The sequence below is a fragment of the Anaeromicrobium sp. genome, from assembly GCF_025210435.1.
In the GTDB taxonomy this organism is placed as follows: Bacteria; Bacillota; Clostridia; order Peptostreptococcales; family Thermotaleaceae; genus Anaeromicrobium.
Genome location: NZ_JAOART010000063.1, coordinates 1 through 51,900 on the forward strand (window position 1 = coordinate 1; position 51,900 = coordinate 51,900).

50 protein-coding genes, 2 tRNA genes, 1 rRNA gene and 3 other annotated features are annotated in these 51,900 nt (G+C 31.5%); of the genes, 6 read left to right on the forward strand and 47 right to left on the reverse strand.

Annotated elements, in window-relative coordinates; genetic code table 11:
- The 5 genes from N4A57_RS07400 to N4A57_RS07420 form a co-directional block, all read right to left on the reverse strand.
- Nucleotides 1–108, reverse strand: a 16S ribosomal RNA gene (locus tag N4A57_RS07400); the annotation flags it as partial.
- Nucleotides 109–350: 242 nt separating this feature from the next.
- Nucleotides 351–479 (reverse strand): hypothetical protein, encoded by a 129-nt coding sequence (locus N4A57_RS07405; RefSeq protein WP_293657227.1) that lies wholly within the window; start codon nt 477–479, stop codon nt 351–353.
- A gap of 341 nt (nt 480–820) precedes the next feature.
- Nucleotides 821–1,939 carry a tetratricopeptide repeat protein gene (locus tag N4A57_RS07410; protein ID WP_293657229.1) on the reverse strand — a complete coding sequence of 373 codons (1,119 nt, stop codon included), beginning with the start codon at nt 1,937–1,939 and terminating at the stop codon, nt 821–823.
- Nucleotides 1,940–2,123: 184 nt separating this feature from the next.
- Nucleotides 2,124–2,861, reverse strand: a complete 738-nt coding sequence (locus tag N4A57_RS07415; RefSeq protein ID WP_293657231.1) for a hypothetical protein — start codon at nt 2,859–2,861, stop codon at nt 2,124–2,126.
- A 32-nt stretch (nt 2,862–2,893) separates the two neighbouring features.
- The gene (locus N4A57_RS07420; RefSeq protein WP_293657232.1) at nt 2,894–4,648 is read right to left on the reverse strand and encodes a B12-binding domain-containing radical SAM protein; all 1,755 of its coding nucleotides are present in this window, start codon (nt 4,646–4,648) and stop codon (nt 2,894–2,896) included.
- 307 nt (nt 4,649–4,955) lie between these two features.
- Here N4A57_RS07420 and N4A57_RS07425 point away from each other — a divergent pair, with 307 nt between their 5' ends.
- Both N4A57_RS07425 and N4A57_RS07430 read left to right on the forward strand, forming a co-directional pair.
- On the forward strand, nt 4,956–5,444 hold the full coding sequence (locus N4A57_RS07425; RefSeq protein WP_293657233.1) for a hypothetical protein: 489 nt from the start codon (nt 4,956–4,958) through the stop codon (nt 5,442–5,444).
- Nucleotides 5,445–5,584: 140 nt separating this feature from the next.
- The gene (locus N4A57_RS07430; protein ID WP_330671479.1) at nt 5,585–5,779 is read left to right on the forward strand and encodes a hypothetical protein; all 195 of its coding nucleotides are present in this window, start codon (nt 5,585–5,587) and stop codon (nt 5,777–5,779) included.
- 44 nt (nt 5,780–5,823) lie between these two features.
- Here N4A57_RS07430 and N4A57_RS07435 read toward each other — a convergent pair whose 3' ends face one another.
- The 24 genes from N4A57_RS07435 to infC all read right to left on the reverse strand — a co-directional run bounded on the left by N4A57_RS07435 (nt 5,824) and on the right by infC (nt 31,142).
- Nucleotides 5,824–6,696 carry a radical SAM protein gene (locus N4A57_RS07435; RefSeq protein WP_293657237.1) on the reverse strand — a complete coding sequence of 291 codons (873 nt, stop codon included), beginning with the start codon at nt 6,694–6,696 and terminating at the stop codon, nt 5,824–5,826.
- Between the two features lie 22 nt (nt 6,697–6,718).
- On the reverse strand, nt 6,719–8,416 hold the full coding sequence (argS, locus tag N4A57_RS07440) for an arginine--tRNA ligase (protein WP_293657238.1): 1,698 nt from the start codon (nt 8,414–8,416) through the stop codon (nt 6,719–6,721).
- Between the two features lie 66 nt (nt 8,417–8,482).
- Nucleotides 8,483–8,692: a binding site (T-box leader), on the reverse strand.
- Between the two features lie 121 nt (nt 8,693–8,813).
- Nucleotides 8,814–9,383: a GerMN domain-containing protein gene (locus tag N4A57_RS07445; protein WP_293657239.1), complete on the reverse strand. Its 570-nt coding sequence runs from the start codon at nt 9,381–9,383 to the stop codon at nt 8,814–8,816.
- A complete protein-coding gene (locus N4A57_RS07450) occupies nt 9,334–9,843 on the reverse strand; it encodes a DUF523 domain-containing protein (protein ID WP_293657240.1) in 510 nt (169 codons plus the stop codon). The genes N4A57_RS07445 and N4A57_RS07450 overlap by 50 nt, the downstream gene beginning before the upstream one ends.
- A gap of 10 nt (nt 9,844–9,853) precedes the next feature.
- Entirely contained in the window at nt 9,854–12,223 is a 2,370-nt protein-coding gene (locus N4A57_RS07455) for an endonuclease MutS2 (RefSeq protein ID WP_293657241.1), read from the reverse strand.
- Between the two features lie 11 nt (nt 12,224–12,234).
- Nucleotides 12,235–14,661 (reverse strand): U32 family peptidase, encoded by a 2,427-nt coding sequence (locus N4A57_RS07460; RefSeq protein ID WP_293657242.1) that lies wholly within the window; start codon nt 14,659–14,661, stop codon nt 12,235–12,237.
- Nucleotides 14,662–14,752: 91 nt separating this feature from the next.
- Nucleotides 14,753–15,319, reverse strand: coding sequence for a cell division protein ZapA (gene zapA, locus N4A57_RS07465; protein WP_293657243.1), 567 nt, complete (start codon nt 15,317–15,319; stop codon nt 14,753–14,755).
- Between the two features lie 512 nt (nt 15,320–15,831).
- Nucleotides 15,832–17,793, reverse strand: a complete 1,962-nt coding sequence (locus N4A57_RS07470; RefSeq protein ID WP_293657244.1) for an ABC transporter permease — start codon at nt 17,791–17,793, stop codon at nt 15,832–15,834.
- Entirely contained in the window at nt 17,783–18,547 is a 765-nt protein-coding gene (locus tag N4A57_RS07475) for an ABC transporter ATP-binding protein (RefSeq protein WP_293657245.1), read from the reverse strand. Before N4A57_RS07475 ends, N4A57_RS07470 begins: the two co-directional genes overlap by 11 nt.
- 317 nt (nt 18,548–18,864) lie before the next feature.
- Nucleotides 18,865–19,896: an ATP-binding protein gene (locus tag N4A57_RS07480; protein ID WP_293657246.1), complete on the reverse strand. Its 1,032-nt coding sequence runs from the start codon at nt 19,894–19,896 to the stop codon at nt 18,865–18,867.
- Nucleotides 19,893–20,567, reverse strand: a complete 675-nt coding sequence (locus tag N4A57_RS07485) for a response regulator transcription factor (protein ID WP_293657247.1) — start codon at nt 20,565–20,567, stop codon at nt 19,893–19,895. Before N4A57_RS07485 ends, N4A57_RS07480 begins: the two co-directional genes overlap by 4 nt.
- A 409-nt stretch (nt 20,568–20,976) precedes the next feature.
- Complete coding sequence (locus N4A57_RS07490; RefSeq protein ID WP_293657249.1) at nt 20,977–21,165, reverse strand: hypothetical protein; 189 nt, start codon at nt 21,163–21,165, stop codon at nt 20,977–20,979.
- Nucleotides 21,166–21,552: 387 nt separating this feature from the next.
- A complete protein-coding gene (locus tag N4A57_RS07495; RefSeq protein ID WP_293657251.1) occupies nt 21,553–21,987 on the reverse strand; it encodes a hypothetical protein in 435 nt (144 codons plus the stop codon).
- Nucleotides 21,988–22,350: 363 nt separating this feature from the next.
- On the reverse strand, nt 22,351–22,527 hold the full coding sequence (locus N4A57_RS07500) for an RHS repeat-associated core domain-containing protein (RefSeq protein WP_293657252.1): 177 nt from the start codon (nt 22,525–22,527) through the stop codon (nt 22,351–22,353).
- 9 nt (nt 22,528–22,536) lie between these two features.
- Complete coding sequence (locus N4A57_RS07505) at nt 22,537–22,794, reverse strand: hypothetical protein (RefSeq protein WP_293657254.1); 258 nt, start codon at nt 22,792–22,794, stop codon at nt 22,537–22,539.
- A 238-nt stretch (nt 22,795–23,032) separates the two neighbouring features.
- Nucleotides 23,033–25,423 (reverse strand): phenylalanine--tRNA ligase subunit beta, encoded by a 2,391-nt coding sequence (pheT, locus tag N4A57_RS07510; RefSeq protein ID WP_293657255.1) that lies wholly within the window; start codon nt 25,421–25,423, stop codon nt 23,033–23,035.
- Nucleotides 25,424–25,436: 13 nt separating this feature from the next.
- Complete coding sequence (gene pheS / locus N4A57_RS07515; protein WP_293657257.1) at nt 25,437–26,456, reverse strand: phenylalanine--tRNA ligase subunit alpha; 1,020 nt, start codon at nt 26,454–26,456, stop codon at nt 25,437–25,439.
- Nucleotides 26,457–26,458: 2 nt separating this feature from the next.
- A complete protein-coding gene (locus tag N4A57_RS07520; protein WP_293657259.1) occupies nt 26,459–26,641 on the reverse strand; it encodes a hypothetical protein in 183 nt (60 codons plus the stop codon).
- A 53-nt stretch (nt 26,642–26,694) separates the two neighbouring features.
- Nucleotides 26,695–26,903, reverse strand: a binding site (T-box leader).
- A 43-nt stretch (nt 26,904–26,946) separates the two neighbouring features.
- Entirely contained in the window at nt 26,947–27,756 is an 810-nt protein-coding gene (locus N4A57_RS07525) for a TrmH family RNA methyltransferase (protein ID WP_293657261.1), read from the reverse strand.
- A 21-nt stretch (nt 27,757–27,777) separates the two neighbouring features.
- Nucleotides 27,778–28,425 (reverse strand): potassium channel family protein, encoded by a 648-nt coding sequence (locus N4A57_RS07530; protein ID WP_293657262.1) that lies wholly within the window; start codon nt 28,423–28,425, stop codon nt 27,778–27,780.
- Nucleotides 28,426–28,447: 22 nt separating this feature from the next.
- Nucleotides 28,448–29,812, reverse strand: coding sequence for a TrkH family potassium uptake protein (locus N4A57_RS07535; protein ID WP_330671480.1), 1,365 nt, complete (start codon nt 29,810–29,812; stop codon nt 28,448–28,450).
- A gap of 176 nt (nt 29,813–29,988) precedes the next feature.
- Nucleotides 29,989–30,348 carry a 50S ribosomal protein L20 gene (gene rplT, locus N4A57_RS07540; protein WP_293657264.1) on the reverse strand — a complete coding sequence of 120 codons (360 nt, stop codon included), beginning with the start codon at nt 30,346–30,348 and terminating at the stop codon, nt 29,989–29,991.
- A 30-nt stretch (nt 30,349–30,378) separates the two neighbouring features.
- Nucleotides 30,379–30,576: a 50S ribosomal protein L35 gene (gene rpmI, locus N4A57_RS07545; protein WP_293657266.1), complete on the reverse strand. Its 198-nt coding sequence runs from the start codon at nt 30,574–30,576 to the stop codon at nt 30,379–30,381.
- Between the two features lie 23 nt (nt 30,577–30,599).
- Entirely contained in the window at nt 30,600–31,142 is a 543-nt protein-coding gene (infC, locus tag N4A57_RS07550; protein WP_293657268.1) for a translation initiation factor IF-3, read from the reverse strand.
- Nucleotides 31,143–31,491: 349 nt separating this feature from the next.
- On the opposite strand from infC, the gene ftsH reads away from it, so the two are divergent.
- Nucleotides 31,492–33,045, forward strand: a complete 1,554-nt coding sequence (gene ftsH / locus N4A57_RS07555; protein WP_293657269.1) for an ATP-dependent zinc metalloprotease FtsH — start codon at nt 31,492–31,494, stop codon at nt 33,043–33,045.
- A 12-nt stretch (nt 33,046–33,057) separates the two neighbouring features.
- On the opposite strand, the gene thrS is transcribed toward ftsH, so the two are convergent.
- From thrS to N4A57_RS07625, 14 genes are all read right to left on the reverse strand, one after another.
- A complete protein-coding gene (gene thrS / locus N4A57_RS07560; protein WP_293657270.1) occupies nt 33,058–34,971 on the reverse strand; it encodes a threonine--tRNA ligase in 1,914 nt (637 codons plus the stop codon).
- Between the two features lie 74 nt (nt 34,972–35,045).
- Nucleotides 35,046–35,262, reverse strand: a binding site (T-box leader).
- Nucleotides 35,263–35,331: 69 nt separating this feature from the next.
- Nucleotides 35,332–35,934: a DUF445 domain-containing protein gene (locus N4A57_RS07565; protein ID WP_293657271.1), complete on the reverse strand. Its 603-nt coding sequence runs from the start codon at nt 35,932–35,934 to the stop codon at nt 35,332–35,334.
- A 293-nt stretch (nt 35,935–36,227) separates the two neighbouring features.
- Nucleotides 36,228–37,124, reverse strand: a complete 897-nt coding sequence (ytxC, locus tag N4A57_RS07570) for a putative sporulation protein YtxC (RefSeq protein ID WP_293657273.1) — start codon at nt 37,122–37,124, stop codon at nt 36,228–36,230.
- Between the two features lie 64 nt (nt 37,125–37,188).
- Nucleotides 37,189–37,896 (reverse strand): DUF6873 family GME fold protein, encoded by a 708-nt coding sequence (locus N4A57_RS07575; RefSeq protein WP_293657275.1) that lies wholly within the window; start codon nt 37,894–37,896, stop codon nt 37,189–37,191.
- A gap of 237 nt (nt 37,897–38,133) precedes the next feature.
- A complete protein-coding gene (locus N4A57_RS07580) occupies nt 38,134–38,415 on the reverse strand; it encodes a hypothetical protein (RefSeq protein WP_293657277.1) in 282 nt (93 codons plus the stop codon).
- A 2-nt stretch (nt 38,416–38,417) separates the two neighbouring features.
- Nucleotides 38,418–38,696 carry a NifU family protein gene (locus N4A57_RS07585; protein WP_293657278.1) on the reverse strand — a complete coding sequence of 93 codons (279 nt, stop codon included), beginning with the start codon at nt 38,694–38,696 and terminating at the stop codon, nt 38,418–38,420.
- A gap of 93 nt (nt 38,697–38,789) precedes the next feature.
- Nucleotides 38,790–40,088 carry an acetyl-CoA hydrolase/transferase family protein gene (locus N4A57_RS07590; RefSeq protein WP_330671481.1) on the reverse strand — a complete coding sequence of 433 codons (1,299 nt, stop codon included), beginning with the start codon at nt 40,086–40,088 and terminating at the stop codon, nt 38,790–38,792.
- Between the two features lie 38 nt (nt 40,089–40,126).
- On the reverse strand, nt 40,127–41,497 hold the full coding sequence (locus N4A57_RS07595) for a hypothetical protein (protein WP_293657279.1): 1,371 nt from the start codon (nt 41,495–41,497) through the stop codon (nt 40,127–40,129).
- A 67-nt stretch (nt 41,498–41,564) separates the two neighbouring features.
- Nucleotides 41,565–43,061, reverse strand: a complete 1,497-nt coding sequence (locus N4A57_RS07600) for a 4-hydroxyphenylacetate 3-hydroxylase family protein (RefSeq protein WP_293657280.1) — start codon at nt 43,059–43,061, stop codon at nt 41,565–41,567.
- 331 nt (nt 43,062–43,392) lie between these two features.
- The gene (locus N4A57_RS07605; RefSeq protein ID WP_293657282.1) at nt 43,393–45,126 is read right to left on the reverse strand and encodes a sigma 54-interacting transcriptional regulator; all 1,734 of its coding nucleotides are present in this window, start codon (nt 45,124–45,126) and stop codon (nt 43,393–43,395) included.
- A 72-nt stretch (nt 45,127–45,198) separates the two neighbouring features.
- A tRNA-Cys gene (locus N4A57_RS07610) sits at nt 45,199–45,273 on the reverse strand.
- A gap of 11 nt (nt 45,274–45,284) precedes the next feature.
- Nucleotides 45,285–45,360 (reverse strand) — tRNA-Phe (locus N4A57_RS07615).
- 310 nt (nt 45,361–45,670) lie between these two features.
- Entirely contained in the window at nt 45,671–46,555 is an 885-nt protein-coding gene (hslO, locus tag N4A57_RS07620; protein ID WP_293657284.1) for an Hsp33 family molecular chaperone HslO, read from the reverse strand.
- Between the two features lie 35 nt (nt 46,556–46,590).
- Nucleotides 46,591–47,328, reverse strand: coding sequence for a class I SAM-dependent DNA methyltransferase (locus N4A57_RS07625; protein ID WP_293657285.1), 738 nt, complete (start codon nt 47,326–47,328; stop codon nt 46,591–46,593).
- 398 nt (nt 47,329–47,726) lie between these two features.
- Between N4A57_RS07625 and N4A57_RS07630 the strand changes: the two genes are divergently transcribed.
- The 3 genes from N4A57_RS07630 (at nt 47,727) to N4A57_RS07640 (ending at nt 49,160) form a co-directional block, all read left to right on the forward strand.
- Nucleotides 47,727–48,080, forward strand: a complete 354-nt coding sequence (locus N4A57_RS07630; protein WP_293657287.1) for a DM9 repeat-containing protein — start codon at nt 47,727–47,729, stop codon at nt 48,078–48,080.
- 163 nt (nt 48,081–48,243) lie between these two features.
- Nucleotides 48,244–48,453: a DM9 repeat-containing protein gene (locus tag N4A57_RS07635; RefSeq protein ID WP_293657289.1), complete on the forward strand. Its 210-nt coding sequence runs from the start codon at nt 48,244–48,246 to the stop codon at nt 48,451–48,453.
- A 278-nt stretch (nt 48,454–48,731) separates the two neighbouring features.
- Nucleotides 48,732–49,160 carry a CBS domain-containing protein gene (locus N4A57_RS07640; protein ID WP_293657290.1) on the forward strand — a complete coding sequence of 143 codons (429 nt, stop codon included), beginning with the start codon at nt 48,732–48,734 and terminating at the stop codon, nt 49,158–49,160.
- 42 nt (nt 49,161–49,202) lie between these two features.
- Here N4A57_RS07640 and N4A57_RS07645 read toward each other — a convergent pair whose 3' ends face one another.
- The 4 genes from N4A57_RS07645 to N4A57_RS18595 all read right to left on the reverse strand — a co-directional run.
- Nucleotides 49,203–49,439 carry a small, acid-soluble spore protein, alpha/beta type gene (locus N4A57_RS07645; protein WP_293657291.1) on the reverse strand — a complete coding sequence of 79 codons (237 nt, stop codon included), beginning with the start codon at nt 49,437–49,439 and terminating at the stop codon, nt 49,203–49,205.
- 59 nt (nt 49,440–49,498) lie between these two features.
- Nucleotides 49,499–50,407 (reverse strand): type II CAAX endopeptidase family protein, encoded by a 909-nt coding sequence (locus N4A57_RS07650; RefSeq protein ID WP_293657292.1) that lies wholly within the window; start codon nt 50,405–50,407, stop codon nt 49,499–49,501.
- Between the two features lie 2 nt (nt 50,408–50,409).
- A complete protein-coding gene (locus tag N4A57_RS07655; protein WP_293657293.1) occupies nt 50,410–51,582 on the reverse strand; it encodes a M20 metallopeptidase family protein in 1,173 nt (390 codons plus the stop codon).
- 172 nt (nt 51,583–51,754) lie between these two features.
- On the reverse strand, nt 51,755–51,900 hold a 146-nt coding region (locus tag N4A57_RS18595), incomplete at its 5' end, for a zinc ribbon domain-containing protein (protein WP_293657297.1).

The following is a 51,900-nucleotide window of genomic DNA, read 5'->3' on the forward strand; positions in this document are numbered from 1 at the left end:
CCTTCTTTAGAATCACCCGAAAGATCAACTAAAGAATTCTCGCTCGACTTGCATGTGTTAGGCACGCCGCCAGCGTTCATCCTGAGCCAGGATCAAACTCTCAAAATATATTGAAAATCTTTTGTCACTATTGTGACTACTCTATAAAAATTAACGTTATACCTTAAATAAAGGTTATATTTAAAATTCGCAATCAAATCAATTCCTATCCAGTCATTTATTTGATTACTCAAGCTGGCTTAAATTCTTATACTGTTTAGTTTTCAAAGTTCAATTTGTTTTGTCGCCTCGTTGCGACGACTATTAAATCTTATCATTTTTGTTTTTCAAAGTCAAGAACTTTTTTCTCATCACTTCTTGTCTTTCCCAACAACATGATATATGCTATCATTTCTTACTTCTCCTGTCAACACTTTTTCACAAGAAAATTCATCAACATTTATTATATCCTTCTTCTTTCTTCTATATACATAAAACATCCATATAGATTTATGAACACTAAACTCTTCTTATTATAGTAACTTGCCTATAAGGGAAACCATTGAAAATCTTTGGAACCCTGGAACGTCACAACATCCTCTGCTACTTGGGCATGACGCGTGAACCTTTATACGAAGATTCACACTTTCGCTTGTGACAAGGACTTGGGTGGAAAAGATTTTCAATGGTTTCCTGAAATAGGCACACATAAAGCTTGTTTATAATGAAGAAATCTATAAATCTATAATAAGAAGCCATCAGGTCTCCCCCTAATGACTTCTTTATTATTTATATGCTTAGGCATATTCAAAAAATAAATTAGTTTATTTCTTTCATATGCCTAAATCAATTCTAATCTTTTCATACATTCTATAATGATAGGATCTTCCACATTTCTATCATAGGCTTTTTTAATATATTCTTTTGCTAAATCTATTTCGCCAAAATTCATATATAAAACACCTAAATTACAAAGTATCTCACTATCTTCTACCCTAATACCTAAAGCCTTTTTAAACATTTTCTCTGCCTTATTAAAATCTCCTGTTGATCCATAACAAAGACCTAACTCATTTAATGTATCCACCTGCTGTGGTTTAAAACTTAGTATTTTTTCAAAATATTTAATAGCCTCATCCAGTTTATTTAATTGTCTATAGGCAAGACCTATGAAAAATAATAGATTCCACCAATCTGAATACTTTTCTTCTAATGGTAGCAACTTATCTAAACCTTCTTCTGGTCTATTGTTAAGTATGTAACTATAACCTTCTTCATATTGTATTTGTTCTTTTAACTCTTTTAACTTAAATAGTATTTCACTTTTCTTCTCATCATCTATTCCAAGTTCCATACATTCCTCCCAAGTTAATTGGGCCTTTTTAAATAGTTGTTTATTTGCATATCTAAATCCTAAATGATAATAGGCTGGTGCAAAATCTGGATATTTCTCAATGATTATCTCTAGTGCCTCAATACATTCATCCTTTAGGGCACCCTTATATTTTTTATCTTCCACAACCTCTGATAAATCTTGACATACCCTAGCATAATTATATAATCCATTAATATTTTCATCATTTAATATGACTAAAGCTCTAAAAGTTATTAAAGCCTCTTGAAACTTTTTATTATCCGCATATTTTAAACCTTCATATATTATGTAATCTTCAATTTTTTCATCAAACTTATATAAAAATTTCCTATATTCATTACTATACATGAAATTAGAATCAATTCCTATTACATAGATCATACCCCTGGCCATGCTAGCTACCTTAATTTCATTAGATGCACTACCATCCTTTATACTTTCTCCCATTTCATCTACCATCATGGGAATCTGTATATTTTCTAAACCTTTAAGCTGTTCATTTTTCATTTCTATATCTTTTCTTAATTCTATAAATACCACGTCATTTAATCTGTCTTTCAAATATGGTGCTAACCTTTTTTCCATAATTTCCTCCTAGAACCTTAATCCCATATTATTCATAGAAAAATTAAAACTCTGCTGCGTCCTTTTGATTCTAAGACATCCATCAAATTCTCAACGTACCTTATAGGTATGCCCTCAAACTTGATGAAAACCTTAGAAGTCAAAATTACTTGCACCCTTTCAAATTTTCCATAAATAATATGGGTTAATACATATTTCTCATGAACTTTCTCTTTTTTCTAGAAGAATTGCTAAGTAATTTAAATAACAATCCCCTATATATCATAGTAAAAAATAAAACAACTTGACCTAAAATATATCCTACAATATTACCCGCCTTCATGTAAATGCCACCAGATAATAAACTATTTATACTTAAAAATTTCCCCATGGCCAAATACAGTAGAATCCCTAAAATAATATTAGGCACAAACCACTCTAATGCATTTTCCCTTATAAAGTCAAAAGAGTATTGTATACTTCCTAAAATATCATATTGTTTTTGATAAATCACTTCTGGTAGGGGGTTTAAAAGAATTAATATTATTAAATCTAATATAAGTTTTAAACTCAAACCTCCCATACCAATTCTAAGTAAAGGACTAAAAAACAAATCTATAGTATATCCTACAAACCAAAACAAAAATACTACTCCATATACTTTTAAAAAATATGCTTTAAATCCGTATTTAAACTCATTTAATCTGGTCCTATTATACACAACTACATTTTCTATCAAATACAAATAATTGGAAAATATGGCACTTTGGCCTAAAGCTATGATTATACCTCCTAATATACGAAATATCATGGCTAGACTAAACATAAATATTAAAAGAATAGAATAGACTAATCCAACAAATAATACGGGCCAATTATCCTTAGATTTCTTTAGACTTTCTGGAATTATCTTTCCATTGATATTTATCATATCTTCAATCATACTAATCTCTCCCTATATTTTATAATTTAGTTTTATAATTTAATTTTATAATACATGGATTTTTCAAATACTTTTGTTTTTTTATCGTAGTCAAACAATATTGTTGTTATACTTTCTTCAACGTCCTTCTCATACCCTTTATTTATTAATGACAAAATATCATAATTAAAATTTATAACTTCAATCTTTTTTAGTATATTCTTAGCCTGCACCTTTTCATATTGACCTAGATATTTTATTATATTTTCTTCATCATGTAAAAAATCATGTATCCTTTCACTCATATTATCTATAGATATTCTTTTGAAAAAGCTTGGTAAGCTACCCTTATGTTGACTCATATAATCAAATTTTAGGATATTTTCAAACAAATCCACCTTTTCCTTTACTTTTTCATTGTAAAAATCCAATAATATCTTATATATTTTTTGTTTATTATGGGATACATGGAATAACCCCTCTAGCTGCCAATACTGACCTAGTTCTTCATAAAAGTCAAAGGGGCTAGTATAAAAATTCTTAACTATATATTCTACACTATGCTTCAAATGACCAGAATTATAATAGATTTCTACCATTTCTTCTAGATCCTTTAACTTTAAAATATCCTCATAGGACATATAATCATTTTTAAGTATTTCATAAGGAGCCTCATCCTTATATACGTAACCATGTTTTTTTTCATTTACCCTTATACTAGACCCCTTTAATAATTTTAAAAATCCTAGTTGAAGTTGTTCTGGCCTCAAATTATATACATCATCAAAGGATTTTTTAAATATATCATAGGTTTCAAAGGGAAGTCCCGCTATTAAATCTAGATGTAGATGGGTATTTTTAAACCCTGATACCATCTTTACAACCTTACTTAATTTTTCAAAATTCACATTTCTATCTATTTCTTTTATAGTATCATCATTAGTAGATTGAACACCTATTTCAAATTGAAATAGACCTTCCCTTACATCCTTTAAAAATTCCATAGTTTCCCCATCTATTAAATCTGCCGTTATTTCAAAATGAAAATTAGTATATCCATTATCATTCTCTTTTAGGAATTTCATAATATCTAAACTATGCTTTTTATTAGCATTAAAAGTTCTATCTACAAACTTCACCTGTCTTACATTATTCCTTATAAATATGCTAAGATCCCTCTTTACTCTATCCATAGAAAAAAATCTTACTCCCCTTATGGTAGACGAAAGACAATAGGAACAATTATAAGGACATCCCCTAGAACTTTCATAATATATTATTTTATTTTCATATTCACTTAGATCATCATCATAGGGTGAAGGAATTGAATCCAGATTCTTTATTAATGCTCTTTCATTATTCACATATGTTTTACCCTCTTTTTTATATGCAATGCCAGGTACATGTTCAAAGGATTCTCCTCTACTTTGTTTTCCTAAAAACTCCTTAAAGGTTTCTTCTCCTTCCCCAAACATAATATAATCTACAGATGGATTTTCTTCCATGACCTTCTGGGGATCAAAACTTACCTCTGGACCTCCTAGGGCTATTCTCATATTAGGATTTACCTTTTTTAGATTTTTACATAAAATCAAAGTTTTTTCTATATTCCATATGTAACAAGAAAAACATACAATATCATATTTTTTCTTGTAAATCTCTCCTAATATATAGTCCATCTTATTGTTTATAGTATATTCTTCTATATATACATTCTCAAATTCATTTTTAACATAAGTCTTAAGATATCTAAGGGCTAAAGTAGTATGGACATACTTTGCACTAAGTGTAGTAAGTAAAACTTTCATATATTCTTTCCTTTCCTCTATGTAATAATATTATTTTCAACCTTTTATGCCTTTTTTAATCACAACTTCAAATTATAACACATGTAAACTTGTTCACAAAGGTTATTTTTCATAGGGAAGTCTATTTTCTAAATATTCTGAGTGGAAAATTTCTTTTATGGTATAATATAACTAAGGCACATTTAACAAATAAAGTAGTCAGATTAGGCAGTAATAAGTTTTATGTGATTAATAAAATAAACAAAAGTACAAGTAAGCTGGCTGTTTTATTTTTTAAATGTACCTAAATAAGTGTGAGGTGATTCATATGACCCTAGCTTCTAGTAGATTATTAAGACATGAAATTTGTATGGAACAACTAAAGAAAACTGGAGCCGAAATAATAGATTTTGAAGGAGTAATGTTTTTTGTAAAATATAAAGTAGGAAAAATAGGCATTGTTTACTTATATCATCGTGGTACTGATAATACATATCTCCTTGAGAGAGTTAAGCCCTACTCCATGTTAATCAATCAATATAGAAAAGAAGAAGAAGTGGTTACTGCCATTACTAATGATATTGATCAATTTAGGAATGCTGCTAATAGTAAGAATTTTCCAGATTTTTTGAGTGTGGATCAGGACTTTACAAAAATAGTTAGATACTTTGAGGATTTATATCTTTATTATAATATTGACAAAGAAGATTTAACCCTAATGAAGGATGAGATAAAAAAAGTAGTAGATTTAATTTTAGATATAAAAAATAGGAGTAAAAGAGTATATTATAAAACAGAACCTAAAAGTTTTAAATAACCTTTTGATTTTGTCACTATTCGTGGTAAAATTTTGTTATACTCCAAAATTTTCTACATGACTTTGTCAAATTATCTTATATTACAGGAATACAAGTTTTACTAAAAACCCTTAGAGAATATGTTAGGATGGTGACTTTCTTGGAAACATTTAATAAAATTGCTATTGAAGAAATTAACAAAAGAGATCTTCTTATGATAATCGAAGCTCTTGATTATACAGGAAAAAATAAAAATAATCAGGATTTTATAGATTTAAAGGATAGCATGCTAAGGCAATTATGCTCCTTAGCTGAAACTAACGAAGAAGAATTTCTAAGTCTATTAGAAAAATAGTTAAAGGGACAGATTGTTTTACAATCTGTCCCTTTTATCATATATTATAACCTTCTAAAGAATTCTTCCTTCACATCATAGGGTCTTTTTAAATTTTCATCTAATATATTTATTAGATTTTCTTTGTCTTCAGGTAATGTTCCTGCTAAAGACACATAGTTTGAGGCATGGTTACTTCTAAATACACATTTTTCACTTATGTGTAAGTTCTCTATTAATATTTTAGTTTCTTTCATAACCTCTTGAGGTGATAACAACTTAAATTCTCCATTGTGAACTTGATCATATAATTCTGTTCCCTCTTGTATTAACAGGGTAAGTAAGCCCACATAATCTGGTTGAATTTCATTTATAACCCTTGCAGATTCTAGGGCATGTTTCTCAAGATTTTCTTCACTGCCAATTCCTGAAATTAAAGTGGCAGATAATTTAATTCCCGCTTCAATTATTTTCTTTCCGGCCTGAACAATTTCATCACTAGTAACGCCCTTTTTAATATTCTTTAGAATTTTATCACTACCTGACTCTATACCTAAGTATGCAATACCAATACCTAATTCTTTTAAAGACTTTAACTCCTCTACACTTTTTCTTAGAATATCCTTTGGAGCAGAATATATTCCAATTCTTTCACACTCAGGAAAAAGTTCCTTTATTTTTTGGAGAATTGTCTTTAAATCTTCTGTCTTCAATGCTAAGGCATTTCCGTCAGCTAAAAATATTCTCCTTATTTGAGAATAGTGACTTCTAGCCATTTGTAGATCTTCAAATATTTCATCTATATTTCTTTTTCTAAAGTTCTTATCCTTATACATACTACAAAATGTACACTTATTATGGGAACAACCTATACTAACTTGTAATATATAACTATAAGCCTCACTAGGAGGTCTATAAACACTGCCAACGTACCTCATATTTAATCCCTCCTTCTTTAAATTACATCTTAACAGGTGCTTTTATTCCTAATAGGCCTAAACCATTCTTAATAGTTTCCTTTGCAGCATATACAACAGTAAGTCTAGCCTTCTTAGTTTCTTCATCATCTACAAGTATTGGTGTTGCATGATAGAAACTGTTAAAGTCTTGAGCCACATCCACAATATATCTAGTTACTATTGAAGGCTCATTTTTTCTAGCTGCTTCCTTAACTATTTGTGGGAATAGTTCTATGGTCTTTAATAAGCTTATGGCTGCACCATCAAGTAATGAGAAATCTATATTAGAACTCACTTCCATATTTGCCTTTCTAAGTACACTACAAGCTCTAGCATGACTATATTGTACATAAGGACCAGTTTCCCCCTCAAAGTTTAATGTTCTATCCCAGGAGAAAGTATAATCCTTAATTCTATTATTAGATAATTCTTGGAACATGACAGCCCCAATACCTACAGCCTTAGCAATTTCTTCTAAGTTTTCTAAGTTAGCATTCTTTTCTTTCATTATCTCCGTAGTCTTTTCTACTGCTTTTTTAAGTACATCCTCCAAAAAAACTACTCTACCCTTTCTAGTAGACATGGTTCCTTCTTCTAATGCAACCATTCCAAAAGGTACGTGGATACAATCTTTGGCCCACTCGTGGCCCATAAGTTCAATGACCTTAAACCATTGGTTAAAATGTAGATTTTGCTGAGAACCTACCACGTAAATGTTCTTATAAAAATCATAATGATTTTTTCTGTAAATAGCTGCTGCTATATCCCTTGTTATATAAAGGGTAGAACCATCACTTTTTCTAATTAGTGCTGGTGGCATATTAAACTCTTCTAAATTTACTATATCTGCACCCTTTGATTCTTCTAATAAATTCTTTTCATTCATCTCTTCTATAACAGCAGGCATCTTATCTGAATAAAAACTTTCTCCCGCATAGGAATCAAACTCAATACCAAACATGTCATAAACTCTTTTAAATTCTTTTAAACTAACATCTCTAAACCATTGCCATAATCTCTTAGCCTCTTGGTCACCTTCTTCTAACTTTTTAAACCAAAGTCTAGCTTCATCTTCTAATTCTGGTTTTTCTTCTGCTACTTCATGGAACTTAATATATAACTTAAGTAATGCAGGAATAGGATTTTCCTCTACTTCCGATTGGACACCCCAAGCCTTAAAGGCAACTATTAATTTACCAAATTGAGTTCCATAGTCTCCTAAATGGTTTATACTAACCGTATTATAACCTAAGAAATCATATATGTTCTTAAGAGCATGACCTATAACTGTAGTTCTAATATGGCCTATATGAAAAGGCTTAGCTATATTAGGAGATGAGTATTCTACTATGACAGTTTTATCTTCTCCCACATCTGATGAACCATATGCTTCTTTTTTATTAAACACTTCTGTTATTATACTCTTAGCAAAGATAGTATTGTCCACGAAAAAGTTTACATATCCACCAGCATTCTCCACTTTGCAAAAACCTTCTACTTGTCCCATTTCATTTGCCAAATCCTCAGCAATCATATTAGGAGCTTTTCTAAATATTTTTGCCAATCTAAAGCATGGAAAAGCATAGTCTCCCATTTCACTATTAGGTGGTATTTCTATCATTTCTAATATTTCATTTTCATTTAAATCTTCTATTTTCCCTGCTAAAATTTCTGCCACTTGTTTTTTAAAATCTAACATGTCATATCCTCCTTATATTTTTAAAAAATATCTAAAAATTACAAAAAACCCCCACCTCTTCTAATACAAAGAGACGAGAGTTATCCCGTGTTACCACTCTTATTGGTACTTATGTACCCACTCTGAACCCCTTTAACGGAGGGCTTGCGTTTCACCTACTAATTTTCGGTAAAAATCTCAAAGGTGCGCTTGGGTCTTAGCATAGCATCAGGCTCTCACCATCCCTGATTCGCTTTAGCATTATCTAAAACTTACTTTCCTTTTCCTAGACATAATTTCCTTTATTATTCTTTATCGTTTATTAAATTATCATAATTTCCTATGTAAATCAAGACCTTTATAATTTTTTTTAATAAAAGAGCTTTAATTCATTCATTAAAGCTCTTTTATTAAATATTTACTTATCTGGATATAGGTTATCAAAATACTCCATAGGAGATTTTATTTTCATTTTTCCAATACTATTAACAACTTTTCCATCTACTAAAATCTGTACCTTTTCATTTCCAGGTAATATAGTTAAAGAGTTTACTATGGATGCAACAAGTAACTGAGCATCATCTTTAGTTCCCTTAAAATTATTAAATTCCTTTGATAAATTTACCCTTACTAAAGATCCATCCTTTTCAATGGATAATAGGTCAGTTCCCTTTGGAATGACATTTTCATATTCTCCAAATTCTTTAAAGTTTATTAATTCATTCATAACAAACTCTTCCATAGTATTTCCTTCTAATTTTGGATCATCTTCCTTTATAGTATATCTCTCATCAAATAGATAAGGCATATTTCTATTTTTTAAATAAAGAACATAATTTATATCCTTAGCCTCTTTTTTTATAACTTCCTCTGTCACTGGTACTTCCGTGTTTACTTCTTGTTTTTCTTCTTCCTTTTTTCCACACCCTATAAACAGGCTAGTCACCATTGTTAGCATGCAAATTCCTAAAATTATTTTTTTCTTCATCTTTAGTTCCCCCTTTAATGTGATAGTTATACTCATTATGCACAATTATGCCATGTTTTTTCAAAAGAGCCGAAGTGACTCCATCTCCCCTTTTCTTTTCACCAGAAAATGTTCCATCATATATGAAATTTGAACCACAGGATGGAGAGTTTTCCTTTAATATGACCTCTTTAACATTATATAATTTTGCAATATGAAGAGTTTCATAAGCACCCTTTAAAAACTCCTTTGTTTTATCTTCTCCCCTTTTATTTAAGACCTTCCCACAACCATCTATAACTGCCCCTGTCCTATGGATTATTTCACAGGGTATCCTTGGAGTAGGAAGACCTCCTAACTGTTCAGGACATATTGGTATTATATTTTTTCCCCTTGTCAATTCTAATATATCATATTTTAAGTTGTTTTTGCCATTATATTTACAATTTACACCCAATAGACATGCACTTATTAAAATCATTTTAATACCCCTATTTTAAAGTTACTATGGTAGCTCCACTTCCACCTTCACTAAAACCACCTATTCTAAATTTATCCACATGTTTATGCTTCTTTAACAACTGGGTAATACCTGCCCTTAATATGCCCGTTCCCTTACCGTGAATAATAGTCACTTCTGTTAGGTTAGCAATATACGCATCATCTAGATATTTATCCGTTTCTACTAAAGCATCCTCTAGACTTTGTCCCCTTAAATCTAAACTAGTCTTCACATTTGATTTTTTAGATTTATAAATTTTACCTATTCCGCTTTTCTTAACAGATTTTTTCTTATTTTTATCTTTTTTAAGATTCTTCACATTAACGTTTATTTTCATTATACCTGCTTGAACTGTTAAATCTCCATTGGAATCTGGTTTTGTCAAAACAGTTCCTTGCTGATTTAAGGAAAGGATTATAACATCATCTCCAACCTTTATATCCTTTGGAGTTAAATTGCTAAGTTCCATGTTTAAGTCAAGACCGTCCTCAAGTCCATTTAAACTAGTTCTTAACTTCTTTCTCATCTCTTCTATTTTTCTATTCTTATCTTTCTCACTTTGAGCATGGTGAAGATCTCTTAGTTCCTTTATTATATTATCAGCTTCTTCCTTTGCTTCTTTTAATAGTTTCCTTGCCTCTTGTCTTGCTTCCCTTAATACAGTTTCCCTTTGATGCTTTAATTTTTCCTTTTTACTTTCAAACTGTTCCTTTTCCTTCTCTATTTGAATCTTTAACCTAGAAGCTTCATCCCTTTCTTCTTGGGCAACCCTTTTATCCTTCTCAATGGTCTGAAGTATTTCTTCAAATTCAATATTTTCTTTCGTAAGTAATCCTCTAGCCCTATCTACAATAAAATCACTTAAACCTAATCTCTTTGATATTTCAAAGGCATTAGATTTTCCTGGAACTCCAATTAAAAGCTTATATGTGGGACTTAAAGTCTGTACGTCAAATTCCACTGAAGCATTTTCTACCAAGTCTGTAGTTAAAGCATATTCCTTAATCTCTGTGTAATGGGTAGTAGCTATGGTCTTACTCTTAAAACCAGCTAGATAATCTAGTATGGAAATGGCTAAAGCCGCTCCTTCTGTAGGATCAGTTCCTGCACCTAATTCGTCTAATAAAACTAGGGCATTTTCCTCCACATGATCTAATATATCCACAATATTGCTCATATGGCCTGAAAAAGTACTTAAGCTTTGTTCAATACTTTGCTCATCTCCAATATCTGCAAAGACCTGTTTAAACACAGACATTCTCGTTCCATACTGGGCTGGTACATGTAGACCACATTGGGTCATTATGGTTAAAAGTCCTACAGTCTTTAAAGTTACAGTTTTACCACCCGTATTAGGTCCCGTAATAACTAATGTATTAAATTCATCTCCAATCCATATATTACTTGGTACAACCGTATCCTTGTCAAGTAATGGATGACGACCATTTTTGATTCTTATAAAACCATAATCATTTACTTTAGGTTCTATGGCATTCATATGTACCGCTAATTTTCCCTTTGCAAATATGAAATCTAGCTTCTTTAATATTTCTTGATTAGCTAATATTTCATCCTTTTTCTCTGCCACCATAAGAGTTAATTCTAACAATATTCTTTCTATTTCTGATTTTTCCTGAAGCTTTAATTCCTTTAATTTATTGTTAAGTTCTACTATGGCCATAGGCTCTATGAACAAAGTGGCCCCTGAGGAGGATTGATCATGGATGAGTCCTGGTACATTAGCTCTGTATTCTTGTTTTACAGGTATAACATATCTATCGTCCCTCATGGTTATGATACTATCTTGAAGATATTTTTGCTTTGACGTGGAGGATATCATGGAATTTAATCTACTTCTAATAGTACCATTTTTATTTTCAATCTCCCGTCTTATATGTTTAAGTGTAGGTGATGCATTGTCAGAAATTTGATTTTCACCAATTATACACATATCAATCTTATCTTCCATATATTTAAAAGTATTAAGAGCACTAGTATATCCACTTAAACGATCATAGGTGTTATCTTCACCAGCTTCCCTTATAAATGATCTTATTCGCCTAGCAGCCCTTAGGGTATCACATACTTCTAATAATTGTCCTGCATATAGGGAAGATCCAATTTCTGCCCTTTTTAGATACATTAATAAATCATGTATACCACCTAAATTAGGATTTCCTCTCCTTAAAATCAAACTAGTGGCCTCTGCTGTTTCCTCCTGCATAGTTTTAACTTCATCTATGTTAGTGGCCGGCTCAAGGTTATCTACCAAATCTTTTCCTAATGTGCATGTGGCCATTGACTTTAACATTTCTTTGATTTTTGGAAATTCTAGTACATTTAAAGTCTTTTTATTCATGTTCCCTCTCCTTACTCTACGCCTCTAAAGAAATGCCCCTTGGTTATTCCTTTATTTTTTAATTCTTCTATCTTATGTGTATATTGGTCTATTTTACCATATATACCATTAGTATATATATCCATTATTTCCTTTACTTCTTTCCTTGACTCTATAGTAAAATCTAATCTTAAATTTTTCACACCCGATTTAATTATCCTATCTAGGTCTTGTGCCACAAATAGTGGACTTGTGTTTAATATTTCTACCTTACATTCTTCGTGGATCCTAATAGGGAATTGCGCCTTTAATTTATCCTTTAAATAAAAACTATCTTTTCTACATTCACCACATACCCTTTGTATATGTTCCTTTTTAGTTAAAGCATGTATAGGACAATACTTGCTAATCATAAGAGGAGCCCTTCCATATACAATAATTTCACACCCATTATAATATTGTACTATATCTTTTATCTGTTTTAAATTAAGTTCTAAGGATAGGGTAAATATTTTCACACCCTCTTCCTTTAAAAACTGGGCCGTATTCTTATTAAATACGTTTATGGAATAATCACAAAATATGTTCTTTTTATTTTCTTTTATCCTATTTAAAGTTCCCATATTTCCTGCCATGGCACAGGAACTATTTTTTATTATGTCTTCTATCTTTTCTAACTCCTTATCAGATGTGATTCTAAAAAAGGCAGGTATGATTTTTTCTTTTCCCAAATTCATGGCATCTTCTAAGGAATCCATATGGTCATAATATATTCTATTCACATCATATTTTAAAACTTCTTTTAACTGATCTATATTAGAACATTTAGCACTAATACTAATTTCATCTCCATGGACCTTCTCATATCTATTTAAATAATCCTTTAATTTCTTATTAAACTCATCTTCCCTTACTAAAGGCCTATCCTTTATTACCCTTCTTAAATCCGTTAATTTGTCTATGGCATTTCTTCTCAGTTCATTTAACACAGATACGGGAAAACTCACATTAGGATCTAACTCCATATTTAAATCCACAAGTTCGTAGGCAGTACTTTTTAATTTATTTATTTGATTATATACCCTATCTTCACCTATGGGCCTATTAATGGCCTTTTCTCCCATTTTTTCACTAAATTCATTTACATAGTTCCCATCATGATCCCATAGGCATAACTCTAGTTTTTCTCCAATTTTACCAATAAATTTGCCATATACATTTATCCTTTTATTATGTTTTTCATAAGTTGATCTAGCCTCAACAAGTAATTTTTCATCTAATATTTTATATACAGGATTACCTACTTGAGCCCTTTTATTAAAATCCAATTCAACCACTTGCTTACTAGTGGCCCTATCTATTAATTTATTGTTTATTTTCATATTATTAATATATAGTTGAGGATTGTCCCTATTTGTGGCCCATATCTCTATCTTATCCTTTTTGTTTAAATCCTTTTCTAATTTGATTTTTATTTTTTTTCTCTTACTATCATAGGACACTACTTTTCCTAAATAAGTTCCACGATTACTAGGTTTTTCAAAACTCATGAACCCTTTACCACTTTCACCTAGAATATATCCCTTTGTAAATTTCCTATTAAACATTTGTGCAACATTATTTAGGGACTCTTTGTCATCTTTAATCTCTTTATAATCGTAATAATGATCTATATATTCCCTATAGGTTCTTATTATAGTAGCCACATATTCGGGTCTTTTCATTCTACCTTCTATCTTTAAAGAAAAATTACCAACCCCTAATATTTCATCTATATTTTCTAGAATATTTAAATCCCTAGGACTTAATAGATAGTTACCTACTTTACTCTTTATTTTTTCATGGGAACTTAATAGATCATATTCTTTTCTACATGGTTGAGCACATCTACCTCTGTTACCACTTCTTCCCCCTATCATACTACTCATTAAACATTGGCCTGAATAACTAACACACAAAGCTCCATGGACAAAAATCTCAATATCTAAATCCGTATTATCATATATGTATTTAATTTCTTTCATGTCCATTTCCCTAGCTAACACTACCCTTTTAAAACCTAGTTTCCTTAAGAATTTTACATCCTCTAGATTATGGGCTGTCATTTGGGTACTAGCATGTATTTCAAAATCAGGTAGCAAATCCTTAATCATTTTGGCCACACCTAAATCTTGAACTATTATAGCATCTACACCTATACTATATAAAAAGAATAGATACCTTCCTAAATCCTTCATTTCCTTATCTAATATTAAAGTATTTATAGTTACAAATATTTTTGTATTTCTAACGTGACAGTATTCTACAGCTTCTTTCAGTTCTTCTTCATCAAAATTATTAGCACTCTGCCTAGCATTGAATAATTTCCCACCTAAGTAAACTGCATCTGCTCCATTTTCCACTGCTGCCTTTAAACTTTCCATACTCCCTACAGGAGCCAATAGTTCTACTTTATCCATTAGTTTCACTCCCAATTGATCATCCTTAATTCTACACAACAAAAAAGTAGTAATATTATTATATCACTACTCCTAGGTCAAATACTCATTTTTAACCCTTTTCATCAAAAGTATCAATAAAGGAATCTAATTCTTTTTTAGCTTGAACATATTTTATTTGACTATCAAAAACCTTGCTTTGAAGTTCTTCATTTTCTTTAGCTAGTTTATCTAGTTCCTGTTCCTTGAGTGCAAGGGTTGTTTTCAAATTTTCTATTTCCCTTAATTGTTCTTCCTTTTCGTTAAGAACCATTATAAGTGCCTTTTTCTCTTCTTCTAAAAGTCGTATACTATCTTCATATGCAACTTTATTTTCTTCCATTTCACTTTTAGTAGCAACAATTTCTGCCTTAGCTTCATTTAAAGCTTCTAAGGGCTCCTCTAACTTGTTTTTCCACCCTTGAACTTCTTCCCTAGATTTCATATATTCATCAGCTATATTTAGGGACGTAAGTACGGCTACCATGGATGTGCTTAGCTGATTGCTCTTTCTGGCCACATCTATCATTTTATCATCCACATAATTGGCAATCCTTTGTATATATTCTCTAGACTCTGTCCCTACCATAGTATATTCTTGTCCATATATTTTAACTACTACTTTTCGTTTATTGCTCATAACACCTCTCCTTTTAATATGGAGTCTTCTAAATTCATAAGTTCCATTTGTAAGGATTTATTTCTTTCATTAGTAAAATTTTAACTATATTCATTATTTTATCCTTAGTGTATTACTATGAAACACATTTAACGGAATTCTTTTACCTTATATTTCCATATACATCATATATAATTTAACTATATTATACCTTAGTAACAGTATAATTACTATACTTCCTTCTAAATTCATCTTTTCCTTTTTTTATTTGAAACTTCCTACCCATAAGTTAGGCATATTCAAAAAATAAATTAGTCATTTTCCTCGTTATGGAATCGCTCACATATGTTTAATATGCTCACTCCCCATGCCTTGAAAATAATCCAAATTCTTCAGGAACCTGACTAGTTTATTTTTTTCATATGCCTTATGTAAAAATGTATTTCTTAATATTTTCCTGAAGTAGGCTCACATTCTAAAAAAAACTCTAAATAATAAGAGAAAGTTGGCGAAATATCACCAACTTTTTCTTATTATTTTATTGCTCTTAAATATTGGTTTTTAGTTATCATATAAAAAAGCGTATTTATTATTCCATATACAAGGTACATAACTCCAGAATAAAAAAGGACTTGCCCATAGGAGCTAGAGTTGCCTATTAAATTTGAAAATACCATAGTATCTGCTGATTTCATAGCAAATATACTATGAATTATGCCGACTATAATAGGAATTAAAAACACAGGCATGACTCTTTTTGATACAACCCTACTTTCTATACTTTTGCACATACCTACTTTTCTTAAAATTTCATACTGTTTTTTCTCTTCCTCTGCTAACATTAACTGTTTAAAATATAAAAGGCTTGCCGTCATAAGTGCAAATACTACCCCCATGAACATTCCAATAAAACATACTAAGCCAAAACTTTGTAGTGATTCATCATAAAAATCATATGCAGTTCTATAACTTCCTACGTTCTTCTCTAATACATTCTTTAAATCCATATTTAACTTTTTAGATTCTAATGAATCTTCAAAGGAATATACATAGGCCTTATCATACAAAACTCCATCCTCTGTCCTATCTCTTATCTCTTTTCTTTCTAATAGGTCATTAAAATCCTCATCGTCAAGAATAATAGTATGGAAAGCCCCAAAATCTAGAAATCTAAAATTCATAAGATTTTTAATAGAAATTTCTTTATCCTGAAAATTTATTCTCTTTCCAATGAAAACCTCTTCTTCATGGCCCATATATCCTGCCATAAATGTGGCCTCTCCAGCTTTTAAATCTATCATCTTGTAGTTTTTATGTTTACTTGCCCACATGAGCTTTTTAAATAGGGACTCTGGATATACCCTAAGATAATCATCTTCATATTTGCCATAGCTTATAATTTCCCCATTTTCTACTTTAGGAGAACATACATATCTCTGTGCCACAACTTTTTTATCTATTTTTTTATTATGCTTTTTTAAAACTTCATCTACCTTATTTTCTATTTTATTATCCCCTGTATAAAAATATAAGTCATATCCTATTGTTTTGTATACATTTTTTCCAGCATTGAGATAAAGTACATATCCTGTTGAAAATGCAGTGGCTCCTACTGCTGATAAAATGGCTATAGTAGCCATAATAGTACTTATAGATTTGACTTTATGGGAAAAGAAATTAATAGCTATTAAATTTCCTCCATTATAATAAGTTTTTTTACGCTTTTTCATAATATTTATTATCTTAGGTAAGCCTGCCCAAAATAATAAATAGGTTCCACTTATAGTTAATATTAAAATTAACAAACTATACTTTAGTACCATATATGCTCTAGGATTACAAGCTAACATGTATCCACTACCTATTAATAGTAGAGATATGACAAGAAGGGTATATGACCCTTTACCCTTTGATTCTGAAATTTTGTCTCCCTTAAATAAATCTACTAATTGAAATTTATTGATTACTCTAGAACTTCCAAGACCCATTATGGAGAATATTCCTAAAAAAATTCCCATTGTAATTAATATGGATTTAAAATCCACACAAAAGTCCACTTCTCCCACATAAGAAATTATTGTTATATTAATTAATATCATGGCCATAAACTTAGAAAATATTATTCCCATAATAATACCTACTATTATGGCTCCCATACCTACTATTAAGGTTTCTATAAATATTAATTTAGTAATTTTATAGTTACTCATTCCAAATAGGGAGTATGTGGATATTTCTTTTTTTCTAGCTCTTATAAAACTATTATTAGAAATAATCAAGAAAAATACTATAAAAACCAACATGATAATACCAAAGCTCTTGAGTAAAGCTTTATATCTATCATCATAAGTAAAGGCCATAAGTACACTTTTATTTTCCATAAGGGCTAAGAATGTATATGCTGTAAATACACTAAAGGTTAGGGACAAAAAATACATAATATATTTCTTAAAATCCTTTTTTATATTATTTAAAGCTATTGTTTTAAATTTCATATCTATTACCTCCAATAATAGCCATAACATCAATTATTGAATTAAATAGTTCTGATTTGTTCCCGTTTGAATATAATTCATTATAAATTTCTCCATCTCGAATAAACATTATCTTATCACAATAACTAGCTGCATATATATCATGGGTAACCATTAATATGGTAGTTTCATACTCCTTATTTATAAAGGAAATTAAATCTAATAGATTTTTACTAGATTTAGAATCTAAATTTCCAGTAGGTTCATCTGCTAAAATTATCTTGGGATTTGTTATTAGTGCCCTACACGCAGCAGCTCTTTGTTGCTCTCCCCCGGATACTTCATAGGGATATTTATTTAATATATTCTCAATACCAATTTTTTTACATAACTCCCCTAATTTAGACTCCATATATTCTACAGAAGAATCCCTAAGGGCCAAAGGTAATAATATGTTTTCCTTCAATGTCATAGTATTTAACAAATTATAATCTTGAAATATAAAACCTATATTATTCATTCTATGGTATGCCAGTTCTTTTTTATTTAATTTAGTAATATCCTTATCTCCTATATATAATTTTCCTCCTGTAGGTCTATCAATACTTCCCAATATATTTAATAGGGTAGTTTTTCCAGACCCGGAAGGACCCATAACACCTAAAAATTCACCCTTTGATATTTCAAAACTCACATCCCTAAGGGCCACATATTCCTTTGATTTTTTCTTACCCCCATAAATTTTACTAATATTTTTCACTCTCAAAGTTTCCATAATCTCTCTCCTCCATATGACTTAACTAATCTCTATAGATTTCTTTATACACTAACTTGCCTATAAGGGAAACTATTGAAAATCTTTAGAACCCGGGAACGTCACAACATCCTATGCTACTCCAACATGACACATGAACCTATATACGAAGGTTCACACTTTCGCTTGTGACAAGGACTTGGGTGGAAAAGATTTTCAATGGTTTCCTGAAATAGGCTCGCATAAAGCTAATTTATACACCAGAAATCTATAATTAAATCATACCTCACAAGAAGTTTTAAAAAAATCGAATAGACTTACATTTTCCCAATACAACCTTACACTTTAGTCACATTGTATATGGAATCTATTTCCTTAAATACTAGGGTAAATTTAGCATACTCATTAACTTTTGATTCCATAACAATCTCATGACCTAACATATGACTAATTTTTTTAGATAAATACATGCCATATCCTGTGGATTTCATGCCAGCCCTTTCCTTAGAAGAAGTATATCCCCTTTTAAATATTTGACTTATGTCCTTACTATCTATGCCTACTCCTGTATTTTTTACTTCTATTAAAATACCCCTGTCATCTTTTATGGTTTTTATATCTATTGTGCCACCATCATTTGTATACTTTACTCCATTAGATATGATCTGTGAAATTATATACCCACTCCATTTTTCATCAGTAAGTACCTTGTAATCTTCACCTTCAATATTTATATTTATTCTCTTATAACTAAATATACTGGCATATTTTTTTAAGGATTGGCCTATCATTTTCTTTGTGCTAGTTGGTTTTAGTTTATAGTCATTATAAAAGTTTTTGGACTTTATATGGTAGAAATTTTTTTCTATAGCTTCTTCTATAGCTTTTATTTCCTTGTCCATGTCCTTATATATACTAAAGTTTAAATCGCCCCACTCATTATCTAAAATAAGCCTTAAAGCAGATATATGAACCTTTATGTCATGGATCCACTTAGTTATGAAATCAGATTCATCTAAGGATTCATTATATATTTTTTCCTTAAAATCTTCATATTCCCTTGAAAGTTCACATATGCATTTGGCATAGACCTTATCCATTGGATAAGTAAATTCTTCTATTGATTCTTCATAAAAATTTTTCTTACAATAATGACTCTTTACTTTCTTTATACGATAAATATATAAAAGATAGTCCCCTATGGCAAATATGACAAATAATACAAGTAAACTTACCATCATATATGTTCCATTAGAATTAGACATGGTAAACTTCTTGTCCATTTTATATACAATATAAGAAAATATATAACTAACTAAAATAAATCCATAGGTAAACCATCTTTCTATGAAATAATCCATTATCTTCATAAAAGTTTATATCCTTCTCCCTTTATAGTTTTTATATAGTCTAATTCCCCTAAAGTTTTTAACTTTTTCCTTAGTCTATTTACATTTACCGTCAAAGTATTGTCATCTACAAAACTCTCATCTTCCCAAAGAGCCTTTATGAAACGAGTTCTAGATATTATTTTATTTGGATTTCTCATAAGGATAGATAATATCTTACACTCATTATGGGTAAGTCTTACTTCCTTCTCTTCGCAAAATACACATGCATCTTCTATATTTAGTACTATATTTTTATATTGAATCACATTTAGAGCTTCATCGTTATAGGAATATGCTCGCCTTAGAATGGCTTGGATTTTTACAATTAGGAGATCTAACGAAAAGGGTTTTTCTATATAGTCATCTCCCCCTTGGGATATGGCCCTTATCTTATCCGATTCACTCTCCCTTGATGATATGTATATAATTGGCACCTTAGATATTTGCCTTATCCTTGAGCACCAGTAAAACCCATCATAATAGGGTAAATTAATATCTAGTAATATTAGATGAGGTTTAAATGAACTATATTGTACAAAAACATCTTTAAAATCCTTGCATACTAAAACCTCATATCCCCACCTTTTTAAATTGTCTTCTAGAATACACGCAATTTTTTTATCATCTTCTACTACAAATATCTTATACAAAAACTTCCCCCCTCCTCCCTATTATACCAAAAGATGTACTTTTACCAGTTAATCTTACATTATTGTTAGAATCCAATTTTGCTTGGCAATTTATATATAATGTTATATACCATCATTTTCTATTATCCTAATTTTATCTTTATTTTTTTCATATGCCTTACTTTTTTTGATTTTAATATATTCTTATATTAATACATGTAAAGAACTTATCCTCCACATGTATTTTCATTCTTTTTAACTTGTTCTATATTTTTTCAATATTCATTTAATAGAATTTTATTAAAACCCTTATTATTCATTTACTTTCTTAGATTAATCTTACTTATATACTACTAGGATATGCCTTAATACATCTACCCTATATATTCTATAAGAAATATCAAACAAAATATTACAAATGCTATGCCAATCATAAGTAAACCAACTTTGCCTTGCCTAATTTTTTCCAATCCCCACTTTTAAGCTGATTTATTCCACCTATTATTGCTGCATAAATACTAATTATTATACCTGTTCCTAATAAAATTAATAATATGTCTGCACTAAATTTAAAATAGTTAAAAACAAAGAGGCTGTCTGAAAATGCATAAACATGCATTGAGATAGCCCCTTTTAAATTGAATAGGTTATATTATTATTAGACTAGCGGAATCAGATGATGATTTAGTATGTGATCTATACTCTATTAATTTTGTTCCAAATATATACACATTAACATATTGACATAGAACCAATATTAACTTTTTTCATTATTTGAGCTTCCTGTTCCTTTGAGTATATACAAAGCCCCTGACTTTAAAATCAGAGGCTTTAATTTATTTTATTTCTTGAAAATTATGTGCTTTTGTAATAAAGTCTGATTAAAACACTTATTACTAATGATCAAAATTGCCCTGCGTTTGAATAAATAAATTTTTACCAATATAATATATACTCTATCTTCACGAAACAAAATTATCCACAAGTAATTGCCACAAAGTGTTTCCTAATCTATAAAAAACATAATACAAGCCAATACAAGCGTTATACCGAATATAAATAATGCTCTCTTTACTTCCTTAACTTCATTTTCTTTCCCACTTCTTAATTTGGTTCTTACACCTATTATTGTCGCATAAATAATAATCATTATCATTAATCCTAGTAAAATCAATAATATATCTACACTAAAATTTAAATAGTTTTCTCCCATTACATATAGTATAAATATAATTATAATTATACTTAATACTTTAATTATAAATTTATCATAATTAGAATACTTTATTTTTTTATACCTAAAAAATGCCTTTATACCTAATAACAATCCAAGTACTGCAAAAAATATTTGTAAGTACGGAGGTAAATATCTAAATATATATCCATAGCCTATTATTGATAATACCATCCATATTGATCCATCTTTCTGTCTATTTTTCATCTATTATTCTCTCTTTCACAATTTATAAAATATATCATTTTATATGTCTTTTAATTTCATTCCCTAACTATCATCTACTGTCAATTTATTTTCACTTTGAAAATCTTCAATATTATTTAGTGTTAAAAGATACTTGTTTTTCTAAACAACAGGAATTCTCATACTATTATCATATTTACCTCCTATGCTTTTATCACCATAAAATGCATCTTTAAAAATAGCACCACCTATACCTATGGCACTAACAATTATTATACTACCTACTACAGCTAATCCAGCAGGTATTGATGCCGCAGCAATGGCGCTTCCCGCAAAATTCTTTTTGTCCGCCTTATTAAATGTAGATGTAATTTCTTTATAACCTTAAACAACTGTATCTTTGACTTTATTATAAGCAGTTGCTAAAGCTTCTCGTGCATTATTCCAAATATCCCTAATCCAACTAAAACCATTAGGATCAACATTATTAATTGGATTATTAGCTGCATAAGCATATAAATTAAGTCCTACTCCTACATCCCTAGTAATAAATCTTCCCAAATAAGGAGATTAATATCTATTCTTTAAGTAATGCATCCCTGTCTCATCATCAAACTGATACCCACTATATCTAAATGGATTTGCCTTCCACAGTGGTACTCCATCTCCTGTACTTGCTGTATAAGTATAACCCTTTATATATCCCCATGGATCATAGTCATAGGTGACTACCTTATTTCCATTTTCATCTGCCAATGCCAATACACTTCCATGGGCATCATACAAATACCAATAGTTCTTTGGTATGGCACTTGTATAATCTATCATATATACAGGTCTGCCTTGTATATCCCTTACAAAAAAGTATTTTAAAGTGTTATTTTCATTTGTTATATAAGCTAGTTTATCTCCATTATAATAATAGTATTCAGTTTTCCCATTTGCTATTTTCTTACTTCTAAGTCCACTAGCATTATAATCATATGATCCTATCTAAACTTCATTTTGGTTCGACTCAACAATATAATTCTAAAAACAACAAAAGAAGGTCTTGCGACCTTCTTCATTAATCTCTTAAACTTCCACCAATTTTTTCTTCTAATTCCTTAATTATATTATTATGAACTTTAGTAACCTCTTCGTCTGTTAAAGTTCTATCCTTAGCTCTATAAACTAAAGAATAGGCTATACTCTTGTGGCCTTCTTCCACTTGCTTTCCTCTATATACATCAAATAGTGTAATACTTTCTAATATTCCACCACCATTAGCAGTTACCACATCTTGTATATCTTTAACATAAACATCCTCTTTAACAACTATGGCGAAGTCCCTAGTCATGGCTGGATACTTTGGAAGTGGTGTATAACCCTTATCTAAATCTATATGGTTTATCATAGCTTCAAAATCTAATTCTGATACATATACCCTTGTACCTATCTTATAGTTTTCACATACATTTGGATGAAGTTCTCCTAATGTACCTACAACTACTCCCTTTACTAACACATTGGCACATCTTCCTGGATGGAATGTAGTATTAGACTTTTCTGGTACAAATTCCACTCCATCTATACCAAATCTACTAAATACCCTTTCTACCACTCCCTTTAAAGAGAAGAAATCCACATCTTTACCATACATACCCATAGTAACAGCTCTCTTCTCAGAAGGTAGTATGTCTTCTCCTGGTATGAAAGTATTTCCACATTCAAAAGCACGGGCTGACTCCACATTTTTGTTATAGTTTCTTCCTAACACTTCTATCATATTACCCATTAATGTAGTTCTCATTACACTAGTTTCTTCTCCTAGTGGATTTATTACCTTCACCACATTCCTTAGGGAACTTTCTTCATTTACGCATAAGTTATCAAGTACACTAGGGCTTACAAAGGAATAAGTTAAAATTTCATTTAACCCTGCACCATTTAAAGTGTCCTTAAGTATGTCTACACTAGATTGTACTGGAGTTTTTCCTCCTTGAATACTATCTTTGTATAGGGTAGTTTCTAATTTATCATATCCATAGATTCTAGCAATTTCCTCTACGAAATCTATTTCTTTTATCATATCTCCCCTATAAGTAGGAACAGTTACTTCAAAGTCTTCTCCAACTGTCTTTACCTTAAACTCTAAGCTTTCAAAGATTTTTACCATTTCATCATTAGAAAGTTTAGTTCCAAGTAATCCATTTATTCTAGAACTTCTTACCTTTATAGTTTTTTCTTCTGTCTTGTTTTCATATATATCAATATGAGATCCTACAACTTCTCCAGCTCCTAATTGTTCCACCAATTGACAGAATCTATTAGCAGCAGTTAAGGTAGTATTAGGATCTACTCCCTTTTCAAACCTAGAAGAAGCCTCTGTTCTTAAACCTAAGTCCTTAGATGTCTTTCTTATGTTGTCCTTATTAAAATGGGCTGCCTCTAAGAATATGGTCTTTGTACTATCCTTAATCTCAGTATTTTCTCCACCCATTACTCCAGCTATACCTACTGGCTTTTTACCATCACATATTAAAAGTATATCCTCATTTAGCTCTCTTGCTTGACCATCTAATGTTTTTATAGTCTCCTTAGCTTTTGCATTTCTAACTATGATTTTTCTATCTTCCACATCTTCTATATCATATGCATGCATTGGTTGACCGAACTCTAACATTACAAAGTTTGTTATATCAACTATGTTACTTATTGGTCTAATGCCTGCTCTCATAAGCCTGTTTTGTAACCACTCTGGAGATTCTTCTATCTTTACATTCTTTATAACTCTTCCTACAAATCTATCACAAAGATCCTTATTCTCAACTTCCACCTTCATGTAGTCATTAGCATCTTCCACTTCACTATTAATCCTTATTTCAGGATATTTCATAGGAACATTAAAAGTAGCTCTAGCTTCCCTAGCCATACCAATTACACTTAAGCAATCTGGTCTATTAAATGTGATTTCAAATTCCATTACAGAATCATCAAGTCCCATTATTTCCTTTACTTCTGATCCTAATGGATATTCTTTGTTAAATATGTATATGCCATCCTTATTTTGACTTGTGGGTAATATATTATCACCAATTCCTAGTTCTGTCCCTGAACACATCATACCATTAGATACTACTCCACGAAGTTTTCCCTTTTTAATCTTTGTTCCATCAGGTAATCTTCCACCACTTAATATAACCGGAATATAGTCTCCTTCTTTCACATTGTCTGCACCTGTAACTATTTGAACTACTTCTTCTCCCACATCCACTTGAGTAACTATTAGGGAATTTGCATCTGGATGTTTTTTGATTTCTAATATTTTTCCAACTACAATTTTATTCATTTTTCCTGCTGGATTTTCCACAGTTTCTATATTAGAGCCAGACATGATAAATCCATCTCTTATTTCTTCAACACTTAAGTTTTTTAAATCCACATAATCATTTAACCAATTTAACGATACTAACACGTAATTTCCCTCCTTAGAACTGTTCTATGAAACGCATGTCATTTTCAAAGAATAATCTTATATCATCCACGTTATACTTTAGCATAGTAATCCTATCAAGACCCATACCAAAGGCAAATCCACTATAAACTTCCGAATCTATACCACATTCTTCTAATACATTAGGATGAACCATTCCACAACCTAGGATTTCTATCCATCCACTTCCCTTACATACTTTACAACCTTCTCCTCCACACTTAAAGCATGTTAAGTCAACTTCTGCACTTGGCTCTGTAAATGGGAAGTTATGTGGTCTAAACTTAGTCTTAGTCTCTTCACCAAATAATTTTTTTGCAAACATATCTAGTGTTCCCTTTAAATCTGCCATAGTTACACCCTTACCTACTACTAATCCCTCTATTTGGTGAAACATTGGAGAGTGAGTAGCATCTGGCGTATCACGTCTAAAGCATCTTCCTGGAGAAATAACCTTTATAGGAGGTTCTGAGCTTTTCATAGTACGTACCTGTACAGGTGAAGTCTGAGTTCTAAGTATTATATCATCATTAATATAAAAAGTATCTGCCATTCCCCTTGATGGGTGGTTCTTAGGTGCATTTAATGCATCAAAGTTGTTATATACAGTTTCAACTTCTGGCCCTTCACCTATGGAGAATCCCATACCGATAAATACTTCCTTTATTTCATCTAAAACTGTCGTAAGAGGATGTCTATGACCTCTTAAAACTTCACTACCTGGCATGGTAACATCTATAGTTTCTTTTTCTAATTTTTTATTTTTTTCCTTTTCCTTAACATTACTAATAGCATCTTCAAGTTGACTACCAATAGCTTCTCTAACTTCATTGGCTATTTTTCCAACTAATGGCCTTTCTTCGTTAGAAAGATCCTTCATCCCCCTTAACACTGCTGTTAATTCACCCTTTTTTCCTAAGTACTTTACTCTTATTTGTTGAAGTTCATCCATACTTTGGGCATTATTTACCAGACTTATTGCACTTTCTTTTATTTGACTCAATTGTTCTTTCATACCTAAACTCCTTTCAACTTATTAAAAATTATTATAGCCAACACATACACAATGGTAGATATTATGGTATTTCTTAGGATTTCACTAATTTTACTTCTTTTTCTTTTATTGGCCATATTATTGAAAAATATACTTAAAGTGAAATAACATATGATGAAAATTCCTGCTTTAATTCCTATCTCCATATTAATCACCCTCAATTTGTATGTTTTTAGGCAATAAAAAAAACTCCATCCCCATTAGGGACGAAGTTTATCCGCGTTACCACCCTATTAGTCAAAACTGACCTCTCATGGGACTATAACGGAGTCACCGGCAAAGCCTACTTTTTTCAACTCTGCAGTTCAAGAGTGAACTTCAGTTGATTAATGTTTAAAGTGCTTTCAGCCACGGCATCTTTTCTCTGTAAACTTAAGTTCAACCTACTCTCTCTATCACAACTATTAAAAATTTTTTAACTTCTAAATATTATAGCATAAGGAATTTTCATTTACAATAATTTTGTCATCCTTTGTCTCACAGATTCATATATGATAACAGATGATGCAGTAGATGCATTTAATGATTCTGCTTTACCTAGTATGGGTATCTTAATTAGTAAATTGGATTTATTTAATATATAATCAGAAACTCCATTTCCTTCGTTTCCTATTACTATTGCCACATTTTTAGAAAAATCCACATCATAATAATATTTATCCGTATCCAAACTAGTACATACTATATTTATCTTTTCCCTATGTAATACCTCTATTAAATCTTCTTCACCAAACCCTTGAATTATTGGTATATTAAATATGGATCCCATAGTAGAGCGTATAGCTTTAGGGTTATATATATCTACACACCCCTTTGTTAATATGACCCCATGAAACCCTGCCGAATCAGCAGTTCTAATTATTGTACCTAAATTCCCAGGATCTTGAATCCTATCTAATACTACGTATAAACCATTAGGCCTTATAATTTCATTTATGTCAAATTTTTTCATACCTATAACAGCCATAATACCTTGGCTATTTTCCGTGTCTGATAGGGAATTAAATATCTTTTCATCCACTTCATAGACCTTTAATCCTAAGGATAAGACATCCTCTAATAGTCCTTCTCCCTGTTGTACATTGTTAATTTTATTAGAGTATAATATATACTTTATTTCTTCTTCGTATTTTATGGCATCTCTTACACTTCTAACACCTTCAATTATGTATTCTTTATTTTTTTCCCTAGACTTCCTTTTATTTAATTGTCTTGTGTTCTTTACTATCTTATTGTCTGAAGATGTTATTTTAATTACCAAAAAATCCACCTCTTGTTATTATCATTTTTTCTCTATTTTTTGAATATCATCATTGTGACCTATAACAACTAATACGTCTCCCTTTTTAACTGAATCTAAGGCACTTGGTGATATATTTATCTCTGTACCACGCTTTATGGCCATAACATTTATTCCATATTTGGCTCTCATGTTTAAATCTCTTAAACTTTCCCCTTCCCATTCTGTTAAAGCTGAGATTTCAACTATACTATAGTCTGGTGCCAATTCTATATAATCTAATATATTTGAAGAAACTAAATTATGAGCTAATCTAACTCCCATATCTCTCTCTGGAAATACGATTCTATCTGCCCCTATTTTATATAAAACCTTTGCATGCAATTCGTTTTGTGCTTTAGCTACTACATATTTAACACCCAATTCCTTTGCAATTAAAGTGGCCATAATAGAGGATTGTATATTAGATCCTATAGTTATAATAGCCACATCGAAATTGCCCATACCTAATGATTTTATGGAATTTTCTTCAGTAGCATCTGCTTGTACTGCATGGGTTACAGAGTCTGCTATATTTTGTATAGTATCTTCATTACTATCTATGGCTAACACATCAAATCCAAGTCCATATAATGTTCTAGCTACACTTGATCCAAACCTTCCGCAACCAATTACTGCAAATTGCTTCATGTTAACACCCCTTTATAATATTTTATCCTACTATGACTCTTTCTTGAGGGTATTTTACTAATCCCTTTTTCTTTTGTTGTTGTTTAGCAAGAGCCAATGCTATAGTAAAAGGCCCTACCCTTCCTGCAAACATGGTCAAAGATATGATTATCTTCCCCACTATACTAAGTGTTGGTGTTATACCAACAGATAATCCCACAGTGGCAAATGCAGATGTGGCCTCAAAGAATATGCTCAAGAAATCTTGATCAGGTTCTGTTATAGACAAAATCATGGTGACTAATATGATTAGACACATGGCTATACCTATAACTGCCAAGGATCTACTTATAATATCCCTTGGTATTCTCCTTCCAAAGACTTCCGTATCCTCTTTACCTCTTATTATACTTGAAATATGTAATACCATAACCCCTGCCGTGGTTATTTTAACACCACCAGCAGTGGAACCAGAAGATCCACCTATAAACATTAATATTATAGTAAAAAATATGGTAGCCATACTTAATTTATCCGTAGGCAAACTATTAAAACCTGCCGTCCTCGGAGTTACAGAATGAAACATGGCACCTAGTATTTTACCCTTAAATGTGAGATTTCCTAATGTGTCTGGATTATTATACTCAAGTACTAAAACGACAAAGAAACCTACCACTAGTAAAACTGCCGTGATACATAATACTAACTTAGTATGTAGAGTATACCTTGAGAACTTTCTTTTGTTCATCACTTCCACTATTACAGTAAATCCTAAACCACCCATTATGATCAATCCACAAATAACTACATTTATTAGTGTGTCATCTACGAAAAGTGTTAAACTCCTGAAATTTCCTATTAAATCAAACCCTGCATTACAAAATGCAGATACGGCATGAAATATACTAAATCCAATTCCTGTGACTAAACCATACTTAGGTACAAACTTAAAAGCCAAAAGTATGGCTCCTATACCCTCAATAGCAAAGGTTGCTATTAAGACATATTTTGTCAATCGTACAATGCCAGATATGTTAAATTGATTTAGAGCTTCCTGCATTATAAGCCTTTCCCTTAAGGTAATACGCTTTCCAAATAATAGGGCAAAAAAAGTTGCCATGGTCATAAATCCTAATCCGCCTATTTGAATTAATAGTATAATTACAGTTTTTCCAAATACGGTCCAATAAGTTCCCGTATCTACTACTACTAATCCCGTTACACATACTGCAGATGTGGCTGTAAAAAAGGCATTTATAAAACCTATACTCTGTCCATTTTTAGATGCTATGGGCAAGCTAAGGAGTATAGCCCCAATTAGGATTACACTGGCAAAACCTAGAACTATTATTTGTGCAGGGTCCAAATTAAATTTATCTATCCTCTTATTTACGTCTATTATAATCACCCCTGTCCTATGTAGTTTACTTAATTATAGCACTATAACCATTATTTGTGAACTATCATCTAAAGACTCTTTTATTTAGTATTCTAAAAGATGTTAATTTGGGTTTTAGTCTAGTTTATAAAAGTCCTAATCAAAAGTTTTATAACTAAAAATAGACTCTGTATAAGAGTCTATTTTTATGCATTTAATTTCGCTTTTGCAACTTCTGCTAATTGAGCGAAACCTTGCTCATCATGGATAGCCATTTCAGCTAACATCTTTCTGTTAACTTCAATTCCAGCTAATTTTAATCCGTTAATTAATCTACTGTAAGAAATTCCATTAATTCTTGCAGCCGCATTGATTCTTGCGATCCAAAGCTTTCTGAAATCTCTCTTTCTTAATTTACGTCCGATGTATGCTGATCTTAAAGATCTTAATACTGCAGGGTTAGCAGCTTTAAATATTTTACTTTTAGCTCCATAAAAACCTTTTGCAAGTTTTAATATTTTCTTATGCTTCTTCTTTGCGTTCATAGCCTTTTTTACTCTTGCCATGTTTTTCGACCTCCTTTACAAATCTCTTTTCTATAAGTATGGTAATAATCTCTTCATGTTTGCTGCATCACCTTTAGCCATTATAGCAGCTTTTCTTAAGTTTCTCTTTCTCTTTTGGCTCTTTTTAGTTAATATATGACTAGTGAAGGCCTTAGCTCTCTTAACCTTACCTTTTTTAGTTAACTTAAATCTCTTTGCAGCTCCACGGTGTGTTTTCATTTTTGGCATAATAAAATCCTCCCCTCTAAATTTTAAGCTCTAGGAGATAAAAACATTGTCATATTTCTACCTTCTAAACTTGGTTTCTTTTCAATCTGACCAACTTCAGCTACGAGGTCAGCAAATTTATTCATCACATCATAACCTAATTTAGTATATCCCATTTCTCTACCTTTAAATCTTATGCTAACCTTGACCTTGTCTCCTTTAGATAAGAATTTTTGAGCTCTGTTAGATTTTACTTCTAGATCATGTTGTTCTATATTTGGACTTAACCTAACTTCTTTAACATTAATAACCTTCTGCTTCTTTTTAGCTTCTTTTTCCTTCTTGGACTGCTCAAATTTATATTTTCCATAGTCCATGATCTTACAAACAGGTGGTTTTGCTTGTGGCGCAATTTTAACTAGGTCTAATTTTTTTTCAATAGCCATTTCTTGAGCTTTTCTACCTGGAACAATTCCTAGTTGCTGACCGTCTGAGTCTATTAACCTTACCTCACGATCCCTAATCTGCTCATTAAGTTCTAAATCCTTCTCTCTAATGACTTGACACCTCCTAAAAAATTTATGCACTTACTTTACTATAAAATAAAAAAGCGAATGCACTACGCATCCGCTTCACAAGCTACATTACACCTACCATATAGGTAAAAGCTTATTGACCTTAACGATCCCTTTCGTAAGGTGAGAAGCGGAAACTTCTACTTCATTTGTCAAATTTATATCACTTCAATTAGTTTAGCATTATACTTTCATATTGTCAATACTTTTATTATATTTTTTTAAAAAATAATATTTTTATAGTTTTTCTTCCCTTTCATAAAAATATACTTCTTTTATTTTATATGTTCTCCTATTTTTTCTTATACATTGGGTACACTAATTTTATAAAAGAAATAAAATCATAGAAAAGAGGGTCGTTATGGGCAAAAGAAAACTTATTATTTCTCTATTGTATATAAACCTATTAATATTGTTTTTAGGTACTTTTATAAACGTCAATAATTCGTACTTTACATACGTGGGCAAGGGAAGGGTCCTTTTGCTTCTCACCTGTTTTGTGCTCTTTATGTACTATAAAAAATTAGATTCTTCACCAGAATATGAATTGGCACAAGTTAAAACAGAAAAAAAGGACAAAGAACTAAAGCAAACTAACAAACCCCATGTTAATTTTAAAGACGTGGCTGGTCTTGATGAGGTAAAAGAAGAATTAGTTGAAGTAATAGATTTCATAAAGAGCCCAGAGAAGTACAGAAAAATGGGTGCAAAAATACCTAAGGGCATGTTATTTTATGGGCCTCCTGGTACGGGAAAAACATTACTAGCCCAAGCCTTGGCTGGAGAAACTAACTCAACCTTCTTTCCTGCCAGCGGATCGGAATTTGTGGAAAAATATGTGGGCGTAGGAGCCAAAAGAGTTAGAACCCTATTTGAAAAGGCAAAGAAAAATAGTCCTAGTGTAATATTCATAGATGAAGTGGACGCCATAGGAGCTAAGAGAACTACAGAAAGTAATAACGAAAAGGATCAGACCCTAAATCAACTTTTAATAGAAATGGATGGATTCCATTCAGATCAAAATGTGGTAGTAATAGGAGCTACTAATAGATTAGATCTTTTAGATGAAGCCCTTTTAAGACCTGGTAGATTTGATAGACATATGCATATTGGAAATCCAGATTTAAAAGCCAGACAAGAAATTTTTAGTGTTCATATAAGAAACAAACCAGTAGATAAGAGTGTAGACATAAAAAAGTTAGCCCAAAAAACCCACGGTATGTCCGGGGCTCACCTGTCTAATATTGCTAACGAAGCTGCCATATTAGCCGTTAGAAATAATAAAAAAACTATAGGCCTAGAAGAATTTGACGGAGCCATAGAAAAGGTAATTGGAGGAGTTGAAAAGAAAAATCCCCATATAATAGAAAAGGAAAAAAAGAAAGTATCCTATCACGAAGCAGGTCATGCTTTAATGGGAAAAATATTAGAATTAGACCTAATATCAAAAATATCAATAGTTCCACGAGGAGAAGCATTAGGATATGTCATGTATACGCCTGAAGAAGACAGATATTTATTAACTCATAATGAACTAAAGAACAAAATCAAAGTATTACTAGGGGGCAGAAGTGCAGAACAACTCATCTATGGAGAAGTATCTACAGGGGCTAAGGATGATTTAAAAAAGGCAAATTCTCTAGCCTATCAGATGGTATGTGAATATGGTATGAGCAATCTTGAAAACAGAGTATTTGATCCTAATTTCATAAAAAACTGTTATCCCCTAATAGACAATGAAATAAAATTAATAATAGATGAATGTTATAAGGATAGTGTTTCCCTACTAAATGGGAACCTAAATCTTCTGCACACAGTTGCAGGTCACCTTTATGAAGAAGAGACCTTAACTGGAGAAGAATTAGATACCTTGTTAATAAAAAATAATCTTGTATTAAATAAAGGAGAGCTTTAAGCTCTCCTTTTATTATAAATTCATTGTCTTTTCTCTAACTTCACCCTTTAATTCCTCTATAAAAGCTTCAACACCTTGAGCTCCTAACTCACCCTTATCTCTAGAACGAACAGAAATAGTTTTTCCTTCCACTTCCTTCTCTCCTATGATAATCATGTATGGAACCTTTTCTAATTGAGCTTCTCTGATTTTGTATCCAATCTTTTCGTTTCTTTCATCTAACTCCACTCTAATTCCTTCCTCAGTCATTTTAGCAACCACTTCTTTAGCATAATCACTAAACTTATCTGCTATAGGAAGTACCTTAACTTGTACTGGAGCTAACCATGCTGGGAATCTTCCTGCAAAGTGCTCGATTAAAATACCTATGAATCTTTCAATGCTTCCAAAGATTACCCTGTGTACCATAACTGGTCTATGCTTTTCTCCATCCTTACCTACGTAAGTTAAATCAAATCTTTGTGGCATTTGGAAATCTAATTGGATAGTTCCACATTGCCATGTTCTTCCGATGCAATCTTCTAAATGGAAATCTATCTTAGGTCCATAGAATGCTCCATCACCTTCATTTACAATATAGTCAATATCCATAGAATCTAGGGCTTTTTTAAGGGAGCTAGTAGCTAAATCCCACTCTTGATCACTACCCATAGAATCCTCTGGTCTAGTGGATAACTCCACATGATACTTAAATCCAAACACTTCATATACGGAGTCTATAAATCTAATTAGGTTCTTAATTTCTGATTCTATTTGCTCTGGTAACATGAATATATGAGCATCATCCTGAGTAAAATTTCTAACTCTCATAAGGCCATGAAGTGCACCTGATAATTCATGTCTGTGAACAAGTCCAAGTTCACCCATTCTTATTGGAAAATCTCTATAACTACGCATCTTAGTTTTATATACTAGCATACCACCTGGACAGTTCATAGGTTTTACAGCAAAATCTTGGTCATCTATCTTAGTTGTATACATATTTTCTTTATAATGATCCCAATGGCCAGAAGTATGCCATAATTGTTGGTTTAATATGATAGGAGTCTTAATCTCCACATACCCTTCTTTTGTATGTTCACTTCTCCAGAAATTCTCTAATATGTTTCTAAGAACCATTCCCTTAGGATGGAAAAATGGAAATCCTGGTCCTTCTGGTTGAATACTAAATAAATCTAATTCTTTACCTAATTTTCTATGATCCCTTTTCTTAGCTTCTTCTAATCTGTGTATATACTCATCTAATAACTTTTGCTTAGGGAATGAAGTTCCATAAATCCTTTGAAGCATTTTGTTTTTCTCATCACCCCTCCAGTAAGCACCTGCTAAACTTAATAATTTAATTCCCTTTACTGGCTTAGTACTTTGAATGTGAGGGCCTGCACAAAGATCTACAAATTCCCCTTGCTTATAAAAAGAAATTATACTATCTTCTGGTAGATCCTCAATTAACTCTACTTTGTAATCTTCATTATGTTCCTTCATAAGGCCTATAGCTTCTTCCCTTGGAAGTTCAAATCTCTCTATTTGAAGATTTTCTGATACAATTTTTTTCATTTCCTTTTCAATTTTTTCTAAATCTTCTTCTACAAATCTATGTTCACAATCAATGTCATAGTAAAATCCATTTTCTATGGCTGGTCCTATGGCAAGTTTTGCCTCTGGATATAATCTTTTAATAGCTTGAGCTAAAATATGAGAACTTGTGTGGCTAAATATATCTTGTCCTGCTCTATTTTCAAACTTTAATATGTTTAGTTCACAGTCATCTTCTATTTTATAATCAAGTCCAACAACTTTGTTATTAACTTCAGCACCCATAGCCTCTTTAGCCAATCTACCACTTATGGATTTAGCTATTTCATATACACTAATTCCCTTTTCATATTCCTTTACGGAACCATCCTTAAGATGTATTTTTATCATTTTAAACCCTCCTAAAATTTATATATAATTTTTTTATACAAATAAAAAATCTCTCGTTCCTTTATATTTAAATATAAAGGGACGAGAGATTATTCTCGCGGTTCCACCCAATTTGATTTCTCCACTTTAAAAGCTTTAACGCAGCTTATGCGAATCTTTTTTCATATTTCACTACTAAAAGACAGCTCACAGCTAGTTTTCCCATATCCATAATTAAAGAATGCTTTCAGCCTTTGACATTCCATCTCTGATAACTGGGTTTATGGTACTTTGTCTGATCATAGCCCTATTATTTTTAGTTTTTACTTATTATATGAATATTTTTTTCTTTTGTCAATAGGATTATACATTTTTTTCTAATTAAAAGGCAAGTATTATTAAACCTTGGATTATACCAATCATTCCACCTAATATGCCACCTAATATTTCAATGTGCTTTAATTCCTTCTTAGCTATAGTCATTACTATTTCTTCTAGCTTAGGTAATGGAAAATCATTTATCTTTTCTTCTACTATCTCATTGATTTTAACACTGTCTATGGCCTTATCAACAAGTTCATCCATTATATCCTCTAAAGCTCCATTCCCTTCCTTTTCAATCACATCTTCTATATATTCTTGTATCATCCCTTTGAAGGGAGTAGGTATAAATGGTGGCATCTTTTCCTCTATTATGCCATTTATTTTTACCTTGATGATATTTATTATTTCTTCTTTATTGGCCTGTGATAATATTCTATCTATTAGTTCTTCCATAGATAACAATTCCTTTTCTATCATTTCTCCTACACTTTTAGCTATCTCACTTTGCCTTTTGGGAATTAGACCTTGAAAATAACTATTAGTTAGTGGAATTTTAACAGGCTCAAGTGGCCTAAATATTAACTTTATTGCCAAAATGTTAGTAATCCAACCTATCATAGCTCCTATGGTAGTTAAAATTAACAGTTTAATCCAAAACAACAATTTTCACCTCTTGTCTATTTAGGCCCGTGAAAGAAAATAACAAGCAAAGATACCTTGTTATTTTTCCCAACATGCCTTACTTTTAAACTGCTATCTAGTATACCATAGTTATAAGGCATATTCAAAAAATAAATTAGTCATTTCACTGGTTATTTAAATTATTTTCTTCGTTATAAAATCGCTTACATATGTTCAATATGCTCGCTCACCATGCCTTGAAAATAATCCAAATTCCTCAAGAAATTGACTAGTTTATTTTTTTCATATGCCTAAGCCATTCTCAATATTAACTATTCTTTAATAGCATTCCTTATGTTAATGCAGATTTTACATCCTGAACATATTTCTACCTTTCCTGAAAATACTTTCTCGATTGTGTTTATTATTTCCTTTTTAGTTATATTGTGCGATGGATGTATTATAATCCTATTTGGAGCTAGGGTTATTAATGAGCTGATTAGCAAATCATCATAACCAATTTCCTTATCTGTCATTTCATTGGCTAACTCCTCTAAGTATTCATCACTTATAAGCCTATTATTATGGTCATATATATAGTATTTACCATCAGAGTTCATAAATATATTTACCATGTCTATTTTTGCTTCTTGTATTTCAACAAAATATTTTAGCAATTTTATGAACTCATTGTATTCCTTTTCCATTAAATAATCCCCTATAGCTCTATCCATCTTGTATTCCACTTCATTGGTAAATTCTTTTAATCTAAATCTTACAAATCCACCTAAGTCAATAAAAGAAGATTCTTTTAGATATTCCATCATAGATTTAAATATGACACTTTTTAATTTTCTTCTACTTACTTCATTCACATCTTGCTCCCCTAAGTTCATATAATGGCTTAATATGGAATCTAACTCATAAAAACTAAAATAAAAATATTCCTTTTCTAAAATTCTCTTGGCCATGGGGATTTCGTATTTATCTAATATAACCTGAGATAATCCGTTAGTCATTCCGCATTTTAATCTATTTTCAGCATATTCTATATAGTCATCATCTATTATATTGGGACTCAACTTATAATTAATGACTACCTTTCCCTTACTTTCTACTATGTCCTCATCTATATTTATACCTTCCCTTCTAAGTAGGTTTAATTCTTCTTTTAATCTTTCTCTTATATCTTTAGTGTATTCGTATAACAATATAGTTAAAATAACCATAGATTCACTCCTTCCTACAGGATGACTGTAATTTGTAACAAGAAGTGATATTCAAAATGTTTGTTTACCCAAAGATAAATATAGTTCCTAAATCAATTAAGTTGTCTTCACTTAAAAACATAGGCTCTATTCCATGCTTTTTTAAAAAATTTAATATTCTATTTTCATCAGGATGATTTGACAAAGTTCCTGTAAAAAGCAACTGCTTATTGTTAATATTTCCTGTACATCCTCCTATAAACCCATGATCTAGTCCATCTAACTTTATATGACCAAGGCTTATTAACAATAGGTCAATATCATAGTCTTTTAAAGTATTTGCAATCCCTCTGTCAGAAGTTATTACAGCTTTTTCATTTACAACACATATTGAACATTTTGAATATCCCTGTTTAACATTTATGAGCTCTACCTCTTCCTTTTTCAAGTGTTCTAACACTAACTTATCTGTATATTTAAAGTTATGTATGGCATATTTTCCAACTCTTGCTACATTATATGCAATGTCATAGGGATAGTTACTTTTTAAAAGGGTTCTTCCTTTTATAGGGCTAATTTCATTTTTAGAAAGCTCTTCCCTTATGAAATCGTAAATATTTGGTGCTACTATAACATTAGTATTATCAACTTTATAACTTAATATATCCACATGAGAACATATTGCTCTATATAATTCTTTACACTTTGGAGTTTTTATTGCTTTTATGTTTAATTTTTCTAAATTTTTAATCAGTTCTTCAGACGCTCGTCCATCTATCAAAGCTTTTTTCATATTCTATCACCATCTCTTTATTCTAAAAAATCAAAGCAGACTAAAAATAGTCTACTTTTGCACATATATAGTCTTTAGTTTTTTGTAAAAAAAAAAGACTTTGTGAAATAAATATTACCTTCATGTCGGGGAGACATAATAAGGCTCAAATAATTATTTTTTTCACAAAGTTTATTAGGATGAATTTGGTTCATTTGAATGAACCATCTAAATTATAATACTTTACTCCTTCTCTGTCTATACTTTTCCATTATTTTCATAATTATTTTTTAGCTTTTTTATCATTCCATCATACTGCTTAAGGTCTACAAATAGTACAATTCCTTTACTATACTTCAATTTTTTATAATCAGCACAGCAATTAGTACATCCACCTAAGACCACTATATAATCATATATTATATCTTCCCTAGCCAGGTCAATTTGCTCCCCTTCTAAGTCTACCTTCATCCTACCAAAAACCTTTTTTCTGTCGTATCTAGGATTGCATCCTCCACAAAATTTTATTCCTATTTTCAACCCTATTCACCTTTTCTCAACATTTTCTTGGCCATATCAAGTAGCTCACTACTCACTTCCTGAACTAGCTCTACCCTTTCAATAGAGGGAATTTCATTTTGAATACTGGCTAAAACCACATCTTCAATAGTAAATCTAGCCGATGGACATCCACTACATGCTCCTAGCAGCTTTACATATACTACCTTATCCTTCACATCTATTAAGCTTATATCTCCATAGTGCTGAGCTAATTGAGGTCTTATGATTTCCTCCATAACTTTTAATACTTTTTCTTTCATTATTATCAACTCCATTTTTAATTTTTCTAAGAAAACATTTTAAAGACGGTCAGCTATATAATATCATACAACTAACCGTCCCTTATACTTTAACTAAAATTTACAATTAAATCTCTCTTCATACTCTTTTACAAGTTTTTCTCTAAAGTCTGGATGAGCTATATTTATTAAAGCCTTAGCTCTATTCTTTAGTGTCTTTCCTCTTAAATCAGCTATACCATATTCAGTTACCACATAGTGTACATCATTACGAGAAGTAGTTATTGCAGAACCTTCATCTAATAGGGGTACTATACGAGATAACTTTCCTTTAGCTGCAGTAGACGGCATAGCTATTATGGATTTACCACCCTTAGCCATGGCTGCACCACGTACATAATCCACTTGACCACCTACACCACTAAATTGGTTAAGTCCTATAGATTCTGATGATACTTGACCCATAAAATCTACTTGTAGACAAGAGTTTATAGATATAATATTATCATTTTCCATTACTACGCGGGGATGATTAACATAATCAACAGGATGCATGGCCACAGATGGGTTATTATCAACAAAGTCGTATAATCTTCTAGAACCCATCAAGAATGTAACTACCATTTTATCTTTATTTATAGTTTTTTTCTTGTTAGTTATAACTCCTGCTTCTATTAACTCTACAACACCATCTGAGAACATTTCAGAGTGAATTCCTAAATCCTTTTTGTCCTTCAAGAAAAGAAGTACCGCATCTGGAATAGATCCTATTCCTAATTGAAGAGTATCTCCATCATTTATTAATGAAGCACAATTCTCTCCTATGGCCTTTTCCACATCACCTATCCTTGGTGCTGGAAGTTCCGGTAAGTCATAGGAAACTTCTACTATATGATCCATTTCTGAAATATGAATAAAAGAGTCTCCCATAGTTCTTGGCATTTTATCATTAATTTCAGCTATTACTATTTTAGCTTCTTCTGCTGCTGGCTTAGTATAATCTACAGATAATCCAAAGCTACAATATCCATGTTCATCAGGCCTACTAACTTGAATTAAAGCCACGTCTACAGGCATTTGTCCTTCTCTAAACAATCTTGGTATTTCATGAAAGAAACAAGGTGTATAATCAGCACGATGAGCTTGAACAGCCTTTCTAGCTCCTCCACCTACGAATAGGGCATTATGTGTAAAGTGCTTTTCCATGCCCTCTTGAGCATATTCACTTTTCCCTAAAGAAACCATGTGGGAAATTTCCACATTTTCATAAGCTTGCTTATTTTCTACCATAGCTTTAACTAGAACTTGAGGTTCTGCTACAGCATGACCTAAAATTACTCTATCATTAGATTTTATATGTTCTACAGCTTCCTTAGCTGTAGTAAGTTTGCTCTCATAAAGTTTTCTCCACATTATTAATCACCTCATTAATGAATTAAATACTATTTTAATTAACTAACTTTCTCTTTATCATTTTCATATATATATACATCATATTTTGAATCATTACCCAAATTTATAAGTAAGCATAATATTATACCTGAAATCAATCCCCAAGCAGCCCCTCTAGTTGCAAGTATAGCTCCCATAACACCAGCTATTCCTAAATCATTAAAGGTTTTAGCCTTCATAACCCCTACTCTTACAGAAACATATCCTTGTATTAACATGGTAGAAGCTAGAGCAATTCCAAGTATAGGTTTACATAGGGTAACTATAGGTAATATTAAGTAACCTGTTAAAGTTCCAAATCTAAAGGATCCAGCCCCTCCATTTATAGAATCCATAGCTTTTCTACCTTGCTTATATCTCTCACATATTACAACTTGCATTGCAGCCCAAAGTGGTCCACACATGGTTATATCAGGCCCCAATATGGACATTATTGAGTTTCTAATACCAAATATTAAATGAGATCTATTTGGATTATAATCTATAAGTTCATCTTTCCTTACCTTCTGAGCATCTTCAATTAAAGCTTGTGCTTGTATCATGTCACCAAACAATACTATGTAAGCTGATAGAACTATTGGAATACTCTCTATAAACATGGATATGGGAGGAAAACCTATTCCGAATATAGTCCATTCCTTAAAAAGTGTAGAGAAAGCAGGTTTTGTTATTCCCCACTCCACATCTGGCCAAGGAACTTCTCCAACTAAAGGCCCTACCACAATAGCTAATAGCACTACTGGTAATATTCCCACATTAGAAACTAACTTTAAAAAACTATTATTATCCCTTTTACTTTTGAAGTGGTTAGAAAATAATAAATAAAATCCTAAACCAATACATATGATTATGGATATGGGATAGCTGTCAAATCTAGCTCCCTTTTTAAATATAATCATAGTAGCTGCAAAACCAGCCCCTAATATGATTCCAGATTGCATTGCATTTGGTACTATGGATATGATTTTTTTCCCAAGTCCTGTTATACCAAGTACAATGGCAAGTATACCTAAACTCATTTCAAAAGCTATAAGTGCATGAATTCTTTCAACACCCATTTCAAATTGACTTACATGGAGTATCAAAAGAGGTATTGCTGGAGTTACCCATCCTGGTACTACAGGATCTCCTAAAAATACATGGGCACAATATAATACTCCATTTAGTAATACTATTGCCATGGCCACTTCAAAAGGCATTCCCATATACTCCTGAAGCATAGGAATAGCACCTAAACATACTGCACACATTAAAAGTCCTTGAATATAATCTGCCCATTCAAACCTGTAATGAATAAAAGGTATTCTTACCTTAAAGGGTCCTGCCTTAATAAAAGGCTGCTCTTTGCCATACTCGCGTTTAATAGACATATTCCCAATCCCCCTTATATTGTAAGGGTGTGCCAAAACCCCCATTTTGGACACACCCCTATTTAGTTTACTTCTCTACAGATGAAGCAGCTTCTCTCTTTGTAATTGATTCTTCGTCTACTCTAGCAAGTTTTCTTGCTAAGTTCTTCTTATGTTCTAAGTTTCCTTGTCTAGCAATCATAATTCTTTGTGCTTGTGGTGAACCTGCACCATGCATAGACTCTGTTCTGTATCCAACAGCTGCAGAACCTAAAGTCATGTTTTCGATTAATCTTAACACTCTCATTCTGTGCTCAGTTGGAACTGAATCTACTCCTTTGAAATACTTTTCACAGATATGTCCTATTTCTGGGTGTTTGAAATCTTTTTCAGATGGCATAGTCACCATAAGTCCACCAGCAATATCTTCTGCTAATCTAGTTATTTCATATGGGAATCTTGTTACATTTTGCTTACAAATATTTGCTAATAATAAATCTATTTGATAGTTACCCGCTTTAGTTTGGTGTCCTTCTGCAGAACAGGCAATACCACAGCAGTATAATGTTTCATTTAAGTGAGTCATTTCTATTAACTTATCCTTAACGTGAGATGCCTTTTGTGCTCCATTCATTTCAGCGGCTAATGCAGCAGCTCCGATTAATACATCACCCACACCTACTTTACATCCACCATAACTTTGACGGTGATATCCAGCAAATCTCTCTACTAACATTCCAGCGAATTCAACTTCTCCATTTAAGAAAATTCTATCGTTTGGTACAAATACATCGTCAAATACTACTAATGCTTCTTGTCCACCAAATTGCTTATTTCCTAAATCTACATCTGCTCCCTCTTCTAATTTTCTTAAATCACAAGATTGACGTCCATAGATCATGTAAAGTCCTTCTGCATTAGTTGGAATAGCAAATGCTACAGCGTAGTCTTCATCTCCTTCTCTCATCGCTATAGTTGGCATGATTAAATGCTCATGAGAGTTAATAGATCCTGTTTGATGAGCCTTAGCTCCCCTTACTACGATTCCATCTTCTCTTCTTTCTACTACTCTTAAGAAAAGATCTGGGTCTGCTTGCTTAGAAGGTGCTAATCCTCTATTTCCCTTAGGGTCAGTCATAGCTCCATCTATTACTAAGTCATTTTCTTGAACGAACTCTAAATATTTTTTGAAGTTCTCATGGTATTTAGTTCCATGTGCTTGGTCTACTTCGAAAGTTGTACTGTATGTTGCATTGAAGGCATCCATACCAACACAGCGTTGGAAACAAGATCCAGTCTTTTGACCTAACAATCTTAGCATTTTAACTTTCTTTCTTAAGTCATCAGTACTTTGATGTAAGTGTGTAAATCTGTTTACTTGCTCACCTGTTAAGTTTGATGTAGCAGTCATTAAGTCTACATACTCTGGGTCTTGTGCTAATTCATAAGTCATAGCTACTGAATTGATTGATGGTCTAATAATTGGATGGTCCACTGGATTGTCTACTAATTCTCCAAATAAGTATACCTTTGGTTTAAGTTCTCTTAAACTTTGTAAATATTGCTCTTTAGTCATTAATGCCATAAAAAACAGCCCCCTTGATATATTTAAATTTTTTACATTTTTTCTAATTCCTTTACATCCTAACATAAATGCAAAGGATGTGCCAAAACTTTAACAATATTTTAATATATTTTTTACTTTTTTGAAACCTTGTATTTTAGTGGGTTTTGTACATACAAATTATTTTCATAAGTATTTTTTCTATTTTTCTAGTATTTATATATATAATAGGGTTGTTGCATTTTCACAACAACCCTATTAATATTCTTTCTATTCTTTCATGGATAAGTGTTTTATTTTTAACATACCCCTTACTCTAATAAGTTTTTTGCATTTTCGCATCACGTTGCATTTATGCATCAGGAAATTTTCCCATCTGTACATATTTTTTCCTTTTCCTTACGAAAGTAGATGCATCCACACCTAGGGCCTTTGACGCATCTCGTACATTTTTGTATTTATCAAAGGATTTCTTTATCAGATCTATCTCAACTTTAGCCACAGCGTCTTTTAAATGTATTATCCTATCTGAACTAAGAATATCCACATCTTTAACATTTCTAATATTACTAGGCAAATCGCTCTCTCCTATTTTATCTTTATAACTCATTACAAAGACTCTTTCTACTATATTCTTAAGTTCCCTTACATTCCCTGGCCAATTATACTCAAATAAGGACTTTAAAGCATCATTGTCCAGAGTTTTGTCCAAATTATATTTTTCATTTAACCCCTTTAAAAAATATTCTCCTAGGGCAAATATATCCTTTTTTCTTTCCCTAAGGGGCAATATGGTTATGGGAATTACACTTAATCTATAATATAGATCTTCCCTAAATACTCCATCTTTTACCATCTCTTCTAAATTTCTGTTCGTGGCAGCCAATATACGTACATCTATATTTATTGGAATAGTTCCTCCAACTCTAGTAAATTCTTGTTCTTGTAAAACCCTTAAAAGTTTCACTTGCATTTTTAGGGGTAGCTCCCCAACTTCATCCAAAAATATGGTTCCCCCATCGGCAATTTCAAACATACCCATTTTACCTTCTTTAACAGCTCCTGTAAAAGCTCCCTTTTCATAACCAAACAATTCTGATTCTATTAAATTTTCTGGAATGGCACCACAATTTACTTTTATAAACTGATTTTCACACCTATTACTATTTTTATGTATATATTTAGCTACTTCTTCCTTTCCTACTCCCGTTTCTCCAAGTAACAAAACAGTAGTATCTACTTTGGCAACCCTTTTACAGATTTTTAAAATATCTAGCATTTTTTCATCCTTTGCAACTAAATCAAAATCATCTATTAATTGTAATCTCATTTCCTCTATTTCAGAAAAGTACTTTTGGGCCAATTCTTTATTTTTCAATAATTGTTCATTTAATTTGACTAACTCTGTCACATCTCGTACGTTTGTAACAACCATTATAATCTGCTTATTATCATCATATATGGGAGTACTAGTTACTAGAGCTTTTTTCCCTGTTTTAAACTTTTGCTCTAAGGTAGTAGTTTTTCCTGTTTTCAAAACTTCCATAGTTGCCGATTGGGATATATATCCACTTTCAACCAATTGGACCATATTGTTATCTAGCATTTCTTCCCTTTTTACTCCAGTTATTCTTTCATAGGATTTATTTATTCTAAGGGTCTTAGCTTCCCCATCTGTTATATATATACCATCATAGGAAGATTCTATTACTGCATCTAATTTCTTAGTTAATTTTTGAATTTTACTTATAGTCTCTTTGGGATTTAATAGACCTAAGACTTCATTATTGTCATCTACAACTATTAAATTTTTCGAAATCTCATTTACATTAGTAATTTCTCTTTGCTTTATTATTAACTCAGATTGATTACTTACTATTTTATCAATGGTCATATCCATAGAAATTTTACTTTTCATACATCTAAGCATCTGATTCTTTGTTAAAACACCCAGCAATTTTTTATGCTTATTTATTACTGGTATTAAATCTATATCCTCATTCAAAAAATAATCTATGGCCAAACTCATACTATCTTCTTTAGTTAAAATTGGAATATTAGTTTTTATACATTGGCAAACTTTCATATTCTCCACCCTTTTCACAGATATATACAAATATATAAAAAAAACCTAGTTTTAGCTAGGATTAATATTTATTGGAGGCGGCACCCAGATTTGAACTGGGGAATAAAGGTTTTGCAGACCTCTGCCTTACCACTTGGCTATGCCGCCCTATATTTAATTGGTGCCCAGAGGCGGAATCGAACCACCGACACGGGGATTTTCAGTCCCCTGCTCTACCGACTGAGCTATCTGGGCATTTTTTACCTTTTCTTCTGACAAATGTTATTATACATATACTAATGTAAAAAGTCAAGAAATAAGATTGTTATTCGTTAACCCTTTTAACAGAATTAACGAATAACTCATTTTAGTTTTTGCAACACCATGGATTTCGTAGTTTTAGATTTGCTTTATACATATTTATTTTTGTAAAATCTATGCAATTGGTGACAGGTTACTGGTAACAGGGAACAGAAAAAGATTTGAATATACCTTTTCCGTCACCAGTCACCTGTGACCTGTTACCAAAATATAAAGCTGATTTATAAATACGAAATCTATTATCCTATTTTTTTATTTCTTCATACAACTTCATCAAATGATTCTTATCAAAATTGTATTTAGTATTACAAAAATGACATGTAAGTTGTGCCTTTTCATCCTCTTCTATTATGGACTTTAGATCCTTTTCTCCAATGCTAATTAAGGCCCTTTCTAACTTTTCAAAACTGCAATCACACTGAAAATCCACTTGAACCTTTTCTAGTATTTCTATATCTAGCCCTTTTAAATAAGTATTTAATACCTTTTCTGGAGTATCTTCCTCTAATAAGACATTAGTTATTTGAGGTGCATTTCTTAATGCTTCCTCTATTTTAGTTATGGTTTCATCGTCCGTATTAGGTAATAGTTGTATAATTACTCCTCCAGCCACCTTAACTGTATGGTCCCTATCCACTAAAACACCTAGGGCTACAGCGGATGGTTGTTGTTCTGAATTTGCAAAGTAATAAGTAAAATCTTCTGCAATTTCACCAGATACTAAATCTGCTTGTCCCACATAAGGGTCCTTTAATCCTAAATCTTTTATAACTGTCATTCTTCCTTGTGATCCAACAGCTCCACCCACATCTAACTTTCCATTGGCCTTCAGAGGAAGATCCACATATGGATTACTTACATACCCCTTAACTATTCCTTTAGAATCTGATGCAGTTAATATCTGTTTAATAGGTCCATTTCCTTTTATCTGAACACTTAACTTATTATTATCTCCCTTTAACATAAGTCCCATTATGGATGTGGCTGTTAAAGTTCTTCCTAAAGCTGCCGTAGCTACAGGTGTTGTATTATGAAATCCTCTTGCCTTTTCTACTAAATCTGTAGTAACTGCCGCAAATACTCTTATACTCTTATTAGCTGCCACAGCCCTTACAACATAATTACTCATTTTACATCCTCCTATTTTTACACTTACCATGAATTTTATCTACATACAAAACTAATTCTTTCACTTTCTTCCTTCGGACTATTAAAGCTATATCCATCATATACATTTATAGATGAAAATCCTGCCTTTTTTAAAATTTCTCCTATTTCATCAATTTTATAGGCCCTTTGGCTATGCTTTTCTTCAAACTTCCTATATAGTCCATCTTCTTCCACGAATATGGTTAAATCAAAATCGCATATTGACTCTTCTTCATCATAGTAGTTTTCCCATATATAAGATACTTCATCATAATTTTCCGCATAAGTATTATTTCCTAAAATATTTTTAAGCTTATAATGGGAACTAATATCGAATATGAATAGACCATCCTTTTTCAGATGCTTCTTCACCTTAGCAAAGATATCTTCTAAGTCTTTATTATCTAATATATAGTTAAACCCATCACAGACACATAGAATGACGTCTAGTTCAGTTGGTAAACTCATTTCTTTCATATCTTGTTGAAGATAGGTAATACTTCCGCTACCCTCTATACTTTTTTCCCTAGCTATAAAAAGCATATCACTAGATATATCTGTTCCCAACAGATGATATCCCCTATTTGCTAATATATTAGTTAAATTTCCCGTACCACAGGCAAGTTCTGCCATATTCACTGGTTTCATATGCTCTTTTTCAAAAATCTTTTCTATATAATCTGCCCATCCAATATAATCTACATCTTCCATCAAAGTATCATATACCAGAGAAAATGCCGAGTATGCTCTCACCTTAATCTCTCCTTACTTCTTTAATCTATACATCTTCCTACATATTATATATCAACATCTTTTAAATACACAAGACGTTTTTAATCTTAGGCATATAAAAAAAATAAACTAGTCAATTTTCTGAGGAATTTGGGTTATTTTCAAGGCATGGTGAGCGAGCATATTAAACATATGTAAGGGATTCCATAACGAATAAAAGAATTCAAATAACCAGTAAAATGACTAATTTATTTTTTGAATATGCATTAGTTAATAGTTATCACCATTTTAATTTCACAATCATATACTAATAATAGTTTAAATCAAAGAAATCATGAAAATTTGTACATTCCAATTGTTTTATAGACTTTAAATGAACAACATAATATTAAGGATATTATATAAGGAGTGTGATAATTGTGACCAAATATCATTATAGGGGATGTGGCCCTGGTCTTTGGTATTGTTCTAATCCTAACAAATTTTTCCAAGGACAAGAACAGGACCCATCAAAGGAAAAAATTCATTTTAAAGTTCCAACATCACAAAAGGGAACAGGCATACAATGGGTAGCAGCAAGTAAAGGTTCTATTCCTCTAGGTGCTATTACAGCAGGATATGAACCTGATGGCACGCCTTTATACGTGGCAAGGGCTCACCACTCTAGAGGTCTTCACATAGGAAAAATCAAACCCGTTTCTAATGGTGCTAAAATTCCCGTTGAAGGGTCTGAAGTAATAACCAATTTCTATGAGGTTCTTGTACTTACTTAGACATATTATTCATAGAGAAATGAAAATCACTTGCATCCTTTCAAAATTTCCATGAATAATATGGGTTAAAAAAACTTTTGTAACATTTTTCTTGTACATGTATATATTGTTAATGGGAAAGGGTTTTACCCCTTTTCATTAACTACAAAAGGAGGCATGAACAATGAAATGGGTAGCTATGTCTGATGGAATGGTGCCTGATGGTGCAGTCAAATGCGGATACGAAGCCGATGGAACACCTTTATATACAGCGAGGGCCTATTATGCTGGTGGTCTTCACATTGGAAAAGTTAGACCAGGATTTGAAGGAGCAAACATACCTTATGCTGGAACAGAAGTAACAATCAAATTTTATGAAGTACTTTGCCTTTAATTAAATTTTAAAATATAAATTTAAAATATAAATTTAAAGAGTATCCATAGGTTTATATGAACTTATAGATACTCTTTTATTTTTTATGATCTATGTGAATCTATTCTTCCGCATATTCAAAAAATAAATTAGTCATTTCACTGGTTATTTCTTTCATATTCCTTAGCAAAATATGTTTTTTTATGAATTAGACTTTTTAAGAATTAATAAAAATTTATTACAAATAATATTATTGATGTTCTTTTATAAAAAACAAAATAATTAAGAGGTGATTGAATATGAACATACAAGATATAATGACTACTAACGTGGTAACTTTATCCAAAAGTGATACCATAGAAAATGCAGCAAAATTAATGAGACAACACAGAATTGGCTCTATTCCCGTATGCGAAAACGGAAAACCAGTTGGCGTTGTAACAGATAGGGATATTGCCATAAGAGCCGTTGCTGGAGGAAAAAATAGTTCAACAAAACTTGAAGAGGTCATGTCAAAATCAGTTATAATAGGTACTCCTGAAATGGATGTAGACAAAGCAAGCCAGCTAATGAGTACTAATCAAATAAGAAGACTTCCTGTAGTTGATAATGAAAGCATTGTAGGAATTGTTGCCCTTGGAGATGTGGCCGTTAGATCTAACTTGCAACATGAAGCGGAAGATGCTTTAAATCACATTTCCCAACCATGTAAACCAGATATGCAATAAAATAATAAAAAGGTCACTCCTAATGGTGACCTTTTTACTTCTCTAGCCTTGAATTTCCTCTTCATTAGAGGTTTCCTCAGACATTTGATTTTTCAGTTTTTTCTTTCTAACTGTTATAAGACCACCGATTCTTCCCGTTTCTTTAGCAGTAAGGCCTCCCCAGCCAAACTCCTCTACCTTATCTAAAAGGCCTAATTGATCTGCTATTTCGTATTTCCATTTATCTTCTATAGTCTCGATTTTTTTCTTTTTATTTTTTATACTATTTTTCTTTGACATAGTACCCCTCCCCTCATCTATATTATGGGTAAGGGTTTCATCTTTTATACTATAACTTTTTAAAATATTAATTGTCTATAAGCCAAATATATAAATATTACTAAACTTATTAAAAGAGGTATATAGTCTTTAAGGGTCATATTATATTTCCCTTCATATTCTTCTAGGGAATGTCTTTTTAGTGACTTTATTATTTTATATAATATGATTCCACAGATTAATCCTATTACTCCAATTTGTATAGTTCCAACTAACAATAGGATATTATTATTTAATATATCAGGAGGGTTTTCACTAATTGGTACTCCTTTCTTAGCCATATTTGCCATATATGCCATAGTCACAGATAATCCATTGTTAGTAAAATGACCTATAACTCCTGCCCATATGGACCCTGTATATTCTACTAAATAGGCAAATAGCAAACCTAGAACTAAAGGTCCTAGCAAATTTTGTATATTAAAGTGAAATAATCCAAATAGACTTGCAGATATGATTATGGCCTTTCTTTTACCCATTTTTTCGTATGCTTTAAATACTAACCCCCTAAAAAACATTTCTTCACAAAGTCCCGCGGAAAAGGCTATTATCATCATGAGGATTATATATTCACCCATATTATTAGCCACTGGAATAGGTGGTTTTTTCACCTCTGAAAAAATACTTATTATATTGAGTACTATTAAATTAAAAAACATGGCTATGGGATATATTAATATGGTACAACCTATACTCAGTACTATATTTTTTATGGATATTTTCCTGAGTCTGAAAGTTTCTTTTAATTTTAGATCAAATATTAGACTAAATAAAATAGGGGGAGTGAGTATTATAAGATACTCGGTTATAACCAATCCACTTTTTATATTTTCACTTTGAAAATATCCCCCAAAAGTTAAAAGCACAATTCCAACTATTAAATAAAGTACATTGACTCCAAATATACTAGGCCTTTTTAAATTTTCCATTTTTATTCCCCTTTAAAATATTTTTTCACCTTTAGTATGTTCTTATATACTTGAATTCCCCTTAACAAAACATCTTCATTAAAACAGAATTTACTACTGTGAAGTGGATATACACATCCCTTTTCTTCATTTTTTATTCCTAAGAAAAAGAAAAGGCCCTTACACTTTCTTTGAAAAAAAGAAAAGTCTTCCGATATCATTTGAAACTCTATGGGTATATAATTTTCTTCTCCCACAGCCTCTGCTAGGTCATTAACTAAATCCTTATGATTCATAACAGCTGGATACATATCCCTTAACTCTAATTCTATTTTACAATCATAGGTCATTTCAAATCCCCTAGTAATTTCCTTTAATCTCTTCTTTATAGTTTCATATACTTCTTCACTAGATACTCTTATGGTTCCCTCTAACCTGGCATTTTGAGCAATAATATTTCTTCTCTCCCCGGCTTGGGCCCTTCCTATGGTAACAACTGCACTTTCATTAGAATTAATATTTCTACTAGTTATACTTTGTATGGTATTTATAAGATTTGCCATTATAACTATGGAATCTTTACCCCTATGTGGATATGCACCGTGAGAACCTAAACCGTATATATCCATATCAAATTCCCCACATCTAGCCATTAAAGCTCCCTCTTTACAAGCCACATAACCTTCTTCTATATTTGGAAACACATGAAGTCCTATAACTTCACTTATATGGAATTTTTCCATTATCCCTTCTTCTATCATCACTTCTGCTCCACCAGGACCTTCCTCTGCCGGCTGATATATAAAGACTACATTTTTATTTAATTTATCCCTATTCTTTGATAAGTATATGGCAAACCCTAAAGAAATACCCATGTGAGCATCATGACCACACGCATGCATCATATTTTCATTTTTAGATTTAAAATCCAAACCAGTCTCTTCTTTCACATTGAGTGCATCCATATCTGCCCTAAATCCAATGGCATCCTTCAAATCATTCACCCTTATTACTCCAACTACTCCAGTTTTAGCCACATTATCATACACTTCTATACCATTTTCTATCAATTTACTTTTTATAAATTCACTAGTTTCATATTCTTCAAAACCGATTTCTGGTATCTCATGTAGCTTCCTCCTTATACTAACAACCTCTTCTCTCAATTCTAATATATGTTCATCCACTCTTATCATTATTCTTTCCGTTACCAAAAATCTATAAAAATCTACAAATTAAAGATTTTGTTTCTTTCCTACTTCATAATGTCCCATTTTGCCAAAGCTACTTTGGTTTGCTATAACACTCCATAGGCTTTGCTACTTTTCAGTAGTGGGTTGTAACGATTACCCAATTTAGAATATCTTTTTAAACTGATATTTCTAAACCATAGTTTGCAAGATTATATGAAGCATTTTTATCTCTATCACAAATAAAACCACAACTACATTTGTAAACCCTATCCGAAAGTTTTAAATCTTTCTTAATAGAACCACAATGGCTACAAGTTTTAC

Coding starts and splice junctions, on each gene's coding strand:
- N4A57_RS07405 (WP_293657227.1), bottom strand. CDS start 479: ATGTTTTATGTATATAGAAGAAAGAAGAAGGATATAATAAATGTTGAT.
- N4A57_RS07410 (WP_293657229.1), bottom strand. CDS start 1,939: ATGGAAAAAAGGTTAGCACCATATTTGAAAGACAGATTAAATGACGTG.
- N4A57_RS07415 (WP_293657231.1), bottom strand. CDS start 2,861: ATGATTGAAGATATGATAAATATCAATGGAAAGATAATTCCAGAAAGT.
- N4A57_RS07420 (WP_293657232.1), bottom strand. CDS start 4,648: ATGAAAGTTTTACTTACTACACTTAGTGCAAAGTATGTCCATACTACT.
- N4A57_RS07425 (WP_293657233.1), top strand. CDS start 4,956: ATGACCCTAGCTTCTAGTAGATTATTAAGACATGAAATTTGTATGGAA.
- N4A57_RS07435 (WP_293657237.1), bottom strand. CDS start 6,696: ATGAGGTACGTTGGCAGTGTTTATAGACCTCCTAGTGAGGCTTATAGT.
- argS (WP_293657238.1), bottom strand. CDS start 8,416: ATGTTAGATTTTAAAAAACAAGTGGCAGAAATTTTAGCAGGGAAAATA.
- N4A57_RS07445 (WP_293657239.1), bottom strand. CDS start 9,383: ATGAAGAAAAAAATAATTTTAGGAATTTGCATGCTAACAATGGTGACT.
- N4A57_RS07450 (WP_293657240.1), bottom strand. CDS start 9,843: ATGATTTTAATAAGTGCATGTCTATTGGGTGTAAATTGTAAATATAAT.
- N4A57_RS07455 (WP_293657241.1), bottom strand. CDS start 12,223: ATGAATAAAAAGACTTTAAATGTACTAGAATTTCCAAAAATCAAAGAA.
- N4A57_RS07460 (WP_293657242.1), bottom strand. CDS start 14,661: ATGGATAAAGTAGAACTATTGGCTCCTGTAGGGAGTATGGAAAGTTTA.
- zapA (WP_293657243.1), bottom strand. CDS start 15,319: ATGAGCAATAAACGAAAAGTAGTAGTTAAAATATATGGACAAGAATAT.
- N4A57_RS07470 (WP_293657244.1), bottom strand. CDS start 17,793: ATGAAATTTAAAACAATAGCTTTAAATAATATAAAAAAGGATTTTAAG.
- N4A57_RS07475 (WP_293657245.1), bottom strand. CDS start 18,547: ATGGAAACTTTGAGAGTGAAAAATATTAGTAAAATTTATGGGGGTAAG.
- N4A57_RS07480 (WP_293657246.1), bottom strand. CDS start 19,896: ATGAAGATAATGGATTATTTCATAGAAAGATGGTTTACCTATGGATTT.
- N4A57_RS07490 (WP_293657249.1), bottom strand. CDS start 21,165: ATGCATGTTTATGCATTTTCAGACAGCCTCTTTGTTTTTAACTATTTT.
- N4A57_RS07495 (WP_293657251.1), bottom strand. CDS start 21,987: ATGAAAAATAGACAGAAAGATGGATCAATATGGATGGTATTATCAATA.
- N4A57_RS07505 (WP_293657254.1), bottom strand. CDS start 22,794: ATGATAGATTATACAAGTGCCATACCAAAGAACTATTGGTATTTGTAT.
- pheS (WP_293657257.1), bottom strand. CDS start 26,456: ATGAAAGAACAATTGAGTCAAATAAAAGAAAGTGCAATAAGTCTGGTA.
- N4A57_RS07520 (WP_293657259.1), bottom strand. CDS start 26,641: ATGGAGATAGGAATTAAAGCAGGAATTTTCATCATATGTTATTTCACT.
- N4A57_RS07530 (WP_293657262.1), bottom strand. CDS start 28,425: ATGAAGCAATTTGCAGTAATTGGTTGCGGAAGGTTTGGATCAAGTGTA.
- rplT (WP_293657264.1), bottom strand. CDS start 30,348: ATGGCAAGAGTAAAAAAGGCTATGAACGCAAAGAAGAAGCATAAGAAA.
- rpmI (WP_293657266.1), bottom strand. CDS start 30,576: ATGCCAAAAATGAAAACACACCGTGGAGCTGCAAAGAGATTTAAGTTA.
- ftsH (WP_293657269.1), top strand. CDS start 31,492: ATGGGCAAAAGAAAACTTATTATTTCTCTATTGTATATAAACCTATTA.
- thrS (WP_293657270.1), bottom strand. CDS start 34,971: ATGATAAAAATACATCTTAAGGATGGTTCCGTAAAGGAATATGAAAAG.
- ytxC (WP_293657273.1), bottom strand. CDS start 37,124: ATGGTTATTTTAACTATATTGTTATACGAATACACTAAAGATATAAGA.
- N4A57_RS07575 (WP_293657275.1), bottom strand. CDS start 37,896: ATGAAAAAAGCTTTGATAGATGGACGAGCGTCTGAAGAACTGATTAAA.
- N4A57_RS07585 (WP_293657278.1), bottom strand. CDS start 38,696: ATGAAAGAAAAAGTATTAAAAGTTATGGAGGAAATCATAAGACCTCAA.
- N4A57_RS07590 (WP_330671481.1), bottom strand. CDS start 40,088: ATGTGGAGAAAACTTTATGAGAGCAAACTTACTACAGCTAAGGAAGCT.
- N4A57_RS07595 (WP_293657279.1), bottom strand. CDS start 41,497: ATGTCTATTAAACGCGAGTATGGCAAAGAGCAGCCTTTTATTAAGGCA.
- N4A57_RS07600 (WP_293657280.1), bottom strand. CDS start 43,061: ATGGCATTAATGACTAAAGAGCAATATTTACAAAGTTTAAGAGAACTT.
- N4A57_RS07605 (WP_293657282.1), bottom strand. CDS start 45,126: ATGAAAGTTTGCCAATGTATAAAAACTAATATTCCAATTTTAACTAAA.
- hslO (WP_293657284.1), bottom strand. CDS start 46,555: ATGAGTAATTATGTTGTAAGGGCTGTGGCAGCTAATAAGAGTATAAGA.
- N4A57_RS07635 (WP_293657289.1), top strand. CDS start 48,244: ATGAAATGGGTAGCTATGTCTGATGGAATGGTGCCTGATGGTGCAGTC.
- N4A57_RS07640 (WP_293657290.1), top strand. CDS start 48,732: ATGAACATACAAGATATAATGACTACTAACGTGGTAACTTTATCCAAA.
- N4A57_RS07645 (WP_293657291.1), bottom strand. CDS start 49,439: ATGTCAAAGAAAAATAGTATAAAAAATAAAAAGAAAAAAATCGAGACT.
- N4A57_RS07650 (WP_293657292.1), bottom strand. CDS start 50,407: ATGGAAAATTTAAAAAGGCCTAGTATATTTGGAGTCAATGTACTTTAT.
- N4A57_RS07655 (WP_293657293.1), bottom strand. CDS start 51,582: ATGATAAGAGTGGATGAACATATATTAGAATTGAGAGAAGAGGTTGTT.